Source organism: Nocardioides marmoribigeumensis, from assembly GCF_031458325.1.
GTDB lineage: Bacteria > Actinomycetota > Actinomycetes > Propionibacteriales > Nocardioidaceae > Marmoricola_A > Marmoricola_A marmoribigeumensis.
Genome location: NZ_JAVDYG010000001.1, coordinates 786895 through 843628 on the forward strand (window position 1 = coordinate 786895; position 56734 = coordinate 843628).

A 56734-nucleotide genomic window follows, 5' to 3' on the forward strand; every position below is an offset into this window, starting at 1 on the left:
CACGCCCGGCGCCAGGCGGTCCACGAGCCCCGGGTCGGCGGCCGCGGCCCGCGCGTAGAGCAACCGGGTCTGCCCGAGCAGGTCGAGCGCGACGTTGGCCAGCGCCACCTCCTCCTCGAGCTCGGGCGCCCGGGCGCACCACTGCTGCAGACGTTGCGCCAGCACCAGCGCGTCGTCGCCCAGCGCCAGGCAGTACGACGCCAGGGCGGCTGCGTCGATGCCCTCCGGCACCGCCGCGTCGAGCCCCTCGAGCGGGTCGTCCCAGCCGCCGCCGAAGGCCCAGTGGCCGTCCTCGACGTCGGGCTCGAGCAGGGCGGAGTAGGGGTCGTCGTGCACCTCGTCCACCCCGCTCACATGTGGGGGACGTCGTCGCCGACGTCGTAGAAGGTCGGGTGGCGGTAGACCTTGTCGCCGCTCGGGGCGAAGAACGGGTCCTTCTCGTCGGGGCTCGACGCGGTGACGTCCTCGGCTCGCACCACCCAGATGCTCACGCCCTCGTTGCGCCGCGTGTAGACGTCGCGCGCGTTGCGCAGCGCCGACTCGGCGTCGGCCGCGTGCAGCGACCCGACGTGCACGTGGTTGAGCCCGCGCTTGGGTCGCACGAACACCTCCCACAGCTCCCAGTCCGACCCGCGCGCCTCAGCCAACGCGACCACCCCGCGCCGCGAAGGCAGCGGCCGCCTCGCGCACCCAGGCGCCGTCCTCGTGGGCTGCCCGTCGCCGGGCGACCCGCTCGGCGTTGCAGGGCCCGTCGCCCTTGATCACCCGCGCCAGCTCGTCCCAGTCGGGCTGCCCGAACCGGTAGTGGCCCGTGGCGGAGTCCCACGCCAGCGACCGGTCGGGCAGGGTGACACCGAGCGCGTCGGCCTGCGGCACGGTCATGTCGACGAACTTCTGTCGCAGCTCGTCGTTTGTGTGGCGCTTGATGCCCCACGCCATCGACCGCGCGGTGTGGGCGGACTCCGCGTCGGGCGGACCGAACATCATCAACGAGGGCCACCACCACCGGTCGACCGACTCCTGCACCATCGCGCGCTGCTCGTCGGTGCCGCGCATCATCGTCTGGAGCAGCTCGTAGCCCTGACGCTGGTGGAAGGACTCCTCCTTGCACACCCGGATCATCGCGCGGGCGTAGGGGCCGTAGGAGGTGCGGCACAGCGGCACCTGGTTGCAGATCGCGGCCCCGTCCACCAGCCAGCCGATCGTGCCCACGTCGGCGTACGACGAGGCGGGGTAGTTGAAGATCGAGGAGTACTTCTGGCGCCCGTCGACGAGCATCTGCGTGAGGTCGGCCCGGTCGACCCCGAGGGTCTCGCAGGCGGAGTAGAGGTAGATCCCGTGGCCGGCCTCGTCCTGCACCTTGGCGGTCAGCACGGCCTTGCGCCGCAGCGACGGCGCGCTGGTCAGCCACGCTCCCTCGGGCTGCATGCCGATGATCTCGGAGTGCGCGTGCTGGGCGATCTGGCGCACCAGCGTGCGGCGGTAGTCCTCCGGCATCGCGTCGCGCGGCTCGATCCGCTGGTCGGCGGCGATCGTGCGCTCGAAGGAGTCGAGCTCCCCGGTGGGCGCGGTGGTGGTCATTGAGGTGCCTCCTGGCGGACGCGGGTCACGCGCCACTGGTCGACGGCGGTCGGCGCCCACCCGGTGGGGCGGTGCGCACGCCTCCATCCTGCCTGTGACCGCGGACACATCCAACCCGACCCTAGGCTCGGCACGTGACCGATCTGCTCGACCTGCCCCAGGGGTCCGTCGTCGCGCTGCAGGTGCCCGGCTCGACGGCGTACGTCGAGGTGGTGCTCGCGCTGCTCGGGCGCGGGGTCGTGCCCGCCCCGCTCGACCCCCGGCTGACCGCGGCAGAGACCGCCGGGATCCTCGAGGACCTCGAGCCCGTGGCCCACGTCACCGACCCCGCGGACGTCGACGACCTGGCCGAGCGCGTCGCCGGCGAGCCCCGCCGCACGCCGCTCGCGCGCCCGATGCACATGACCTCCGGCACGACCGGCCGTCCCAAGGGCGTGTGGAGCGGGGTGCTCACCGAGGAGCAGGGCCGGGCGCTGGTCGAGGAGGAGCGCGACCTCTGGGGGTTCCGCAGCGACGACGTCAACCTCGTCGTGAGCCCGCTGCACCACTCGGCGCCGCTGCGCTTCGCGATGGGCACGGTGCTGGCCGGCGGCCGGCTCGTGGTCCCGGGCCCGTTCGACGTCGCGCGTCTCACGCACGCCATCGAGTCCGAGCACCCGACCACCGCGTTCGTCGTGCCGACCCACCTCGCGCGCCTCTTCGCGCACTGGGACGAGGTCGGCACCCCCGACCTGTCGTCGTTCCGCCTGCTCGCCCACGCCGGGGCCGCCTGCCCGCAACCGGTCAAGGAGCGGCTGCTCGAGACGTTCCCACCCGGGACGACCTGGGAGTTCTACGGCTCCACCGAGGGCCAGCTCACCGCCTGCCCCGGCGAGGAGTGGCGCGAGCGGCCCGGCACCGTGGGTCGCGCCCGCCCCGGCCGCAGCATCACCGTCGCCGAGGACCGCACGATCTGGTGCGTGGTCCCCGAGCACGCGCGCTTCACCTACTACCGCGAGCCGGCCAAGACCGCCGAGGCCTGGCGCGAGACCCCCGACGGGCCCGCCTTCACCGTCGGGGACCACGGCCGGATCGACGACGACGGCTACCTCTACCTCGACGGCCGCCGGGAGGACCTGGTCATCTCCGGCGGCGTCAACGTCTACCCCGCCGAGGTCGAGGACGTCCTGTCCGCGGTCCCGGGCGTGCTCCAGGTCGCGGTCTTCGGCCGCGAGGACCCCGACTGGGGACAACGCGTCTGTGCGGCGTACGTCGGCGAGGCCGACCCCGCCGACCTCGCGGCCCGGGCGCGCGAACGACTGTCGCCGGCCAAGCGGCCCAAGGAGTACCACCGCCTCGACGACCTCCCCCACACGCCGACCGGCAAGGTGCAACGGCTCCTGCTCCCCGACCTGGTCGAGCCGGACCCGGCCTGAGACGCACCGAGGGCGGCCACCCCGGTGGGGGTGACCGCCCTCGTCTGCTGGTCAGCGAGCGGGACGCTCAGCTCACTCGTTGCCGCCGGTGAGCTTGTCGCGCAGCGCCTGGAGGGCCTCGTCGCTGGCGAGGGAACCCTCGCCCTCGGCGGCCTCGGAGGAGTACGAGGTGGCCTCGCCGGCCTCGATCTCCGCCTTCTTGGCCTCCTCCTGCTGCTTGACGTGGGCCTCCCAGCGGGCGTGCGCCTCGGCGTACTGCTTCTCCCAGGCGGCGCGCTGCTCGTCGTAGCCCTCGAGCCACTCACCGGTCTCCGGGTCGAAGCCCTCGGGGTAGATGTAGTTGCCCTCGGCGTCGTAGGAGGCGGTCATGCCGTAGAGGGTCGGGTCGAACTCCTCCACGTCGCTGGCCGTCGCGGTCTCGTTGGCCTGCTTGAGCGACAGCGAGATCCGGCGACGCTCGAGGTCGATGTCGATGATCTTGACCATGACGTCGTCGTTGACCTGGACGACCTGCTCGGGGATCTCGACGTGACGCTCGGCGAGCTCGGAGATGTGCACCAGGCCCTCGATGCCCTCCTCGACGCGGACGAACGAGCCGAACGGCACCAGCTTGGTGACCTTGCCGGGCACGATCTGGCCGATCTGGTGGGTCCGGGCGAAGTGCTGCCACGGGTCCTCCTGCGTCGCCTTCAGCGACAGGGAGACACGCTCGCGGTCCATGTCGACGTCGAGCACCTCGACGGTGACCTCGTCACCGACGGTGACGACCTCGGACGGGTGGTCGATGTGCTTCCACGACAGCTCGGAGACGTGGACGAGACCGTCGACGCCGCCGAGGTCCACGAACGCACCGAAGTTGACGATCGAGGAGACGACGCCCTTGCGGATCTGGCCCTTCTGGAGCTGGGTCAGGAAGCCCTGGCGGACCTCGCTCTGGGTCTGCTCGAGCCAGGCGCGACGTGACAGGACCACGTTGTTGCGGTTCTTGTCGAGCTCGATGATCTTGGCCTCGAGCTCCTTGCCGACGTAGGGCTGGAGGTCGCGCACGCGGCGCATCTCCACCAGCGACGCCGGGAGGAAGCCGCGCAGGCCGATGTCGAGGATGAGGCCACCGCGGACCACCTCGATGACGGTGCCGGTGACGACGCCGTCCTCCTCCTTGACCTTCTCGATCGTGCCCCAGGCGCGCTCGTACTGGGCGCGCTTCTTGGACAGGATGAGTCGACCCTCCTTGTCCTCCTTCTGGAGGACGAGGGCCTCGACGTGGTCGCCGACCGCGACGACCTCGGAGGGGTCGACGTCGTGCTTGATCGAGAGCTCGCGGCTCGGGATGACACCCTCGGTCTTGTAGCCGATGTCGAGCAGGACCTCGTCCCGGTCGACCTTGACGATGGTGCCTTCGACGATGTCGCCGTCGTTGAAGTTCTTGATGGTGCTGTCGATCGCAGCGAGAAGGTCCTCCATGGACCCGATGTCGTTGATCGCGACCTGCGGGGCCTCGGAGAGAGTGGGGGTGATCGTCATAAGAAGGATGGATTCCTTGGTGGATGGAGGTCGTGGCTGAGCGCGCGGCAGCCTGTTTCACTTCCGGGGAGGTGAGCAGGAGGATCATCGGTCTGAGGCTCGAGCGGACCGCACACGCTCTTGACACTCTACCGGCGCACCCGGCAGCGGGTCCAACCGACCCCGACCGCACCCGGAGGAGGTAGGAAGACCCTGTGACAACGATGCCCGACGGCGTCCACCCGGTCCGGCGACCCGTCGACGAGCAGGGCTCCCGCCGTGCCAACCGGACCGACTGGGACGCCTACGCCGACGAGTACCAGTCCACCCACGGCGACTTCCTCGGCGACGTCGGCTTCGTCTGGGGCCCGGAGGGTCACCAGGAGCGCGACCTGCAGGTCCTCGGCGACCCGGCCGGCCTGGCCGGGCTCGAGGTCCTCGAGGTCGGCTGCGGCGCCGCCCAGTGCTCCCGGTGGCTGGCGACCCAGGGCGCCCGGGTGGTCGGGCTCGACCTGTCCGAGCGCCAGCTGCAGCACTCGCGCCGCATCGACGAGGCGACCGGTGTCGTCGTACCGACCGTGTGCGCGACGGCGACCGCCCTCCCCTTCCCCGACGACGCCTTCGACGTGGTCTTCTCCTCCTTCGGTGCGCTGCAGTTCGTCGCCGACGGGGACGTCATGGTCGGCGAGGTCGCCCGGGTGACCCGGCCCGACGGGGTCTTCGCCTTCTCCGTCACCCACCCGATCCGCTGGTCGATGCCCGACGACGCCGGACCCGAGGGCATGACGGTCACCAGCTCCTACTGGGACCGCACGCCCTACGTCGAGGAGGACGAGGACGGGCGCCCGCGCTACGTCGAGCACCACCGCACGCTCGGCGACTGGGCCGACCTGCTGTGGGCCTCCGGCTTCGCGATCACCGCGCTGCACGAGCCGCAGTGGCCCGAGGGCCTCGACCGGGTGTGGGGCGGGTGGGGTCCGCTGCGCGGTCGCCTCATCCCCGGCACCGCGATCATCGTGGCGCGCTTGCTCCGCCCGCCGAGCCCCGTCTCCTAGGCTTCCCCGGTGATGTCCACCCGCCCCCGCCTGCCCTCGTGGCTCACCGGGAGCGGTGTCATCGCGATCGGCATGGGGGTGATGAACCTCGGCACCTACGGCTTCACCCTGCTGGCCGCGCGGCTCCTCGGCCCCAAGGAGTACGGCGCCCTGGCCGCCCTCATGGGCCTCATGCTCGTCACCGCCGTGGTCCAGCTCGGCCTCCAGGCCACCGCGGCCCGCCGCGTCTCGACCCACCCCCACCGGCTCGAGGAGACCGAGGCGGAGGTGGTGCGCGCGTCGTGGAAGGCCGCCTGGGCGCTCGTGGGCATCACGGTGGTCACCTCGCCGCTCGTGGTGCTGCTGCTCGAGCCGGGCGGCCCGCTCGGCGGCTACGCCGCGGCGCTGCTGCTCGCGGCCTCCTGCCTCCCGCTGACCCTGATGGGCGCCCAGGCCGGACTGCTCCAGGGCGAGCGCCGCTGGTACTCCCTCGCCACGGTGTACGCCGCGGTCGGGCTCGGGCGCGTGCTCCTCGGTCTCGGCGGCATGGTGTGGCGCGAGGACGTCACCGGCGCGATGGTCGGCGTCACCCTCGGCAACGTCGTGCCCACGCTGATCGGGTGGGTCGCGCTGCGTCGCCGGGTCCCGGCGCCGAGCGCCGCCCCCGAGCACGAGTCCCCGGAGCCCGCGACCGGGGTCCTCACCGAGGTGGCCCACAACTCCCACGCCCTGCTGGCGTTCTTCGCGCTCACCAACACCGACGTGATCCTGGCGCGCATCCTGTTCGACAAGCACGACAGCGGTCTCTACGCCGGCGGCCTGATCCTCGCCAAGGCCGTCCTCTTCCTGCCCCAGTTCGTGGTCGTGATCGCCTTCCCCAACATGAACGACCCGGCCGTGCGCCGCCGGATGGAGATCTCGGCGCTGGGCGTCGTCCTCGCGATGGGACTCGTCGCGACCGCCGGGGCAGGGATGCTGCGGTCGCTGGCGGTGGTCTTCGTCGGCGGCCCGGAGTATGCCGACCTCGAGCCGGCGATCTGGGCCTTCGCCGCGATCGGCACCCTCTGGGCGATGGAGCAGCTGATGGTCTACAGCACCGTCGCTCGCCAGTCGCGCCGCTCGGTGGGGGTGATCTGGCTCGGCCTGGTCGCCCTGGTCGTCCTGGCACAGCCCGCCCACACCGTCGCCCACCTCCTCGAGGTGGTCGCCGCGGTCCACGTCGTGGTCCTCGGGGTCCTCGTCGTCCTCAGCCAGACCGCCCACCGCCGCCACCGGCCCACGGCGGTCGACCCCGGTGCCGACGCACCCGCTCCCCCCGCTCCCTGACCGGACCCGGGCGCCACGCGACGAGGGTGCCGGCCCCTCGCGGGACCGACACCCTCGTGTGTCGTGTGCGCCCCGGCTCAGCGGCCGGGGCGCGTGCCTCAGATCAGGCGGCGACGCAGCGCGAAGACCGCACCGCCCGCGCCCAGCAGGGCCAGCCCGGCGACGCCGCGCATCAGGTTGCGCGAGCCCTCGCCGTCCTCACCCTTGATCTCGTAGCTGTACGCCGCGAGGCCCATGGCGTCCGCCGGAGCACCGACGACCATCTTCTCCTCCTGGGCACGCTTGGCACCGGCGACCAGCAGGGCGTACTGCTCGCCGTACTTCTGCGCGGTGTCCTGGCCGGCCGCGACGAGCTTCTTGGTGCCCTCGGTCGAGAGGCGCTGAGCGCCGTCGACCAGCTTCGGCGCACCGCCGGCGGCGGTCACGAGACCGTCGGCCAGCTGGCCCGAGCCACCCGCGGCGGCCGAGAGGCCGTCGGCGAGCTTGTTGGCACCCGCGTCGAGCTGACCCGCACCGTCGGCGAGCTTGCCCGCACCGTCGTCGAGCTTGCCCGCACCCGCGCTGAGCTGACCCGTGCCGTCGGCGAGCTGACCCGTGCCGTCGGCGAGCTTGCCCGCACCGGCGGACAGCTTGCCCGCACCGGCGAGCAGGTCACCGGTGCCACCACTGAGCTGGCCAGTGCCGTCGGAGAGCTGGTCCGCACCGGCCTTGAGGTCGGTCAGACCGGCGGCCAGCTTGCCCGCACCTGCGGAGAGGGCACCCAGGCCATCGGTCCCGGCGAGGTCCGCACCCCCGGCGGCGAGGGCCGCCGCGGCGCAGATGAGGGTCTCCTCCGGGTTGCAGCCCTTGTCGGCCGAGCCGAGGCCGGCCAGCAGTTGACCCTGGATGCCGTTGACGACCGTGTCGACCAGAGTCGGGATGCCCTGCTGGATCAGCTGGACAGCCTGCGAGACTCCGCAGAAGTCCGCAGCGTCCTTGTCAGTCTGGGTCGGGTCACAGGGGTCGTTGAAGAGTGCCTTCTTGAGCAGGGCGATGCCAGGCAGGGCTTTCGAATCGAGCCCCTCGAAGACTCGGGTCAGCGCCTTGGCGGCAGCATCGGCCTGAACCTTGAGTCCGCCGTCCTCGAATACCGTGTTGGGGCCGAGCTGAAGACCGCCATCGGGCGCACCGTACCCAAGGGCGGCCACGGTAGCGAACTTGCAGGGGTTGTTGCCCGGGAGTGCCAGGTTCGTGACGGGCGGCAGGCCATTCACGAGCGGAGCGCAACCCGCGAGGGTGATCAGCGCCTGGTAGCTTCCCACTGCTGCCGGCAGCAAGGACGTCGAGATGTCGTCGACCCCGACATTGAACTTGCCAGCAATGATCTCGGCCGCATCCGCTGCGCCACAGTCGTCGGCCAGGGTCGCCGTCGACTCGTCCTGGTCACAAGCGTCTTTTCCGAGCGGGCTGCGCAGGCCGTACTTGAGCAGGTTGAGTCCGCCGAGGATGGTGTCCGTCGTCGTGTCCGAAGGACTGCCGATGCCGGTGACGATCTTGCCGAGGGTGCCGATGAGTCGCTGGTAGTCCGGGCTGACGTCGAGCTGGCCCTTGACCGTCTCGTCGATCGCCTCCACGCCGGCCTTAAGGGTCTGGAGACCCACGAGGAGCTTGGCCTGGCCGGCCGCGATCTGCTGGCTGCCGACGTACGCCGTCTGGGCGCCGGTCGCGAGGGTGCCGGAGCCCTCGGCGAGCTGGCCGGCCCCGTCCTGCAGCTTCTTGGCGCCCGTGTCGAGCTTCTTCGCGCCACCGTCGAGCTTCGTCGCCCCGTCGTTGAGCTGGGTGAGTCCGCCGTTGAGCTGGCCCGCGCCGGCGTCGAGCTTGAGCGCACCGCCGTTGAGCTTGGTGGCGCCCGCCCGGAGCTCGGTCGTGCCGCCCTTGAGCTGACCGACGCCGTCGGAGAGCTGGCCCGCACCGTCGGCGAGCTTGGCCGCACCCGGGGCGGCCTCGTTCTGCAGGCCGTCGCGCAGCTGCTGCGCGCCGTTGCGCAGCTTGATCAGGCCGGCCAGCAGGTCGCCAGCGCCGTCGCGGAGCTTGAGCAGGTTGCTGTCGATCTCGGCCGCACCGGCAGCGAGCTCCTCGCCCGTCTGCGCACCGCCCTTGTAGGAGTCGCCCGCGGTCTTGAAGCTGGGGCTCTCCAGGGGGTTGACCGGGAGCGCCGAGACGCTGGCGTCGGGGGCGATCGCGTCAACCACCTTGGCGGTGTAGCCGAAGGTCGCGGTGTCGGACCCCAGGGGCGCCAGCAAGGTCATCGTGTAGCTGAGCTTGGTGCCGCCCTCGCCGTCGCCGGCCATGTTGGCCTCACCGGACTTGACGTCGCGGAAGGTCGAGGGCAGGCCCACGGTCAGGCTGCCGACCATGGGGACGATGACGTCGGACTGCTTCTCGACCGTGCCGCCCTTGCCGTCGGTGAACGAGATGGTCTGCGTGCGACCGGTGACGTTCTTGACGGTGTAGAGGACCTCGAGGTCGCCGGACTTGCCGACGAGGCTCTTGGGGCTGATCTCCTTGCCGTCGAGCTTGTAGACGATCGAGATGTCGAGGGGCAGGTCGCCCTTGTAGTCGCTGACCGACCGCAGGTTCTTCTCGCCGTCGACCTTGACGTCGACCATCTGGTCGTTGCCCTTGACCTTGAACCCGCCGAAGCCGTCGAGGTTGCGCAGGCCGGAGGTGGTGATCGGGTTGGCCAGGTCGACCGCACCCTTGCCGGTGAGGGCGAGCTGCTCGTAGATGCGCTTGGACTTCACCGCGCCGGTGGCGTCGGTGTAGGCCTGCACGGTCTCGGTGTTGACGACCTGGACGCCGTTGTCCGAGCCGGAGGTGGCCGCCACAGCGGGGAACGCGCCGGCGGTGAGGACCACCGCGGAGGCGCCGACGAGGGCCGCGAGCCGGCTCGCGGTCGAGGTGGGGGTGCGCATCAGTTCTTGCCCATCATGGTGTCGAGGCCGACCGTGTCGTCCTGGGAGTGCTGGGGGGTGGCGCCGCGCGCGGAGCCGTGGGGGGTACGGCGCTCGGCCAGCTCCCGCTCCTCTGCGTGCTCGTGCTCGGGGCCGAACCACGCGACGGACAGGAAGCCGATCGCGGAGGTCAGCAGCACGGTGGTGGCGGTGCTGACCGAGGTGTCGAGGATCTCCGGCGGGGCCGCGGCGTAGGTGAACTCGTAGGCTCCGGCGAAGGTGCCGGCGCCGAGCAGGACCGCCCACAGCGGCAGTCGGCCCATCAGGGCGAGGGTCAGGCCGAGGCACAGCAGCAGGGTGAGCGCGACGGCGACACCCCGTCCCGCGGTGGTGTCAGGCAGGAGCGCGGCCCGGACGAAGTAGCCGATCCAGGCGAAGGCGAATCCCCCGACGAAGCCGGCCAGCCGCATCGACGCGGTGCGGTCCGGCACGAGGCCGACCACGGCGCCCATCGCGGCCCCCAGCAGCGCCACCGACTCGAGCTCGAGGTCGAGGGCCCCGCTGATCAGGACGACGGCAAGGGCGGCCACGGACAGGGCCAACCCCACGAACAGTTCTTTGCGCATGAATGCGCGCTCCCTTCTAACTGAGCGGTTCCCGCCGCTCATGGCCTGCTCTCCACAGGCAAATGTGTTCCCGCACTATAAGGACGCCGCAGACCGTGGCCCTAATGCGACATGACAGTGCGAATCGTCCTCAACAATGCGAAGTGGCGTCACGTTCTCACGAAACTTGGTCAAATGACCAGTTTCGCGGGTCAGTTCGGGCAGAAAGTCCTTCTTCCCCCGGGACGGGGGTCGGGGAACGTGTTCTGACCGAAGTGTCACGTTTCACACCCTGCCGCAGCCAGATGGCGGCGTCCAGGGCCGCATGGGTGCCCCCTGACGGCCGGTCGGGCTCAGTGCGCGGCCTCGTGCCAGCTGCGTCCGAGGCCGACGGAGACCTCGAGCGGGACGGTGAGGTCGGCCGCCGCCCCCATCTCGGTGCGTACGACGGTCTCGAGCGCCTCGCGCTCCCCCGGGGCGACCTCGAACACGAGCTCGTCGTGGACCTGCAGGAGCATGCGGGACCGCAGGCCCTGGTCGGCCACCGCGCGGTCGACCCGCAGCATCGCGACCTTGATGATGTCGGCCGCCGACCCCTGGATCGGGGCGTTGAGCGCCATCCGCTCGGCCATCTCGCGGCGCTGGCGGTTGTCGCTGGTGAGGTCGGGCAGGTAGCGGCGGCGACCCAGGATGGTCTCGGTGTAGCCGCTGCGGCGGGCCACGTCGACGATGCCGGCGAGGTAGTCGCGGATGCCGCCGAAGGTCTCGAAGTACTCGTCCATCAGGCCCCTCGCCTCCGCGGTGTCGATCTTGAGCTGCTGGGACAGCCCGAAGGCCGACAGGCCGTAGGCGAGGCCGTAGTTCATCGCCTTGATCTTGGCCCGCATCTCCCCCGTCACCGCGGTCGCGTCGACCTCGAAGACCCGGGCGGCCGTGACCGAGTGGAAGTCGTGGCCGGACCGGAACGCCTCGATCAGGCCGGCGTCCTCCGACAGGTGGGCCATGATGCGCATCTCGATCTGGCTGTAGTCGGCGGTGAGCAGCGACTCGAAGCCGGGCCCCACCACGAAGGCCTCACGGATGCGCCGGCCCTCCTCGGTGCGGACCGGGATGTTCTGCAGGTTGGGGTCGGTGCTCGACAGGCGGCCGGTCGCGGCGATGAGCTGGTTGAACGTGGTGTGGATGCGGCCGTCGGGCATCACCGTCTTGAGCAGGCCCTCGACGGTCTGGCGCAGGCGGCTCACGTCGCGGTGGCGCAGCAGGTGGAGCAGGAACGGGTGCTCGGTCTTGTCGTAGAGACCCTGGAGCGCGTCGGCGTCGGTGGTGTAGCCGGTCTTGGTGCGCTTGGTCTTGGGCATCTCGAGCTCGTCGAAGAGCACCACCTGGAGCTGCTTGGGCGAGCCGAGGTTGATCTCCTTGCCGATGACGCCGAACGCGTCGGCCGCCGCGCGGCGTACCTCCTCGGCGAAGTGGGACTCCAACCCCTCGAGCAGCTCGACGTCGACGGCGATGCCGGTGCGCTCCATGCCGGCCAGCACGTGGACCAGGGGCAGCTCGACCTCGCCGAGCAGGCGGGTGCCACCTCGGTCGGCGAGCTCCTCGTCGAGCGACGAGGCGAGGTCGAGGACCGCGCGCGCCTGCAGCATCGCGGTGTCGGCCGCCCCCGTGTCGCCCAGTCCCTCGAGGGTCAGCTGGCCGTCGTCGGCCTGCTCGGCGACCTTGAGCTCGCGCTTGAGGTAGCGCAGGGTCAGGTCGGCCAGGTCGTAGCTGCGCTGGTCGGGTCGGGCGAGGTAGGCCGACAGCGCGGTGTCGCGCTCGAGCCCGCCGAGCTCCCAGCCCCGGGCCGCCAGCGCGAGGAGCGGGCCCTTGGCGTCGTGCAGGACCTTGAGCCGTTCGGGGTCGGCCAGCCAGGCGGCGACGGCCGCGTCGGCCTCGGCGTCGAGCCCCGTGACCTCGAACCAGGCGGCACCGGCCTCGGTGGCCAGGGCCAGGCCGTCGACCTCGCCGCTCCCGGCGCGCCACGTGCCGACGACCTGGACCCCGACCCGCTCACCAGCCGGCGCGTGCTTGTCCAGCCAGGCGGCGACGTCGGTGCCGGTCAGGGTGGTGGTGGCCAGGTCGAACCCCGACTCGTCGATCTCCTCCGCGGACTCCAGGGTCTGGAAGAGCCTGTCGCGCAGCACCCGGAACTCCAGCGAGTCGAAGATGGTGTGCACCTCCTGGCGGTCCCACGGACGCACAGCGAGGTCGCGCGGGTGCAGCGGCAGGTCGAGGTCGCACACCAGGGCGTTGAGCTGGCGGTTGCGCATCACGTCGCTCAGGTGCTCGCGGAACGACTCGCCCTTCTTGCCGGTGATCTTGTCGGCGTTGGCGATGACGGCGTCGAGGGAGCCGTACTGCTTGAGCCAGCGGGCGGCGAACCCGGGCCCCACCCCGGGCACGCCCGGCAGGTTGTCGGAGGTCTCCCCCACGATCGCGGCGAGGTCGGGATACATCTGAGGGGGGAGGCCGTAGCGCTCCTCGACGGCCTCGGGGGTCATGCGCTTCATCTCGGACACGCCGCGCATCGGATAGATGACCGTCGTGTGCTCGTTGACCAGCTGGAACGAGTCGCGGTCACCGGTGCAGATGAGCACCTCGAAGCCCTCGGCGACCCCCTGGGTGGCCAGCGTGCCGATCACGTCGTCGGCCTCGAAGCCCGGCTTCTCGACGTAGGGGATGCGCAGGGCGTCGAGGACCTCCTTGACCAGGGAGACCTGGCCGGCGAACTCCGAGGGCGAGGCCGAGCGGTTGGCCTTGTAGTCGGCGTACTGCTCGGAGCGGAAGGTCTGGCGTGAGACGTCGAAGGCGACGGCGAGGTGGGTCGGCGCCTCGTCACGCAGGACGTTGATCAGCATCGAGGTGAAGCCGTAGACCGCGTTGGTGTGCTGACCCGTCGAGGTCGAGAAGTTCTCCACCGGGAGCGCGAAGAAGGCGCGGTAGGCCAGCGAGTGGCCGTCGAGGAGGAGCAGTCGAGGTCGCGTGCCGGGCACCGCGGGGTCAGCCATCCCGCGATGCTAACCGCCGCCACCGACAGGCAGGACGGCGGTCGCCGGCCTCCTCAGGAGACGGCGTTGCGCACCCGCGAGCGACGCTGCAGGCGACGCGCAGCCACGACCTGCCCCACGTGCTTGGACCGGGTGGAGCGGGCGGCGACCGAGGGCTCCACCGGCATCCGCGCCCGGAGGGCCGCCACCGTCGACCCGCGGACGACGGCCACCTGGGCCAGGCCCAGACGCGCCAGGAAGCGGTTGGTCTCGCGGTCGTTGACCGCACCCGCGACCAGCAGGTGCGGGATGCCGTGGTGCTCGGCGTGGGTCAGGGCCGCCTCGAGCAGGGCCCGGCCGACACCGCGTCGCGTCTGGGACTCCTCCACCTGCAGGTGGCTCACGTTGAGCATCTCCTCGCTCAGGAGCGGCGAGAGCCGGGCCGCGCGCAGGTAGGCCGTGCCGACCACCTCGCCCCCCGACTCCGCGACCAGGACCCGGGAGCCCGGGTCGTCGGCGAGCGCCGCCAGGACCATGGCAGCCAGGTCGGTGTGCTCGTCCCACTCAGCGGGGTGGGGCAGGTCGTGCCACAGGCGCGCCAGCGCCGGCCCGTCCTGAGGTCCCAGGTCTCGTACGTCGACAGGGGTGCGCGACACGTGCTTCCTCCCACACAGGTCCGCGCGGGGGCGCGGAGCAAACCACCCGAGATCTGAAGTTGTCATGCCCGTCGACCCGACCGGCCATGCCAGGCACCACACCCCGGGCGTACCCCAGCCCGGGACCGTGGTGAGATGTCCTGCCCCGGGACGAACCCGGGAAGAGGAGGACTCGAGTGTTCCCCGGAACCGGCACGCTCGTCAACATGAGCACTGTTCTGGTTGGCGCCTCGCTCGGTGTGCTGGTCGGCGACCGGCTCCCCCAGCGGGTGCGCGACACGGTCACCGACTGCCTCGGTCTGGTCACCCTCCTCATCGCCGGGCTGAGCGTCGTGGACGTCCTCGACCCCGCGCTGGCGAGGGCCGTCGGCGACCAGGCCCCGGTGCTCGTCGTCCTCGGGAGCCTCGTGCTGGGCGGCATCACCGGGTCCTTCCTGCGGGTCGAGGACCGGCTCGAGGGGCTCGGCGGATGGCTGCGCGACCGCCTCACCCCGCCCACCTCGCCGGACAGCCCGCAGCACGTCGCGGACGGGCCGTCAGCCGCCCGCGCCCGGTTCGTCGAGGGGTTCGTCACCGCCTCCCTGCTGTTCTGCGTGGGCCCGCTGACGGTGCTCGGGTCGCTCGACGACGGCCTGGGCCGCGGCGCGGAGCAGCTCTACGTCAAGGCAGCCCTCGACGGCTTCGCCGCGATCGCCTTCGCCGCGTCGTTCGGTTGGGGCGTCGCGGCCAGTGCCCTCGTCGTCCTCGTCGTGCAGGGCGGCCTGACGCTGGTCGGCGTGCTCGTGGGTGATGTGCTCCCGGCCGCCCACCTCGCGGCCCTGGGCGCGACCGGAGGCCTGATGCTGCTCGGCCTCGGCCTCAACCTGCTGCGGGTGCGGCGCCTCCCGGTCGGGGACCTGCTGCCCGGCCTGGTGGCCGCTCCCCTGCTCGTCGAGCTGCTGGTGCTGCTGCGCTGACCGCCGGCTCAGGTGCTGGGGCTCAGAGGTCCCCGCCGAGGTAGGCCGCCTTGACCGAGTCGTCGCCGGCGAGCTCCTTGCCCGTGCCCGTCCGCACGATCTCACCGGTCTCGAGGATGTGGGCGGTGTCGGCGATCTTGAGCGCCTGGGCGGCGTTCTGCTCCACCAGGAGGACCGTGGTCCCCTGCTGGTTGATCTCGCGGATGATCGAGAAGATCTGCTGGATCAGCTTGGGGGCCAGGCCCATCGAGGGTTCGTCGAGCAGCAGGAGCCGGGGACGCGCCATGAGTGCGCGCCCGATCGCCAGCATCTGCTGCTCGCCGCCGGACATCGTGCCGGCCACCTGCTTCTCGCGCTCCTTGAGCCGGGGGAAGAGGTCGAACACCCGGTCGAGGTCCTCGGTGTAGGCCGGCGTCTTGCGGTCCTTGCGGACGAACGCCCCCATGTCGAGGTTCTCCCGCACGGTCATCCCGACGAAGACCCCGCGGCCTTCGGGCGACTGGCTGATGCGCAGCGCGACCCGCTCGTAGGCCGGGACCTTGGTGATGTCCCTGCCCTCGAACACCACGCTGCCCGCCCGCACGGTGCGCAGCCCCGACAGCGTCTTGAGGGTGGTCGTCTTGCCGGCGCCGTTGGCCCCGATCAGGGTGACGACCTGCCCCTCCTCGACGGTGAAGGAGATGTCACGGATGGCCTCGATGTGCCCGTAGTTGACGCACAGGCCCTCGACCTCAAGAAGCATCCTCGTCCACTCCCAGGTAGGCGGCGATGACCGCCGGGTTGTCGCGGATCTCGGCCGGTGTGCCCTCGGCGATCTTCTTGCCGAACTCCAGGACGACGATCCGGTCGGTCACCCCCATGACCAGCCGCATGTCGTGCTCGATCAGCAGCACGGTGTAGCCTCGGTCCCGCACCCGGCGGATCAGCTCCATGAGCTCGACCTTCTCCTGCGGGTTGAACCCCGCGGCGGGTTCGTCGAGGCAGAGCAGGGCCGGCTCGGTCGCCATCGCGCGCGCGATCTCGAGCCGCCGCTGGTCGCCGTACGACAGGTTGGCGGCGAGCTCGCCGGAGCGCTTGGTCAGGCCCATGAAGTCGAGGAGCTCCATCGCACGCTCGTGGCCCTCCCCCTCCTCGCGCCGGTGCTTGGGCGTGCGGAACAACGCGGAGACGACCCCGGTCGTGTGGTTGGCGTCGGCGCCGACCATGACGTTCTCCAGCGCCGTCATCGACTTGAACAGGCGGATGTTCTGGAACGTGCGCGCGATGCCGAGGCGCGTGATCTGGTGCTTCTTCATGCCCGCCAGCGAGCCGCCGCGGAAGCGGACCTGGCCCATCGTGGGCTCGTAGACGCCGGTGATGACGTTGAAGCAGGTGGTCTTGCCGGCGCCGTTGGGGCCGATCAGCCCGAGGATCTCCCCCTCCTCGATGTGGAGGGAGACCTGGTCGAGCGCGGTCAGGCCACCGAAGCGCAGGGTGACGTCGTCGACCTCGAGGATGCGGCCCGGACGGCCAGTCTCGTCGGCCATGTCAGGCCCCCTCGCCCGTCTCGTCGTCGGTCGTGCTCATGCCACTCGTGGTGCCACTCGCGACGACGCCGTCCTCCGCGAGCTCGCCCTCCTCGAGCAGCTCGATCTCCTTCTCCGCCGCCTTGGCCCGGATCGTGCGCGCCGGCGGGAGGAGACCCTGAGGCCGGTAGACCGGCAGGATCATCAGCGCCAGGCCGAACACGAGCAGCCGGAAGTCGGCGAACTCGCGGAACCGCTCGGGCAGGTAGGCCACCAGCACGCCACCGACCACCGCACCCCACCGGTTGCCGGCTCCGCCGACGATGACCGCGGCGACGAAGAGGATCGAGAGCAGCAGGGGGAAGCTGAGCGGGTTGATGTAGCCGCCCTGGCTGCTGGCGAACAGCGAGCCCGACAGACCGCCGATCGCGGCGCCCATCGCGAACGCGAGGAGCTTGAACCGGAACGTCGGGACGCCCATCAGCTCCGCGGCGTCCTCGTCCTCGCGGGTGGCCTCCCACGCGCGGCCCACCCGGCTGTTCTTGACCAGCTTGTCACCGATCATCACCAGGATGAGCACGGTGAGGATGAGCCAGTAGTAGGGGATCGCGTCGACCGCCCCGAAGACCAGGAAGCGGGTCCCCCGGTCCGGGTCGATCGAGGGGATGAGGCCGTCCCAGGTCAGCTGCGGGATCGTGAACAGCCCGCCGTCGCCGAACGGCGGCTTGGGGGACGGACCGATCGTCGGGGGGTGCGGGATGTCCTTGATGCCGGCCGCCGCGCCGAGCCACTCCACGTTGGTGACCACGAGCCGGATGATCTCGCCGAAGCCCAGCGTCACGATCGCGAGGTAGTCGCCGCGCACACGCAGCGTCGGTGCGCCGAGGATGACGCCGCTGAGCATCGTGACCGCGATGGCGATCGGCAGCACGAGGAAGAACGGCCACTGGAAGTGCTGCGAGGTCAGGACGCCGGTGGTGTAGGCGCCGACGAGGTAGAAGCCGATGTAGCCCAGGTCGAGCAGACCGGCATAGCCGATGACGATGTTGAGGCCGACCGCCACGAGGGCGAGCGCGGCCGAGGAGAACATGATGCCGCCGAAGTCGGTCTGCTGCGTGGTCAGGATCGGGGGCCGCATGAGCGGCAGCGCGTAGAAGAACAGGGCGAGCAGGACCACGAACAGCAGGCGTACGGCGCGTGGCTGGCGGGTCCAGCCGTCGTGCAGCCGCATGCGCGCCCGGGCGACGGGGTTCATCGTGCTCGTGCCCGCCATCACGCACGCGCCTTTCCGAGAGACTCCCCGAGCAGGCCGGAGGGTCGGACGAGGAGGATCAGGATGAGGAGCACGAACGACACCACGTCCTTCCAGTCGGTGCCGAAGATCGCCGCCCCGTAGTTCTCGACCACTCCGAGCAGCAGGCCACCCAGCAGCGCACCGCGCAGGTTGCCGATGCCGCCGAGCACCGCGGCGGTGAAGGCCTTGACGCCGAGGATGAAGCCTGCGTTCTGCCTGGTCGCGCCGATCTTGAGCATGTAGAACGTGGCGGCGGCCCCGGCCATGAGACCACCGATGAGGAAGGTCACCTGGACGACCCGGGTCGAGTTCACGCCCATCAGGGCGGCGGACTCGGGGTCCTGCGCGACCGCCCGTATGCCGCGGCCGAAGCGCGTGCGGCGGACGAACTGGTCGAGCGCGACCATCATCAGCAGCGCGGCCACGATGACCAGCAGGTCGACGTCCTTGACGGTGTAGCCGCCGACGGTGAACAGGCCCTGGGGCTGGATGGTCACCGGGTTGGGGTAGACGTCACGTGCCTTGGCGACGTAGTTGTCGAGGTCGTCGTCGAGGCCCACCCACGCGGCGAAGCGGTTGCGCAGGCCCATTGCCTCGGCCAGCACGAAGGAGGCGCCGATCGCGGAGATCAGCGCCATGAGCCTGGGGGCGTTGCGCGTGAGCAGCGGGCGGTAGGCCACGCGTTCGAGCAGCAGGGCGATGGCCGCGGACACCAGCATGGCCGCGACGAGGGCGACGGACAGGAGCCCGAGGCTCGCCCCCAGGCTCTCGGTGCTGGCCACGGTGCCGTGGAAGAAGACGAACACCCACGCGACCGCGAAGGTGCCGTACATGAAGACCTCTGAGTGCGCGAAGTTGATCAGCTGCAGCACGCCGTAGACCATCGTGTAGCCCAGGGCGACCAGGGCGTAGATCGCTCCGAAGGCCAGGCCGGTCACGGTCAGGCCGATGAAGTTGTCGAACAGGAACTGGAAGTTCACCACGATCCCCTAGCGACGACGACGGCCGGGGGCGGAATGCCGCCCCCGGCCGCAGTCTGTCATCTGTCGTTGTACTCGCCCGTCAGGTCACTTGATCGGCTCGGGGTTCTCCGTGTCGAGCTTGCCGCCCTTGACCTTGTAGACGTAGATCGTCGACTGCTTGATGTCGCCCTTGTCGTCGAAGGCGATCGGGCCGCTCACGCCCTCACCGGAGTAGCTGCCGATGAAGTCGTTGATCTTCTCGGGGCTGTCCGCGCCGTCCTTCAGCGCCGCCAGGAAGATGTTGGCTGCGTCGTAGGACTGGGTGGTGTAGAGGCCCGCGTCGTTGCCGGTGACCTTCTTGACCTTGGCGCCGAAGTCCGCCGGAGCGGGACCGGCCGGAGCCGACAGGAGCGCACCCTCGGCGGCCTGGCCGGCCACCTTCACGAAGGACGGGTCCTCCGCGCCGTCACCCGACATGAATGCGCCCTTGAAGCCACCCTGGCGCAGCTGCTTGGCGAGCAGGCCGGCCTCGGTGTAGTAGCCGCCGTAGAAGATCGCGTCGGCGCCGGAGGAGGTCACCTTCTGGACGACCGCCGACATGTCGGTCTGGCCGACCTGGATCTGGTCGGAGCCGACCATCGCCGAGCCGAGGCCGGTCTTGACCACACCGGCCAGGCCCTTGCTGTAGTCCTGCGCGTCGTCGACGACGTAGACCTTCTTGGCGCCCACGGTCTCGGTGAGGTACTTCGCGTCGGCCTCGCCCTGCGCCTGGTCGTTGCCGATGACGCGGTGCCAGGTGGTCCAGCCCTGCTGGGTGATGGTCACGTTGGTGGCCGAGGGGGAGATCGACGGGAGACCGGCCTCGAAGAACGTCTTGCCGGTGGCCAGCGACTCACCGGAGAAGCCGGGGCCGATCAGACCGATGATGGTCTTGTCGTTGACGATCTGGGTCGCCAGCGCCGGGGCCTTCTCGGGGTTGCCCTGGGAGTCGAACTGCTTGAGCTTGACCTCGCAGTCGGCGCTCTTGTTGTACTCGTCGAGCGCGGTCTGGATGCCGTAGACCATGTTGAGGCCGAGGGCGCCCGCGTCACCGGTCGTCGCGCCGAGGAAGGCGAGGTTCTGCTCGGTGCAGTCCTTGCCGCCGCCTCCGCCGCCTCCGGCGTTGCTGTCGCCGTTGTCGCTGCCGCAAGCGGCCAGCGAGAACGCGGCCGCGGTCGCCGCAGCGGCGATGCGCCAGGAGCGGTTCATGCGAATCATGGGTCCTCCGTCGGGAGTCGTCAGGCGGCCCTCGCCCCGAGGTGAGGACCAGTGGTTGGCCGGAACCTAGCACCGCGCAGGCGCGATCCCGGGGTCCCAGGACCGTGTCGAACGGCCTGTCGTTAGGAACTTGTGACCTGGGGCGCGGTCACTCGTCGCCGGGCTGGACGCTCCGCGCCGCGACCTCGGGACCGTGACGGACCACGCCCTCGGCCACCTGCCGCATCGAGAGGCGCAGGTCCATCGCCGTCTTCTGGATCCAGCGGAAGGCCTCGGGCTCGGTCAGGTCGAGCTGCTGCTGCAGCACGCCCTTGGCCCGGTCGACGGCCTTGCGGGTCTCGAGCCGCTCGTGGAGCTCGGCCACCTCGGCCTCGAGCGTGCTGATCTCGGCGTAGCGGCTGACCGCCATCTCGATGGCGGGCACGAGGTCGTTCTTGGTGAACGGCTTGACCACGTAGGCCATCGCTCCCGCGTCCCGCGCCCTCTCCACCAGCTCGCGCTGGCCGAAGGCGGTCAGGATGACGACCGGGGCGATGCGCTGCTCGGCGATGCGCTGCGCGGCCGAGATCCCGTCGAGCCTCGGCATCTTGACGTCGAGGACGACCAGGTCGGGACGCTCCTGCTCGGCCAGCCGGATGGCCTCCTCGCCGTCCGAGGCCTGGCCCACCACGTCGTACCCCTCCTCGCCGAGCATCTCGGCCAGGTCCATGCGGATGAGCGCCTGGTCCTCGGCGATCACCACCCGCAGGCGCGGCGCGGCACGGTCGGTGGTCGTCACGGCACCCAGGGTAGTCAGCGCGGAGGACGGCCGCCGCGCGGCGTCAGGCGCCCGAGGAGGGATGACGCTGCTGGGCCACCAGCGGGACGTCGAGGTCGAGGTCCCGCTCGAGCTCGAGGGCGGCCTGGCGCTCCTCCTCGTGGTCGGCGAGGAACAGCTCGACGGCGTCCCGCTCGACCCGCGCGCGGGAGAGCTCGGTGGTCGCGCCGCGGGCGTTGCGCACGGCTCGCTCCTGGCTGCTCAGGCGGACCGCGAGGTCCCTCCCGACCTGGACCAGCTGGTCCCACAGCGTGCTGCTCGCCACGTGCTCGCTCTCTCCTCGGCGTCGGTCGTCGCGGCCCACCCTGCCACCCACGTCCGCCGCTTTCAACGATGGTGGTCGCATCACCGGTCCCCTCACTGCCTGCGAGGGTCCCGGCCTCGCCGAGCAGGTCGTCCCGAGCCGGACACCGCCGCCGGGTCGGATAACGTGACCCGCGCAAGCCCCGGTAGCCCAATCGGCAGAGGCAGTGGTCTCAAACACCATCCAGTGTGGGTTCGAGTCCCACCCGGGGCACTCCTCGGTCAGGAGCGCGTGCGGCGGTAGGCCGGCGCGACCTCGTTGATCGCGTCACCCATGCGGTGGATCCGCAGCGCGTTGGTCGACCCGGGGATGCCGGGCGGGCTGCCGGCGATGATCACCACCAGGTCGCCCTCCTTGACCCGGCCGATGCGCAGCAGCGACTCGTCGACCTGGCGCACCATCTCGTCGGTGTGGTCGACGGACTCGCCGATGAAGGTCTCGATCCCCCACGAGAGCGACAGCTGGGACCGCACCACCGGCACCGGGGTGAAGGCGAGGATCGGGATCGCGCTGCGCAGCCGCGACAGCCGGCGCGCGGAGTCACCGCTCTGGGTGAACGCGACGAGGTACTTCGCGCCGACGCGCTCGGCGACCTCGACCGCGGCCTTGGCGATGACGCCCCCACGGGTGCGGGGCTGCCAGTCGATGGCGGCCATGTGCTCGAGCTCGTGGTCCTCGGTGGACTCCACGATGCGGGCCATGGTCCGCACCGTCTCGATGGGGTACTCCCCCACGCTCGTCTCGCCGGAGAGCATCACCGCGTCGGCGCCGTCGAGCACCGCGTTGGCGACGTCGGAGGCCTCCGCGCGGGTCGGGCGCGGCGCGGTGATCATCGACTCCAGCATCTGGGTGGCGACGATGACCGGCTTGGCGTTGCGGCGAGCGGCCTCGATCACGCGCTTCTGGAGGAACGGCACGTCCTCGAGGGGGCACTCCACACCGAGGTCGCCGCGGGCGACCATGAAGGCGTCGAAGGCCTTGATGATCTCGGTGAGGTTGTCGATCGCCTGCGGCTTCTCGATCTTGGCCACGACGGGGAGCCAGACGCCCTCCTCGTCCATGATCGCGCGCACCTCGGCGGCGTCCTCGGCGTTGCGGACGAACGAGAGCGCGATCAGGTCGACGGTCTGGCGCAGCGCCCAGCGCAGGTCGGCCCGGTCCTTGTCGGTCATCGCCGGCACGGAGACCGGGACGCCGGGCAGGTTGATCCCCTTGTGGTTGCTGATGCGGCCGGCGACCAGGACACGGGTGAGCACGTCGGTGTCGTTCTTCTCGAGCACCTCGAGGTGCACACGGCCGTCGTCGATGAGCACCTGGTCGCCGGGGTTCACGTCACCGGGCAGGCCCTGGTAGGTCGTCGGCACCAGCAACCGGTCGTGGGTGTCGGCGACGTCCCGCGTGGTGATGGTCAGGCGGTCGTCGGCACCGAGGTCGACCGGTCCGTGGGGCAGCTTGCCCAGCCGGATCTTGGGGCCCTGGAGGTCGACGAGCACGCCGACGCTCTTGCCCACCTTGTCCGAGGCCTGGCGCACCATCGCGTAGACCTTCTCGTGGTCCTCGTAGGCGCCGTGGCTGAGGTTGAGCCGCGCGACGTCCATCCCGGCCTCGACGAGCTCGAGGATGCGCTCGGGGGTGGAGGTCGCCGGACCCAGGGTGCACACGATCTTGGCTCTCCGCACCCCTCGACCCTACGGCACGCGACGTGAGGATTGGAACGATCACAGCACCCGGGGCGGGCGGACCCGGGTCAGACGACGAGGGGGCGCTCCGTGGGCGGGATGGGGGCGGGGAGCGTCGTGCTGCCGGTGAGGTAGGTGTCGACCGCGGCGGCGGCCGCACGGCCCTCGGCGATCGCCCACACGATGAGGGACTGGCCGCGACCGGCGTCACCGGCGACGAAGACACCGGGGACGGTGGTCTTGTAGTCCTTGTCCCGCTTGACGTTGCCGCGCTCGTCCAGCTCGACGCCGAGCTGCTCGACGAGACCCGGACGCTCGGGGCCGGTGAAGCCCATCGCGAAGAGCACCAGCTGGGCCGGGATCTCGCGCTCGGTGCCCTCGACCGGCTGGAACTTCGCGTCCACCTCGCAGATCCGCAGCGCGCGCACCTGGCCGTCGTCGTCGCCGAGGAACTCGGTCGTCGACGCGGCGTACAGGCGCTCGCCGCCCTCCTCGTGGGCGGAGGAGACGCGGAACGTCATCGGGTAGGTCGGCCACGGCTGGTGGGGCGCGCGGTCCGTGCCCGGCTGCGGCATGATCTCCAGCTGCGTGATGGAGCGGGCCTCCTGGCGGATGGCCGTGCCGAGGCAGTCGGCACCGGTGTCGCCACCACCGATGATGACGACGTCCTTGCCGGTGGCCAGGACCTGGTCCTCGACCTCCTCGCCGCGGGCGACGCGGTTGGCCTGGGGCAGGTAGTGCATCGCCTGGTGGATCCCGCCGAGCTCGCGGCCGGGGACGTCGAGGTCGCGGGCCACGGTCGACCCCGTGGCCAGGACGACGGCGTCGAAGCGCTCGAGCAGCTGCTGCCCGCCGACCTTGTCGCCGACGGCGACGTTGTTGCGGAAGATCGTGCCCTCGCGCTCCATCTGGCGGAGGCGACGGTCGAGGACACGCTTCTCCATCTTGAACTCGGGGATGCCGTAGCGCAGCAGACCGCCGGGACGGTCGGCCCGCTCGTATACCGCGACGGTGTGGCCCGCCCGGGTGAGCTGCTGGGCGACGGCGAGACCGGCCGGGCCCGAGCCGACGACGGCGACGGTCTTGCCGGTCAGCCACTCCGGGGGCTGAGGCCGGACCATGCCGGACTCCCAGGCCTTGTCGGCGATGGCGACCTCGACGTTCTTGATCGTCACCGGGTCCTGGTTGATGCCCAGCACGCAGGCGGTCTCGCACGGAGCAGGACAGAGCCGACCGGTGAACTCCGGGAAGTTGTTGGTCGCGTGGAGGCGTTCGACGGCGTCCTCCCAGTCCTCGCGCCAGACCAGGTCGTTCCACTCGGGGATCAGGTTGCCCAGCGGGCAGCCCTGGTGGCAGAACGGGATGCCGCAGTCCATGCAGCGACCCGCCTGGGTCTTGATGATCGGCAGCAGCGCACGACCCGGGGACTCCGGGTATACCTCGTGCCAGTCGTGCACCCGCTCCTCGACGGGACGACGGTCGGCGACCTCGCGACCGTTCTTGAGGAAACCGCGTGGGTCAGCCATTCTGTGCCCTCTCTTCCGTGTGCTCGCTGCGCTCACCCATGGAGGACCTCCATGATCCGGGCGGCGGCCTCGTCCTCGCTGAGGCCCTCCTCGAGGGCCTCGGCTCGGGCGTCGAGGACCCGCTTGTAGTCGCTGGGCATGACCTCGGTGAAGCGCGTCACCGAGCTCTCCCAGTCCTGCAGGAGCGCGGCCGCGACGGTGGAGCCGGTCTCCTCGTGGTGGCGTCGCACCAGGTCGTGCAGCTCGGTGGCCGCGTCGTCGACGACCGGGCCGAGCTCGACGAGCTCGTGGTTGACCCGGCCCTCGTCGAGGTCGAGCACGAACGCGTAGCCGCCGGACATGCCCGCGGCGAAGTTGCGCCCGGTGGGACCGAGGACGACGACCTTGCCCCCGGTCATGTACTCGCAGCCGTGGTCGCCCACGCCCTCGACGACGGCGCTGGCACCGGAGTTGCGGACGCAGAACCGCTCGCCAACCTGGCCGCGGAGGTAGATCTCGCCGCTGGTCGCGCCGTAGCCGATCACGTTGCCGGCGATGATCTGCTGCGAGGCGTCGAAGGTCGCCTCCTGCGCCGGGCGTACGACGATGCGGCCGCCGGACAGGCCCTTGCCGACGTAGTCGTTGGCGTCGCCCTCGAGCCGCAGCGTGACGCCGCGCGGGAGGAAGGCGCCGAACGACTGGCCGGCCGACCCGGTGAAGGTGAGGTCGATCGTGCCGTCGGGCAGCCCCTCGCCCTTGTAGCGCTTGGTCACCTCGTGGCCGAGGATCGTGCCGACGGTGCGGTTGACGTTGCGCACCTGGAGCTGCGCCCGGACCGGCTCGCCCCTGTCGAGCGCGTCGGCGCAGATGCGGACCAGCTCGTTGTCCAGGGCCTTGTCCAGCCCGTGGTCCTGGCCGGTGGTGTGGTGCAGCGCCGCACCCTCGGGGAGCTCGGGCCGGTGCAGGATCGGCGTCAGGTCGAGGCCCGCGGCCTTCCAGTGCTGGACCGCGCGGACCGTGTCGAGCGCCTCGACGTGACCGATCGCCTCGTCCAGGCTGCGGAAGCCCAGCGCGGCGAGGTGCTCGCGCACCTCCTCGGCGATGTACTCGAAGAACGTCACCACGAACTCCGGCTTGCCGGTGAAGCGCTCGCGCAGGACAGGGTTCTGCGTCGCGACGCCCACCGGGCAGGTGTCGAGGTGGCAGACCCGCATCATGATGCAGCCCGAGACCACCAACGGCGCGGTCGCGAAGCCGTACTCCTCGGCACCGAGCAGCGCGGCGATGACGACGTCGCGGCCGGTCTTGAGCTGCCCGTCGCACTGCACGACGATGCGGTCGCGCAGGTTGTTGAGCAGCAGCGTCTGCTGGGTCTCGGCCAGGCCGAGCTCCCACGGACCACCGGCGTGCTTGAGCGACGTGAGCGGCGAGGCGCCCGTGCCGCCGTCGTGGCCGGAGATCAGCACCACGTCGGCGTGCGCCTTGGAGACGCCGGCCGCGACCGTGCCCACGCCGACCTCGGCGACCAGCTTGACGTGCACGCGGGCCGAGGGGTTGGCGTTCTTGAGGTCGTGGATCAGCTGGGCCAGGTCCTCGATCGAGTAGATGTCGTGGTGCGGCGGCGGCGAGATCAGGCCCACGCCGGGCGTGCTGTGCCGGGTCTTGGCCACCCACGGGTAGACCTTGTGGCCGGGCAGCTGGCCGCCCTCGCCGGGCTTGGCACCCTGCGCCATCTTGATCTGGATGTCGTCGGAGTTGGTGAGGTACTCCGCGGTCACGCCGAAGCGGCCCGAGGCGACCTGCTTGATCGACGAGCGGCGCTCGGGGTCGTAGAGCCGGTCGGGGTCCTCGCCGCCCTCGCCGGTGTTGGACTTGCCGCCGAGGCGGTTCATCGCGATCGCGAGGGTCTCGTGGGCCTCCTTGCTGATCGACCCGTAGGACATCGCACCGGTCGAGAACCGCTTGACGATCTCGGAGACCGGCTCGACCTCCTCGATCGGCACCGGGGTGCGGCCCAGCGCCTCGGCGCCCTTGAGCTCGAACAGGCCGCGCAGCGTCATCAGCCGCTCCGACTGGGTGTCCACGCGGGAGGTGTACTGCTTGAAGACGTCGTAGCGCTGGCTGCGGGTGGAGTGCTGCAGCCGGAAGACCGTCTCGGGGTCGAACAGGTGCGGCTCGCCCTCGCGGCGCCACTGGTACTCCCCGCCCACCTCGAGCGTGCGGTGCGCGGACGGCACGCCGTCGGCGGGGTAGGCACGGGCGTGGCGGCGGGCGACCTCCTCGGCGATGACGTCGAGACCGACGCCGCCGAGCTTGCTCACCGTGCCGGTGAAGTAACGGTCGACGACGTCCTGGGCCAGGCCGACGGCCTCGAAGATCTGCGCGCCGGTGTAGGAGGCGACCGTCGAGACGCCCATCTTGCTCATCACCTTGAGCACGCCCTTGCCGAGCGCCTTGACCAGGTTGCGGACGGCCTGGTCGGTGTCCACGTCGACGAAGTAGCCGTCGCGGGCGAGGTCCTCGACGGACTCCATCGCGAGGTAGGGGTTGACCGCCGCGGCGCCGTAGCCGACCAGCAGCGCGACGTGGTGGACCTCGCGGACGTCACCGGCCTCGACGACGAGACCGACCTGGGTGCGGGTCTTCTCCCGGACCAGGTGGTGGTGCACCGCGGCGGTGAGCAGCAGCGACGGGATCGGCGCCAGCTCGGCGGTCGAGTGGCGGTCCGAGAGGAGGATGATCCGGGCCCCGGCGGCGATCGCCTCGGAGACCTCGCGGCAGATCTCGTCGATCTTCTGCGCGAGCGCGGGGCCGCCGCCGTCGACGTCGTAGAGCCCGCGCGCCACGTGGGTGACGAAGCCGGGCATGTCGCCGTCGCGGTTGATGTGCAGGATCTTGGCGAGCTCGTCGTTGTCGATCACCGGGAAGGGCAGGACGACCTGGCGGCACGAGCGCGGGCTCGGCTCGAGCAGGTTGGACTCCGGGCCGATGGATCCGGCCAGCGAGGTCACCAGCTCCTCGCGGATCGCGTCGAGCGGCGGGTTGGTCACCTGCGCGAACAGCTGGGAGAAGTAGTCGAACAGCATCCGCGGACGCTCCGACAGGGCCGCGATCGGGGTGTCGGTGCCCATCGAGCCGATCGGCTCCATGCCCGTCCTGGCCATCGGGGTGAGCAGGACGCGCTTCTCCTCCTCGGAGTAGCCGAACACCTGCTGGCGCCGGGTGACCGAGGCGTGCGTGTGGACGATGTGCTCCCGCTCCGGGAGGTCGGGGAGCCGCACGAGGCCGGCGTGCAGCCACTCGTCGTACGGGTGCTCGCTCGCGAGCTGGTCCTTGATCTCCTCGTCCTCGATGATCCGGTGCTCCTCGGTGTCGACGAGGAACATGCGACCGGGCTGGAGCCGGCCCTTGCGGACCACCTTGGACTGGTCGATGTCGAGCACGCCGACCTCGGAGGCCAGGACCACGAGACCGTCGTCGGTCACCCAGTAGCGGCTGGGGCGCAGGCCGTTGCGGTCGAGCACCGCGCCGATCTGCTTGCCGTCGGTGAAGACGACGCAGGCGGGCCCGTCCCACGGCTCCATGACGGTGGAGTGGAAGCCGTAGAAGGCGCGCCGCAGCTCGCTCATCTCGGCGTGGTTCTCCCACGCCTCCGGGATCATCATCAGCACCGAGTGGGGCAGGCTGCGGCCGCCGAGGTGCAGCAGCTCGAGCACCTCGTCGAAGGACGCCGAGTCGCTGGCGCCGGGGGTGCAGATCGGGAACAGGCGCGACAGGTCGCCGGGGATCTTGTCGCTGGCGAGCAGGGCCTCGCGGGCCCGCATCCAGTTGCGGTTGCCCATCACGGTGTTGATCTCGCCGTTGTGGGCGATGAAGCGGAACGGGTGGGCCAGCGGCCAGCTCGGGAAGGTGTTGGTGGAGAAGCGGGAGTGGACCACCGCGACGGCGGACTCCATGCGCTCGTCGACCAGGTCGGGGAAGAACCGGTCGAGCTGGTCGGTGGTGAGCATGCCCTTGTAGGCCAGGGTGCGCGAGGACAGCGAGGGGAAGTAGACCCCGGTGTCGCGCTCGGCGCGCTTGCGCAGGCAGAAGGCGCGACGCTCCAGCGTCATCTGGTCCCCGGCGCCGCCGGCTCCTCCGGCCAGCGAGACGAACAGCTGCACGAAGGTCGGCATGACGCTGCGGGCGGTGGCACCGAGCAGGTCGGGCTCGGTCGGCACCTCGCGCCAGCCGAGCACGGTCAGGTCCTCCTCGGCCGCGAGCTCCTCGATCGCCTTGCGGGCGGCGAGCACCTCCTCATCGTCACCGGGGATGAAAGCGGTGCCGACGGCGTAGGAGCCGGCGTCGGGCAGGTCGAACCCGGCCACGTCGCGCAGGAACCGGTCGGGGACCTGGAGCAGGATGCCGGCGCCGTCGCCGGAGTCCGGCTCGGCACCGACGGCACCGCGGTGCTCGAGGTTGCGGAGCGCCTGGACGGCCTGGGCGACGATCTCGTGGCTCGGCACCCCGGTCAGGGTGGCGACGAACGCCACCCCGCACGCGTCGTGCTCGAACCGGGGGTCGTAGAGCCCTTGGGGCGAGGGGTAGGCCTGCATGGCACGCCCTTTCCGTCGTCGTGGTCCGCGCGCCCTCGACCGGACGGGCGCTGCGGGTGGGAGGACGCCTCAGCCGTGCCCCGGTCTGCGGAGCCGTGCTGGGCGGCGTTCACGGCCTGGGACCGTCGGGCGGTCCGTCCGTGTGGTGTCCGTGTGGTTCGGTGCGGGACGACATTGGCCCGGGCGACCCGATCCTAAGGCATCGTACGGCGGCAGCGACCGCCGTTCTCAGCCCTGGAGCACCGCGGGCGGGGCCGGTCAGGCCCCGGTGGTGCCGACCAGGGAGCCCACGACGTAGGTGATCCCGGCGGCCGCGGCACCCAGGGACATCTGGCGGGCCCCGCCGAACCACCAGGCCCGGCTGGTCATCTGGGTGACCACCGCGCCGCACGCGAACAGGGCCGCCATGGTGACCAGCACGGCCGGCCACACCGAGGAGACGCCGAAGAAGTAGGGCGCGAGGGGCACCAGGGCCCCGATCGTGAAGGCGATGAACGACGACACCGCGGCCAGCATCGGGGAGGTGAGGTCGTCGGGGTCGATCCCGAACTCCTCCCGGGCGTGCACCGCGACCGCCTGCTCGGGGTCCTCGTGGATCTGCTCGGCCACCTGGGCGGCGAGCTCGGGGGTGAGCCCCTTGGCGACGTACATCGCCGCGAGCTCGGCCTGCTCGCCGGCGGAGTTGCGCTGGATCTCGCGCCGCTCCTTGTGGATCTCGTGCTGGGCGGCCTCGGCCTGGCTGGCGACCGAGGTGTACTCCCCCACCGCCATCGAGAAGGCGCCCGCCGAGAGGCCGGCGAGACCCGCGAGGATGACCGGCTTGGTCCCGGCCGAGGCGGCCGTGCCGCCCGCGACACCCGCGATGAGCGCGACGTTGGACACCAGGCCGTCCATGGCACCGAAGACGGCCGGGCGGAGCCAGCCGCCGGTGACGTCGGCGTGCTCGTGACCGATCTCTCCGTCGGAGTCGTGGGGGACGCCGGGTGCCAGCTCGTCGCTCATGAGGGAAGGCTAGCCGCGTCGCCGGACCCGTCGGCGGAGGCGTCGTCGCCTCCGGGTCCGGGCTCGACCAGCGCGGACTCCTCGCGGCCGGGGCGGCGTCGTCCCTGGACGACGAAGTAGGCCATCGACAGGACGAACAGCACGATCGAGGTCCACACGTTGAGCCGCAGGCCCAGGACGTCGTTGGCCTGGACCGGGTCGATGCGGAGCATCTCGATCCAGCCCCGCCCGACGCAGTAGGCCGCGACGTAGAGCGCGAACGCGCGCCCGTGGCCCAGCTTGAAGCGCCGGTCGGCCCAGATCACCAGGGCAGCGACCCCGATGTTCCAGACGAACTCGTAGAGGAACGCCGGGTGGAAGGTCGGGCTGTCCTCGTAGCCGGGGGGCCGGTGCGCGGGGTCGATCTCGAGGGCCCACGGGAGGTCGGACGGCTTGCCGAACAGCTCCTGGTTGAACCAGTTGCCCCAGCGCCCGATCGCCTGCGCCAAGACGATGCCGGGGGCCAGCGAGTCGGCCAGCGGCGCGAAGCGTACGCCGGCGCGCCGGGCCCCGATCCAGGCGCCGAGGGCGCCCAGCGCGATCGCCCCCCAGATGCCGAGGCCGCCGTGCCAGATCTTGAGGGCGTCGACGGGGTGCTTGCCCTCCCCGAAGTACTTCTCCCAGTCGGTGGCCACGTGGTAGAGCCGCCCGCCCACGATGCCGAACGGCACCGCGAAGAGCGCGATGTCCTGCACCTGGCCGGGCCGGCCGCCGCGGGCCTGCAGACGACGCTCCCCCAGCCACACCGCGACGACGATGCCGAGGATGATGCACAGCGCGTAGCCGCGGACCGGGAAGGGGCCGAGGTGCCACACACCCTGGCCGGGGCTGGGGATGGAGAGAGGGATCACGCGGGCTCCAGCAGGTCGGGGTCGGCGAGGGCGTCCTGGACGTCGGCGGCCAGCTTGGCGGCCGAGGTGCCCTCGGTCCAGACGACGCGGACCGAGGCCCGGTCGCCCGAGGACCCGGGGACGACGCCCAGCACCGGGGTGCTGTGGGTCACCTCGTAGCCGCCGGTCGGCAGCCGCTTGCCCGTCTCGATGGCGACGTGGAACGCGTCGCCGGCCCGGACCAGGTCGGGCAGCGGGCCGGTGAGGCCCTCGAAGGAGGGGTCGAAGCGGTCGAGGTAGGCGCGCAGCGTCGCGGTGTCGTCGCGGGCGGGGTCGGTGGTGACGAACAGCACGCGGACCTGCTGCGCCTGCTTCTCGCTGAGCCGCGCCATCGTGCTGGCCAGGTCGGACATGACCGCGATGCAGATGTCGGGGCAGTGCGTGTAGCCGAAGAAGACCAGCGTCAGCGGCTTGTCGAAGCGCGCGCTCAGCGGCTCGGTGCGGCCCGCGGTGTCCTCCAGCGGGATCGAGGGGACCGTGTAGGGCTGGTCGAGCACGGCACCGTAGAGCCCGTCGTCGGCGCGGGCCGGGTCGTCCGCCGCGCCCGAGGACCCGCCGCACGCCGCCAGGGGCAGCACGAGGGCCAGGACGGCTGCCCCGGCCGCCCGTCGGAGACGCTCAGGCACCGGTGCGCTCCCGCCCCCCGAGGGGAGCCCGGCGTACGCCGCCGGCGAGGTCCTCGGTCAGCGCGCGCAGGTCGGCCAGTCCCCGCTGCTCGTCGCCCTCGGCGTCGAGCAGGCGGCGCACGAAGGCCGAGCCGACGATCACCCCGTCGGCGTAGGCCGCGACCTCGGCGGCCTGGTCACCGTCGGAGACCCCGAGCCCGACCCCGATGGGCAGGTCGGTGACGGCGCGGGTGCGCGCGACCAGCGGGCCGGCCAGGTCGCTGGTCGAGGTGCGGGCGCCCGTGACGCCCATGACCGCGGTGGCGTAGACGAAGCCCGAGCAGTGCTCGGTGGTGAAACGCAGCCGCTCCTCGGTCGAGGACGGGGCCACCAGGAAGACGCGGTCGAGCCCGTGGGCCGCCGACGCCTCGAGCCACGGCCCGGCCTCCTCGGGGGTGATGTCGGGGGTGATCAGGCCTGACCCGCCGGCACTGGCGAGGTCGGCGGCGAAGCGCTCGACGCCGTAGCGCTCGACGGGGTTCCAGTAGGTCATCACCAGCGTCGCCACGCCGGTGGCCGCGACCCCCTCGACGACCCGCAGGACGTCGGCGGTGCGGGTGCCGGCCTCCAGCGCGTGCTGGGCGGCGGCCTGGATGGTGGGGCCGTCCATCACCGGGTCGGAGTAGGGCAGCCCGATCTCGATCACGTCGCAGCCCGCGTCGACCATCGTCTCCAGCGCGCGCACCGACCCCTCGACGGAGGGGTAGCCGGCGGGGAGGTAGCCGACCAGCGCGGCCCGGTCCTCGGCCCGCGCCCGGGCGAAGGCGTCGTCGACCCGGCTCACGCGCGACCCTCCTCGGCGTCGGAGTCGCCCAGGCCGAACCACGTCATCGCGGTGCCCATGTCCTTGTCGCCGCGGCCGGAGAGGTTGACCAGGATCATCGACCCGGGCATCTCCTGGGCCAGCCGCATGGTGCCGGCGATCGCGTGCGCCGACTCGATGGCGGGGATGATGCCCTCGGTGCGGGCGAGCAGGCGGAAGGCCTCCATCGCCTCGGCGTCGGTCACCGGGAGGTAGGTGGCCCGCCCGGTCTGCGCGAGGTGGGCGTGCTCCGGCCCGACGCCGGGGTAGTCGAGGCCCGCCGAGATCGAGTGTGACTCGGCGGTCTGGCCGTCCTCGTCCTGGAGGACGTAGGTGCGGGCGCCGTGCAGGACGCCGACGTCGCCGGCATGGATGGTGGCCGCGTGCCGCTTGGTGTCGACGCCGTCACCGGCCGCCTCGAACCCGACGATGCGCACCGAGGGGTCGTCGACGAAGCCGGCGAAGAGCCCGATCGCGTTGGAGCCGCCACCCACGCACGCGGTCACCGCGTCGGGGAGGGCGCCGGTCCGCGCCAGGCACTGGGCCCGGGCCTCGTCGCCGATGCCCCGGACGAACGAGCGGACCAGGCTCGGGAAGGGGTGCGGACCGGCGGCCGTGCCGAAGAGGTAGGCCGTGTGGTCCACCGAGGCGACCCAGTCGCGCAGCGCCTCGTTGATCGCGTCCTTGAGGGTGCGCGACCCGCTCTTGACCGAGACCACCTCGGCGCCGAGCAGCTGCATGCGGGCGACGTTGAGCGCCTGGCGCTCGGTGTCGACCTCGCCCATGTAGACCACGCAGTCGAGGCCGAGGTAGGCCGCCGCGGTGGCGCTGGCCACGCCGTGCTGGCCGGCCCCGGTCTCGGCGATCACCCGCGTCTTGCCCATGCGCTTGGTGAGCAGGGCCTGGCCGAGCACGTTGCGGATCTTGTGGGCGCCCGTGTGGTTGAGGTCCTCGCGCTTGAGCAGGATGCGGGCGCCCGCGACCTCGCTGAGCCGCGTGGCGTCGTACAGCATCGACGGCGTGCCGGCGTAGTCACGGAGCAGCCGCTCGAACTCACCGGTGAACTCGGGGTCGGCCATCGCGGCCTGCCAGGCGACGGTCAGCTCGTCGAGGGCGGCCATCAGTGCCTCGGGCATGAAGCGGCCGCCGAAGTCACCGAAGTGGCCCTGCTCGTCGGGCACGGCGTCGGGTGCGTGGGTCACGGACATGGGTCCTCCTGCGCGGGTCAGAGGGGCGGCCGCGCAGGGGCCCCTGCCCCGGCGGCCAGGAAGTCACGGACGGCCACGGCGGGGTCGCCGGTGCGGACGAGCGCCTCGCCGACGAGCACGACGTCGGCGCCCTGGTCGGCGAGGTCGGCGACGTCGGCGGCGTCGCGCACGCCCGACTCGGCGACGCGGACGACGCCGTCGGGGATGCGGGGCGCGACCCGGGCGAAGGCGTCGCGGTGGACCTCGAGGGTGCGCAGGTCGCGGGCGTTGACGCCGACCAGGCGGGCGCCGGCGTCGAGCGCGACGCCGACCTCGTCCTCGTCGTGCACCTCGACCAGGGGGGTCAGGCCCAGGCTGACCGCCTCGGCGTGGAGCTCGGCCAGCTCGTGGGGGTCGAGACCGGCCACGATGAGCAGCACCAGGTCGGCGCCGGCGGCGCGGGCCTCCCAGAGCTGGTAGGAGGTGACCAGGAAGTCCTTGCGCAGCAGCGGCGTCGGGACCGCGGCACGGACGGCCCGCAGGTCCTCGAGGCTGCCCTTGAAGCGTCGCTGCTCGGTCAGCACGCTGATCGCGGCCGCGCCGCCCTCGGCGTAGCGCGCCGCCAGCACGGTGGGGTCGGGGATGTCGGCCAGGTGCCCCTTGCTGGGGCTGGCCCGCTTGACCTCGGCGATGACCTGCACGCCGGGTCCTCGCAGCACCGGCATCGGGTCGAGGGCGGGCGCGGTGTCGGCGACCAGGTCGCGCAGCGCGTCGAGCGGCAGCGCCTGCTCGCGGGCGGCGAGGTCCTCCCGCACTCCGGCGATGATCTCGTCGAGGACCGATGCGGCGCGCGGCGTGGCCGGCATGGGCTTCCTCCGGACGTGCGAGGCACGTGACGACGTCTGACAGGGACGACCCCGTGAGGGGCCGGCCGGCGGCGTGCGCACGGCCAGGACCAGCGTCTCACGCGGGGCCAACGTCGGCGTAGCCGGACCGGCAGGCGGAGAGCCCCGCCGCCCACGGCCCCGAGGTGGTGACCGGTGTCGGATAGCGTCGGCGGGACCCGCACGCCCGCCGCGTCACCGCCGCCAGGAGGTCCCGATGACCCAGCCGCCCGACGAGCAGCCCCAGGGCGATCCCTCCGGCCAGGCCGGCCCCTACGGCCCACCGCCCACCGCGCCCAGCCCGCCCCCGCCGCCGCCGCCCCCGCCGCCGGCCGTGGCCCCGGGCTGGGGGCAGCCGCCGCCCCCACAGCCGTACGCCGGGGGCTACCCGCCCGCGGGGCAGCACGGCCAGGCGGGCCATGCGGGCTATGCGGGCTATGCGGGCTATGCGGGCTACCCCGCACCCACCACGAGCCCCAAGGCCACCTGGGCGCTGGTCACCGGGATCATCGCGGTCGTCCTGGGGTGCTGCGGCGTGCTCGGTCTCCTGGGCATCGCCGGCGTCGTGCTCGGCGTGCAGGCCCGACGCGAGATCGCGCAGAGCCAGGGGACGCTGACCGGCGACGGGGCCGCGCTGGCCGGGATCATCCTCGGCGGGATCGGCGCGGCGAGCGGGCTGGTGCTCGGGCTGGTCGGGTTCGCGATGGTCAGCAGCGGCGACGGCTCGTTCACCTTCGGCAGCGGCTGAGGGGGCGGCTCAGGATGCGTCTCAGGGCGTGAGCCAGCCGGCGAACGGCAGGTTGCGCACCACCCAGAACGCGACCACGAGGACCCCCGCGACCACGCTCAGCGCGTGCAGCCGCGCGGGCGGCCAGGGACGGAGCGCGCCGCGCCAGCGCTGGTGCAGCGAGCGCAGCCAGGCCGCCGCGAGGAGCGGGACGGCGGAGACGAACAGCAGGTTGCTGGAGGCGGCGTCGGCCACGCGCAGGTGGGTCAGGTCGTTGACCGCACGCAGGCCGCCGCAGCCCGGGCAGTAGGTGCCGGTCAGGGCCAGCCAGGGGCAGAAGCCGTAGGAGCCCTGCTGGTGAGGGTCGCGCAGGTGGAGCACGACGCTGGCCCCGAGGAGCAGCGCCGCCAGGGCGAGGGGCGGGCCCAGCCGGACCAGCCGCGGTCCCGTGAGGGGGACCGGGGCTGAGGGCGTGGACACGAACGCCGGTGCGGACCCGTCAGCGGGTCTCGGCACCCATCCCCATCCGCGACATCACGCCGCCGACCACGGCGCTGAGGAGCACGAGCACGCAGCCGACGTAGAAGATCGGCATCACGTCGACCACGAGGCCGACGCCGCCGACGAGGAAGCCGACGAGGGCGATGATCACGCCGGTCCAGGCGGCGGGGGTCTGGCCGTGGTGCGCGCTCATGAAGGCTCCCTGTTGGTGACGGCGGTCGGGGGTCGTGCGGGGCTCATCCTAGTGCGGTCAGCCGAGCACGCGGTCCAGGGGCAGGGCCGGCGCCCACAGGAACCCCTGCCCGTAGTCGGCGCCCAGCTCGACGGCTCGGGCGGCCTGGTCCTCGGTCTCCACGCCCTCGACGGTCACGCTCATGCCGAGCGAGGCGGCCGTGCTGGTGACGGCGGCGACGACGGTCGCTCCGGGACGGGAGTCGATCGCCTCGACGAACGCCGAGTCGAGCTTGACCCCGTCGACCTTGAAGGCGATCAGGTGGTGCAGGCCGGACCAGCCGGAACCGAAGTCGTCGAGCCAGACCTCGAAGCCCGCCTCGCGGAGCCGGGAGATGTTGCGGGCGCACACCTGGAGGTCGGTGGGCGGACGGTGCTCGGTGAACTCCAGGGTCACGCGGAGGGGGTCGGCGCCGGTCTCGACGACCAGCCCGTGCATCCGCTCGAAGCAGTCCTCCTCGTCGAGGTTGCGCCCCGAGAGGTTGAGGTTGAGGCGCAGGTCGGGCCGCTCCCCCGCCCATCCCGCGAGGTCGGTCAACCCGAGCCGGGCCATGTGCCGGTCGAGCTCGATGACGAGGTGGCTCTCCTCCGCCGTGGCGATGAAGTCGGCCGGGTAGACCATGCCGCGGTGGGGCGAGTCCCAGCGGGCGAGCGCCTCCAGCGCGGCGACCTCCCCGTCGGAGAAGCGGACCAGGGGTTGGTACCACGGCAGGATCTCGCCCACCCCGACCGCCCGGGCGACCTCCCGGGAGTTGGGCACCGGCGCGGGCCGGTTGCCGCCCAGCTCCGAGCCCGGGTCGAACCTGCGTGTCATCGCTGTCTCCTGCATGGTGCCTCCCGAGCGCCCGGAGGCGTTCCCGGCCGCCGTGACCTGGCGGTCAGTCCACCACACACCGGCACGTCGCACCGGCACGTCGCCGCGGATACGGCGGAGCGGTCGAGGGATCGCCGTGGATTCTCCGGAGAACGGCCCCGTTGCTCCCTACAATCCCCGGCATGGGTGGGATGGGGAGGGGACTGCGCGGCTTCGTCGTGATCGCGCTGGCCTACGGCCTGGTGTCGTACGTCGTGGTGAAGTTCGCCGGGTTCGACGACAGCCCCGGCAACGTCTTCTGGCCCGCGGCCGGCATCACCCTCGGCATGCTGGTCGTCCGGCCGCGCCGGGAGTGGCCCTGGCTGCTGGCCGGGGTGCTCACGGCCGAGACGATCGTGGACTGGACGCTCTACCAGTCCCCCACGGTGATCGCCATCTGGGGAGCGGCCAACGTCGTCGAGCCCCTCGTCGGGGCGCTCCTGCTGACCCGCGGCGGACGACAACCCCAGCTGGACAACGCCCTCTCGGTGCTGCGCTTCCTCGCCTTCGGCGTGGTCGCCGGACCGGTCGTCGGCACGTCGATCGGCGCGGTCGGCACGATGATCGCCTACGACTCCGCGTTCTGGCCGACCTGGCCGCGCTGGTGGGTCGGCGACGCCATCGGCGTGCTGGTCATCGCCCCCGCGCTCTTCACACCGCGCCGCGCCGACCTGGTCCAGGCCCGCCTGGGTGAGCGGATCGGGCTCCTGGCCGGGCTCGCCACGGTGACGTTCGTGGCCGTGTTCCCCTGGCAGAAGGCGTCCTGGGAGCAGGGGCTGCCCTACCTCCTCGCCCCGGCCCTGGTCCTCGTGGCGATCCGGCTCGGCCCCTTCGTGTCGGCCGTCGCCCTCGCCCTGGCGGCCGCGGTGGTCAACGTCGTGACCGCGATCGGGTCGGGCCCGTTCACCGTGACCGGGCTGGGCAGCGGGCTGGTCATCGCCCAGGTCTGCCTCGCAGGCGCCGCGGTCGCGATGCTCACGGTCTCCGCCCTGACCCACGACCTGATGTCCGTGCAGCGGGTCGAGGAGCTGATGCGCGACCAGGCCCTGCACGACGGGCTCACCGGCGTGGGCAACCGCCGCCTGCTGCACGAGCGTCTCTCGATCGCGATCTCGTCCCTCGGGAACCCGGGTGGCCCCGAGGGGTCGGTCGCCGTGCTGATGCTGGACCTCGACGACTTCAAGTCGATCAACGACGCCCACGGCCACCTCGCCGGGGACGCGGCGCTGGTGGAGACCGCCAGCCGCATCACCGGCCGGCTGCGGCCCGAGGACCTGGTGGTCCGCCTGGGCGGTGACGAGTTCCTCGTGATGCTGGAGGGCGTCGCCAACCGGGAGGAGGCCCTCCTGGTGCGCCAGCGGCTGCTGGCCGCCATCGAGGAGCCCATGGTCTGGAACGACCGGCTGGTCCCGCTGTCGGCCACCGCGGGCATGGCGCTGACCGACGACCCCGATGCCACCATCGACAGGCTGCTGGCCGAGGCCGACCGCGACATGTACGCCGCCAAGGTCTCGCGCACGCCCGTCGTCGATCACTGACCCGGGGCGGGGCCTCACTCGGTCGGGTCGCGTCCCTCGTCCATCGCCTTCCACAGGTCGGCGCTGGTCGCCTCCTCGGGGGCCGGTGGCGAGGTGGTCGCCGCCTCACCCGCGGGCGCGTCGTACCGGCTGCTCATCTCGGGCCACCGTCCGGCCTGCCGCAGCGTGACCACCGACACCGCGGCACTGACCAGCGCACCGGCCACCGCCAGCCACGGCCACGCGGTCTCCTTGCTGGACACGCTGTCGGCGCCGCCGCGCACCAGGGACGCGGCGACGTCGGGTGCCTCGTGGGCCCGGAGCACGACCGCCAGCGCGACCCCCAGGGCGGCGAGCAGCCCGATCGTGGCCACCACGCGACGACCGCGCCGACGGAGCACGAGCACCGCGCCCCAGGAGGCCAGCGCGACCAGGGCCAGGGGCAGGGCGACCGGGGCGACCTCGGAGCCACGGGCCTCGACGGAACGCAGCGCCGGCTCGGTGGCGCGCGCGGTCGCCCACACCTGGGCGGAGGAGACCGTGGCCAGGCCGGCCCCGGCCAGGCCGAGGACGACGGTGGGGCCGAGCCGGGGACCCGTGGGCGTGGTCACTGCTCGAGGAGGAGGTCGCGGTCGAAACAGGTGCGGGCGCCGGTGTGGCAGGCCGGGCCCTCCTGGTCGACGGCGACGAGGAGGGTGTCACCGTCGCAGTCGAGCCGCACCGAGCGGACGTGCTGGCGGTGGCCGGAGGTCTCGCCCTTGACCCAGTACTCCCCTCGCGACCGGCTCCAGAAGGTGCCGCGTCCCGTGGTCAGCGTGCGGTGCAGCGCCTCGTCGTCCATCCAGCCGAGCATGAGGACCTCGCCGGTGTCGTGCTGCTGCACCACCGCGGGCACGAGGCCGGCCGGGTCGCGCTTGAGCCTGGCGGCGACGGCGGGGTCGAGGTCGGTCGAGCCGGGTGCGGCGGGGGACGACATGGCGCCCATCCTCTCAGGCCGGCTCAGGCCGGCTGTCCGTGCTGGGCCACCCAGGAGGCGTGCAGCCGGCCGTAGACACCGCCCTCGGCGACCAGCCCGGCGTGCCGACCCTGCTGGACGACCCGGCCCTGGTCGACGACCACGACGAGGTCGGCCCGCTCGGCGGTGCTCATCCGGTGGGCGATGGTGATCGAGGTGCGTCCGCGGGTCAGCCGGTCCAGCGCGGCGGAGATGCGCATCTCCAGCGCCGGGTCGACCGCACTGGTGGCCTCGTCGAGGACCAGCACCTCGGGGTCGGCGAGCTGCGCGCGCACGAGGGCGACCAGCTGGCGCTCGCCCGCCGAGAGCGACTCGCCGCGCTGGCCCACCCGGGTGTCGAGCCCGTCGGGCAGGGTCGCCAGCCAGTCGGAGAGGTCGAGCTCGGCGACGGCGCGCAGCATCTGCTCGTCGTCGGCGTCGACGCGGCCGTAGCGCAGGTTGTCGCGCAGCGTCGCGTCGAACAGGAACCCCTCCTGGGGCACCAGCAGCACGTGGCGGCGCAGGTCCTCGAACGGCACGTCGCGCAGGTCGACGCCGCCGAGGAGCACGGCGCCGGAGACGGGGTCCATCAGCCGCGTGAGCAGCTTGGCGATCGTGGTCTTGCCCGACCCGGTCTCGCCGACGACCGCGACCCGGGTGGTCGGGGCGATCTCGAGGTCGACCTCGTGCAGGACGGTCGGCCCGTTGGGGTAGGCGTAGGTGACGCCGCGGAACACCACCGGCAGGTGACCCTCGGGCAGCGGCGTGCCCTGCTCCCCCGGGTCGGCCACGTCGGCCGGGGTGTCGAGGATGCCGATCACGCGCCGCCAGCCGGAGAAGGCGTTCTGGGCGTCGGTGAGCACCTGGGTGCCCATCTGGATCGGACCGACGAACAGCGTGACGAGGAAGGCGAAGGCCAGGATCGTGCCACTGGTCAGCTGCCCGTCGACGCCGAGCAGGACGCCCACCGCGATCACGCCGGCGTTGGCGAACCCGGCCGAGACACCCCCGAGGGAGAACGAGAACGCGGTCAGGCCCTGGGCCCGGGTGCTCGCCTCGAGGTGGACGGCCACCGCCTCGTCGATGCGCTCCTGCGTGCGCGCCTCGACGGCGTACGCCCGGACGACGCTGGCGCCGACGACCGGCTCGGAGATCGCCGAGAGCAGCACCCCGACCTGGCGGCGGACGGTCGCGTAGGCCGCGGACAGCCGCCGCTGGAAGTAGCGCAGGCTCAGGAACAGCGGCAGGAAGCAGACCCAGACGACGGTGGCCAGCTGCCAGCTGTAGACGTACATGACGACCGTCGCCACCGCGACCTGCCCGACGCTGACCACCGCGATGAGGCCACCGAAGATCAGGAACTGGGAGACCTGGTCGACGTCGTTGGTGACGCGCGAGACCAGCGCTCCGCGGCGCTCGGTGTTCTGCGTGAGCACGGGCAGGTCGTGCACGTGGCGGAACGCCTTGGTGCGCAGGGTGGCCAGGCCCGACTCCGCGGAGCGGAAGAGCCGCGCGGTCATCAGGGTCGAGCAGAGGCCGGTGACGAGCAGGGCGACCGCGGTGGCGGCGACCGCCCGGGCGACGAAGCCGCCGTCGGGCCCGCCGTCGGCGGTGATGCCGTTGTCGACGATCTGCTGCACGGCGATCGGGACGGCCACGCGGCCGACCGTGGCGCCGAGGGCGAGCGCCAGGGTGACCCAGATCCCGCGGGTCAGCTCGGGCGACAGCTCCGCGCCCCGGCGCAGCACGTGCCAGGCCGAGGCGACGTCGCCGCTGCGCAGCACACCGTCGCGGTCGACGGCCTCGGGGGGCGCGTTGCGCATGCTCATCGGACGGCTCCTGCCGGCTCGTCGGCGAGGTCGGCCGCGCCGCCCTCGTCCTCGACCGCGTGCTGGTCGGTCTCGTAGGCGTTGACCAGGTCGGCGTACGCCGGGTTGCGGCGCAGCAGGTCGGCGTGGGTGCCGTGGTCGGCGACGACCCCGTCGCGCAGGAAGACGACCTCGTCGGCCAGGCCGATCGTGGCCTTGCGGTAGGCGACGACCACCACGGTGGCGCCGCCGGCACTCTCCCTCAGCGCCGTCAGGATGCGGGCCTCGACCTCGGGGTCGACCGCCGAGGTCGCGTCGTCCATGACGAGCAGTCGCGGTTGCCGCACGAGCGCCCGTGCCAGCGACAGTCGCTGGCGCTGGCCTCCGGACAGGGTCGTGCCGCGCTCCCCGAGGCGGGCGTCGAGGCCGCCTGGCAGGGCACGGACGAACTCGTGGGCCTGGGCCACGCGCAGCGCGGCCCACACCTCCTCGTCGCTCCACGGACCGCCGAGCGTGACGTTGTCGCGCACGGTGTCGTCGAAGAGGAACGCGGTCTGCGGGACGAGCGCGGCGACCTCCGCGAGGGCCCCGGGAGCGAGGTCACGCAGGTCGACCCCGTCGACCCGGATCGCCCCGTCGTCGGGGTCGACGAGCCGGAACAGCAACGTGGCCAGCGTGCTCTTGCCCGAGGCGGTCGCACCGACGACGGCGAGCGTGCGGCCCGGGGCCACGGTGAAGGTGATGTCGCGCAGCACGTCGGTGCCCGGCACGTGCGCGTAGCGGACGCGGTCGACCTCGAGGGTCGCCCCCGCCGACCCCGTCACGTGCCCGCGCAGCCGCGCCTCGCCGTACGACGTGCCGACGGCCTCGGCGAGCACCGCACGCACGCGGTCGAACCCGACCACGCTGCGCGGGAACTCACCGAGCAGCCAGCCGAAGGACCGGATCGGGAACGCCACGACCGTGAGGAGGTAGGCGATGTTGACCACGTCGCCGGGAGGGGTGGCGCCGGCGGCGACGCGGTGCACGCCGACGAGCAGCACGGCGAGGACCCCGAGGTTGGGCAGGGTCTCCAGCAGCGGGTCGAAGACGGCGCGGATCTGCCCGGCCCGCACCGAGGTGTCGCGCAGCTGGCCGGCCTTGGCGCCGAAGCGGTCGGTCTCCTCGCCCTCGCGACCGAGCGACTTGACCACGAGCGCGCCGTCGAACGACTCGTGCGCGATCTCGCTGAGCTCGGCGCGCAGCGCCTGGGCGCGGGTCATCAGCGGCGACTGGTAGTGCTGGAAGACCAGGTTGCTGAGCACCACCAGCGGGAACACCGAGAGCCCCACGACCGCCAGGACCAGGTCGGTGGCGAGCATCTGCGCGACGGCGATGACGATCATCGCGACGGTGCCCACGGCCATGGGCAGCGGGGCAATCGGGGCCCAGGCCGCCTCGACGTCCGAGGCGGCGTTGGACAGCAGCTCGCCGGTCGGGTGCTTCTGGTGCCAGCGCAGCGGGAGGGCGAGATACTGCCGGGTGACCGCGCGGCGGTCGCTGGCCTGCATGCGGTACTGCATGACGCCGGCGCCCCACCGCCGCGCCACGATGCTGACCCCGCGCACCACCGCGACGGCCACGAACAGGGCGACGCTCGTGATCAACGCGCCGGTGGGGGACACGCCCTTCTCGAACGCCGGCAGCACGACGTGGTCGGTGGACCAGCCGAGCACCCAGGCGTCGGCGACGGTGAGGCCGCCGAACAGCATCGCGCCCAGCGTGGAGACCGCGAACATCGCCTTCTCCTGGCGGATCGCCACCCCGAGGACGCCGAAGCCTCGACGGAGGGTGCCCCGGGGACGGCGGCGCTGGGTCGCTCGCTGGACGTCGGGCACAGCTCTCCTCTGGGACGGTCCGGGTGGTCGTGGGACCAACCGTGTCGGGGGGCGGAATGTTCCCTTCCTACACTCGGGCCCGTGACCTCCCTGGCAACGGCCGAACGCAACCGCCTGTGCGACCTCGCCCTCGTCGCCGGCCCCGACGCCCCCACGCTGTGCGGCGACTGGACGGTGCGCGACCTGCTCGCGCACCTCGTCGTGCGTGAGAGCCACCCGGCCTCGGTCGGCATCCTGGTCAAGCCGGCCGAGCGGCTGCTCGAGTCCGCGCAGGCCCGGGTCGCGCGCGAGGACTTCCGGTCGCTCGTCGAGCGGGTGCGCTCCGGGCCACCCGTGTGGTCGCCGTTCGCCGTGCCGGTCCTCGGCGGTCTGGCCAACATCGCGGAGTACACCGTCCACCACGAGGACGTCCGCCGCGCGCAGGACTCCTGGGTGCCGCGCCACCTGTCGCAGGGCGAGCAGGACGTGCTCTGGCGCCTCGTGCGGACGGTCGGTCGCGGGCTCGGCGCCCGGTCGCCGGTGGGCGTCGTCGCGGAGCGCGCGGACGTCGCCGGTGCGCGCACCCGAGTACGCCGGAGGCCCGGCTCGGCCGGGGACGTGGTGGTCCGCGGGACCCCGCTGGAGGTGCTGCTCGTGCTCTACGGCCGCCAGGACCACAGCGTCGCTGCGTACGACGGCGACCCGGCCGACGTGGCTCGCCTGACCGGGGCGGACCTCGGGATCTGAGCCGGCCCCCGCGCACCCCCGCGCTGTCAATCGGAGTGACGGTCGCTCATCTGGCGTCGTGCCACGTGCCACGCGACCACAACCCCGCACAAGTGAGCCCAGGTCGGGCCCGTGCGGCCCGTGCGGCCCGTGCGGCCCGGGACGAGCAGGCCCGGGCCGCACGGCGCGGCCCGGCGTACTTCTGCGGGTCTGTCGACAGATCGATCGCGGTGTGCCACCAGATGAGCGACCGTCACTCCGATGTGCACGCGGGACGGCGGCGCGTCACCGGCGGGTCAGGGGGTCAGCGGACCGGCATCCCCGCGGCGGCGAGGGACTCCTTCACCTCGGCGATGCGCAGGGTGCCGAAGTGGAACACCGACGCCGCGAGGACCGCGTCGGCCCCCGCCTCGACGGCCGGCGGGAAGTGCTCGGCGGCCCCCGCTCCCCCGCTGGCGATGACGGGGATGCCCACCGCCGCGCGGACCAGGCGGATCAGCTCCAGGTCGAAGCCGTCCTGGGTGCCGTCGGCGTCCATCGCGTTGAGCAGGATCTCCCCCGCCCCCAGCGCGGCCGCCTCACGCGCCCAGGCGACCGCGTCGATCCCGGCGCTGCGGCGGCCGCCGTGGGTGGTCACCTCGAAGCCCGACTCGGTGGGCGCGGCGCCCTCGGGCACGCGCCGGGCGTCGACGGACAGCACGAGCACCTGGTTGCCGAACCGGTTGGCGATCTCGGCGACCATGCCCGGGCGCCGGATCGCCGCGGTGTTGACCGCGACCTTGTCCGCGCCGGCCCGCAGCAGCGTGTCGACGTCCTCCACCGAGGACACGCCGCCCCCGACGGTCAGCGGGATGAACACCTGCTCGGCGGTCCGCGACACGATCTCGAGCGTCGTGGCCCGGCCCTCGTGGCTGGCCGAGATGTCGAGGAAGGTCAGCTCGTCGGCGCCCTCGGCGTCGTACGCCCTCGCGCGCTCGACCGGGTCGCCGGCGTCGCGCAGGCCCTGGAAGTTGACCCCCTTGACCACCCGCCCGCCGTCGACGTCGAGGCAGGGGATGACCCGGACCGCGAGGCTCACGATCCGGGGAGGGTCAGGGCGAGGGCGTCGGCGAGGGTGAACCGGCCCTCGTAGAGCGCGGTGCCGATGATCGCCCCCTCCACGCCGACGTCGAGGAGGGTCTGGAGCGCGCGGAGGTCGTCGAGCTCGGTGATGCCGCCGGAGGCCACGACCGGCTTGTCGGTGGAGGCGCAGACGTCGCGCAGCAGGTCGAGGTTGGGGCCCTGGAGCATGCCGTCCTTGTTGACGTCGGTGACGACGTAGCGGGCGCAGCCCTCGGCGTCGAGCCGCTCGAGCACGTCGTAGAGGTCTCCGCCGTCGCGCGTCCACCCGCGGGCGGCGAGGGTGCGGCCCCGGACGTCGAGACCCACCGCCACCCGGTCGCCGTGGTCGGCGATCGCGCGGGCGCACCACTCCGGCTGCTCGAGGGCCGCGGTGCCGATGTTGACCCGGCGGCAGCCCGTGGCCATCGCGGCCGCCAGCGACTCGTCGTCGCGGATGCCGCCGCTCATCTCGACCTGGACGTCGACGCGGCCGACGATCTCGGCGAGGAGCTCACGGTTGTGCCCGCGACCGAACGCCGCGTCGAGGTCGACCAGGTGGATCCACTCGGCGCCCGCCTCCTGCCAGCGCAGCGCCGCCTCGACCGGGTCACCGAAGGTCTTCTCCGACCCGGCCACGCCCTGCACCAGCTGGACGGCACGACCGCCCTGGACGTCGACAGCAGGCAGCAGCTCGAGGTAGGCGGACATGCCCGCAGACTATCGAGCCGGCGCCACCGCCCCCGACACGTCTCGCAGGCCCGGGACGGCGACGGCGGGCTCGCCGCGCCCGATCGCGACGACCGCCTGCAGGGCCACGCACGCGACGGCCAGGACCCCCATCGCCAGCCCGGGACCGAGCAGCCCCGCGACCGGTGCGGCGACGGCGGACCCCACCGCGATCGCGCCCACGTTGAGCTGGTCGTAGACGCCGAACAGGCGGGCGAGGACGTCGTCCTCCACCGACCGCTGGAGCAGCGTCACGGCGGCCACCTCGGCCACGAGCGTGGTCGCTCCGCACGCCAGGAGCAGCACCAGCGCGACCGGCCCGGGGCCCACGGCCCCCACCAGGAGGACGCACCCCGCGAATCCCGCGAGCGAGACGTGCAGCGTGCGCCGCACCCGGTCCCCGCCCGCCAGCCGGCCGACGACGACCATCGCCGCCACGGCCCCCAGCGTCAGGGCGGCGTTGAGCCGGCCGAGCCAGCGAGCGGGGTCCGGTGCGTCCTGCACCAGCAGGACGACCGCGACGACGAGGTAGCCGTAGAGCAGGTTGTCCACGACCGCGAGCGTCATGGGTCGGCGCACGCCGGGCACGCGGGCGACGAGGCGCACCCCGAGCAGCGCCTCGTCCCACCCGCGTCCCGCCCCGACGGCGGGTCCCGGGGTCCGGGCCCCGGCCGCCACCACGGCGGCACTGGCCAGCAGCGCCGACGCGACCAGGGTCTGGGTGGTGGCGTCGAGACCGAGCAGGACCAGGACGCCGTAGACCCCCGGCCCGGCGATCCAGGTGACGTTCTCCACGCACGTGACCAGGGCGTTGGCCGCCGGCAGCTCCTCGTCGGTGACGCACTGCGGGGTGGCGGCGGCGAGAGCGGGGTACGCCGGCGTCGCGGCCACCGCGACCAGCGCACTGAAGGCGACCAGCAGCCACACCGGCGCGCCGGCGACCAGCCCGACCGCCACCCCCGCGACGAGCACCGCCCGGGCCGCGGCGGAGACCGCGAGCACCCGGCCGCGCGGGAAGCGGTCCGCGACGACGCCCGCGAGACCCGACAGCGCGGCGTACGGCGCGAAGCCGAGCGCGACCGTCACCGAGACCCACGCCGCCGACCCGGTGCGGTGGAGCACCTCGACGCCGAGGCCCAGCGTGACCATGAGCTGGGCGACCGTCGCGAGGCCGTGGGAGGCGGCCAGGCGCGCGAAGTCGGGCCGGCGCAGCGCAGCCCTCACCTGTCGACCTCGCGCAGGGGCGCGAAGCCGTTGAAGCCGACCGAGGAGTACGCCGTGGTGTAGGCGCCCGTGGCGTGCAGGATGACGCGGTCGCCGTCGCGCAGGTCGAGCGGGAGCAGCGGACGGTGCTTGATGTAGAGCAGGTCCGCGGAGTCGCAGGTCGGGCCGGCGAGCACCACACCCCCGACCGGGCCCTCGATCGGCGCCCCGTCGCGGTAGGCGGTCATGCGGTAGCGCAACGCCTCCTCCAGCGTCTCGGCCAGGCCGCCGAAGAGACCGATGTCGAGGTAGACCCATCGCGTGCCGCCGCGCTCGGTGACCAGCACGACCTCGGCCTCGAGCTCGCCGGCGTCGGCGACCAGGAAGCGGCCGGGCTCGGCGATGATCCGCGGCAGGTCCGGGCCGAGGTGGGTCGCGATCGCGTCGACGATCGTGAGGCCGTACGCCGCGATCGGCGGTGTCGGGACCTGCGTGTGGGCCGGGAACCCGCCGCCGAGGTCGACGGTGGAGAGGTCGGACCCTTGGCGCCGCACGGCCGCACGGAGTCGCGCGGTCGTGGCCAGCGGCTCGTCCCAGGCGTGCACGTCGCGCTGCTGGCTGCCCACGTGGAAGCACACCCCCACCCGGTGGCCCCGACGCACCGCCTCCAGCAGGAGCTCCCTGGCCTCGGCCTCGCCGCAGCCGAACTTCGTGCCCAGCGCCCAGTCCGCGCCGCGGCCGCTGGTCGTGATCCGGACCAGCACCTCCGACCCGGGCGCGTGCTCGGTGAGCTTGTCCAGCTCCCGCGCGCAGTCGAGGACGAAGGTGCGCACGCCTCGCGCGAAGGCGTAGGCGATGTCGGCCGACTTCTTGATCGTGTTGCCGTAGGACAGGTGGCTCGGGTCCGGGTCGACCCCGAGCACCAGGTCGATCTCGCCGGGGCTCGCCACGTCCCAGCGGGCACCGGCCCGGGCCAGGGTGCGCAGCACCATCAGGGACGGGTTGGCCTTCACGGCGTAGTGCAGCTGCACGCCGGGCAGCACGGCCCGCAGCGCGCCGTACGACGAGGTGACGGTCGCGAGGTCCACGGTCAGCAGCGGCGTCGTGCTCGCCGGCACCCGTGCCGGCGCGGCCGTCGTACGAGGGGCAGGGAGGCGGTGCGCGATGAGGGTCACGCCGGGGAGGAGCACGCCCCGAGCGTGGTGATACGTGCTCGGGGGGTCACACCCGCTTGAACAGCAGCACCCGCAGCACGGGGTAGGCCAGCACGGCGATCACCACGAACGCCAGGCGGGCCGGCCAGTCGGGGCGGACGACGAAGCCGACGACGAGCAGCACGAGCAGGAGGCCGACGACGACCGCGTGCTGCCGCTGCCGCTTGCGGGCCAGCGAGCCGGTGGGCCGGCCCGTCGTACGCCCGAGGCCGAGCCGGCGACCGGCGTCGCGCACGCGCTTGGCCCGGGCAGCCCGGCGCTCCGCGTGCTCCTGGGAGGCGCTGCGCGCGGCCTGCTTGATCGCGGCCTCGCGCTCGCGCTCCGCGCGGCGGCGGGCGCGCTCCTTGCTCACAGGCTGTCCACCCAGTTGCGCAGGAGCGCGGCCCCGGCGTCGCCCGACTTCTCGGGGTGGAACTGCGTGGCGCACAACGGGCCGTTCTCGACCGCGGCGACGAAGCGGTCGCCGCCGTACTCCGCCCACGTGACCAGTGGCGGCGTGGTGCGGCCGTTGGTGACCAGCTCCCAGCGGCGCACGCCGTAGGAGTGCACGAAGTAGAACCGCTCCCCCGCGACGCCGCTGAACAGGCGGGAGCCCTCGGGGACCTCGACGGTGTTCCAGCCCATGTGGGGCACGACCGGGGCCTGCAGCCGCTCGACGGTGCCGGGCCACTCGTCGAGGCCCTCGGTGTCCACGCCGTGCTCGACCCCGTGGGCGAACATCACCTGCAGGCCCACGCAGATGCCGAGCACGGGACGGCCGCCGGCGAGCCGACGTCCGATCACCTCGTGGCCCTTGACCGCGCGGATGCCCTCGACGCACGCCGCGAACGCACCGACACCGGGGACGACGAGCCCGTCGCACTCCTGGGCACGTGCCCGGTCGGCGGTCAGCTCGACCCGGGCACCGGCGCGCTCGAGCGCGCGCACGGCGGAGCGGACGTTGCCGAACCCGTAGTCGAGGACGACGACGTCAGGGGTCACAGAGTGCCCTTCGTCGAGGGCACACCCTGCTCACGCGGGTCGACGGCGATCGCGTCGCGCAGGGCGCGGGCGACGGCCTTGTACTGCGCCTCGACGACGTGGTGCGGGTCGCGACCGCCCATCACCCGCACGTGCAGGGCGATCTGGGCGTGGAAGGCGAGGGTCTCGAAGACGTGGCGGGTCAGCGAGCCGAGGTAGCCGACCCCGGAGCCGCCGATCGTGACGAACTCCTGGCCGGCCGGCTCACCGGAGTGCACGCAGTAGGGGCGGCCGGAGACGTCGACGACGGCCTGCACCAGCGCCTCGTCGAGGGGGACCATCGCGTCGCCGAAGCGGCGGATGCCCCGCTTGTCGCCGAGCGCTTCGCGCAGCGCGTCGCCGAGCACGATCGCGGTGTCCTCGACGGTGTGGTGGGCGTCGATGTGGACGTCGCCGTCGGTCTGCACGACCAGGTCCACCAGGGAGTGGCGGGAGAAGCTGGAGAGCATGTGGTCGTAGAACCCGACGCCCGTGCTCACCTCGTGGCGGCCGGTGCCGTCGAGGTCGACCTCGACGAGGACCTTGGACTCCTTGGTCGCACGCTCGATGCGGGCGGTGCGATCAGTCATGGCAGAACCTCCAGCAGGGCGGCTCGGAACGCCGCCATCTCGTCGGGGGTGCCGATGGACACGCGCAGCCACCCCTCGGGCCCAGTCTCCCGGATCAGCACGCCGCGTGCGACGAGACCGTCCCAGATCGCGCGACGGTCGGCGAACGTGCCGAACAGCGCGAAGTTGGCGTCGCTGTCGGCCACGGTCAGTCCCTGCTCGCGGAGCCAGTCGACGGTGCGGTCGCGCTCGTGACGGAGCGTGTCCACGTTGCCGAGCAGCTCGTCGGTGTGGCGCAGCGCCGCCAGCGCCACCGCCTGGGTGACCGCGGACAGGTGGTAGGGCAGGCGTACGACGCGCAGCGCGTCGCAGACCTCGGTGCTCGCCGCGAGGTAGCCGAGCCGTGCACCGGCCAGCGCGAACGCCTTGCTCATCGTGCGGGTGACCACGAGGTTGGGGTTGTCCGGCAGCTGCTCCAGCGCGCTCGGCGTGCCCGCACGGCGGAACTCGGCGTAGGCCTCGTCGACCACGAGCACTCCCCCGGCCTCGGCGGTCGCCGCGCAGAGCGCCGCGACGTGCTCGGGGGGCAGGGCGGTGCCGGTCGGGTTGTTGGGGCTCGGGAGCAGGACGACGCTGGGGCGTTCCTGCGCGATGAGGGCCCGCGCCTGGTCGACGTCGATCGCGAAGTCCTCGGCGCGGTGGCCGACGACCCAGCGGGTGTTGGTGTCGCGGGCGTACTCGGGATACATCGAGTACGTCGGCGCGAACGACAGCGCCGTGCGACCCGGACCGCCGAAGGCCTGCAGCAGGTGGAGCATCACCTCGTTGGAGCCGTTGGCGGCCCACACCTGCTCGGGCGCGACGCCCCCGCCGACGTCCCGGCCGAGGTAGGCCGCGAGGCCCGCGCGGAGCTCGACGAACTCCCGGTCGGGGTAGCGGTTGAGCCGCCTGGTGGCCTCCGCGACCGCCTGCGCCACGTCGGCGACGACGGCCTCGGACGGGGCGTAGGGGTTCTCGTTGACGTTGAGCTGGACGGGCAGGTCCAGCTGAGGAGCGCCGTAGGGCTCGATGCCCCGGAGCTCCTCGCGGAGGGGCAGACCCATCAGCTGTCCCCGACGCGCACACGGACGGCCGCGCCGTGGCCGGGCAGGTCCTCGGCGTCGGCCAGCACCATCACGTGGTGGGCGACGTCGCGCAGCGCCTGCTCGTCGTACTCGATGACGTGCACGGCCTTGAGGAACGACCGCACGCTCAGGCCCGAGGAGTGGCAGGCGCAGCCGCCGGTGGGCAGCACGTGGTTGGAGCCCGCGGCGTAGTCGCCGAGCGAGACCGGCGCGAACGGGCCGACGAAGATCGCGCCGCCGTTGCGCACCCGGCGAGCCCAGGTCGCGGCGTCGGCGCACTGGATCGACAGGTGCTCGGCGGCGTAGGCGTCGACGACGGCGAGCCCCTGCTCGAGGTCGTCGACCAGGATGATCGCGCTCTGCTCCCCGCCGAGGGCGGTGCGGATGCGCTCGACGTGCTTGGTGGCGCTGACCTGCTTGTCCAGCTCGGCCTCGACGTCGGCGGCCAGCGACTCGCTCGGCGTGACCAGGACCGAGGCGGCCATCGGGTCGTGCTCGGCCTGGCTGACCAGGTCGGCGGCGACGAAGGCCGGGTCGGCCGCTGCATCGGCCAGCACCGCGATCTCGGTCGGGCCGGCCTCGCTGTCGATGCCGACCAGGCCCTTGACCAGCCGCTTGGCGGTGACGGTGTAGATGTTGCCGGGCCCGGTGACCAGGTCGACCGGGCGGCACGGCCCCGCCCCGTGGGCGAACATCGCGACCGCCTGGGCGCCGCCGACGGCGTACACCTCCTCGACGCCGAGCAGCGCGCACGCGGCGAGGATCGTGGGGTGCGGCAGGCCGCCGAACTCCTTCTGGGGGCTGCTCGTGAGCGCGATCGACTCCACGCCGGCGACCTGGGCGGGCACGACGTTCATCACGACGCTGCTGACCAGCGGGGCGACGCCGCCGGGGACGTAGAGCCCCACGCGCTGCACGGGCACCAGCCGCTGCGTGACCCGGCCGCCGGGAGCCACCTCGACGGTGACGTCCTGCTCGAGCTCGGCCTCGCAGGTCGCCCGCAGCCGACGTACGGACTCCTCGAGCGCCGCGCGGACCGCCGGGTCGAGGTCGGCCAGCGCCTGCTGCAGCGCCTCGGCCGGGACCGTGATGTCGGTCTGCTCCACGCCGTCGAACCGGGCGGTGTACTCCGCGATCGCCTCGACCCCCCGGTGACGCACCGCCTCGACGATCGGACGGACCACCTCGATGGTGCCGTCCACGTCGGCGGCGCCGCGCGGCACCACCCGGCGGTAGTCGGTCGGGGCGCTCCCCGGCACAGCGGCGCCCCGGAGGTCGATGCGGCGGATCATGCCCCCAGTTTAGGGGCGGTCGCGCGGGGTCCAGTTTCACTAGGTACCTAGTGACACCGACACTCCCCGAGCGAAGTTTCGCTCGGGAGGTGACAAAGTCACTAGGTACCTAGTGAAACCGTCCCCCCGGGCTACGGTGAGCGGCATGGAGCGGTTGCTGCCGATCTTCCCGCTGGGCCTGGTGGCCTTCCCCGGGATGACGCTGCCGCTGCACGTGTTCGAGGAGCGCTACCGCACGCTGGTGCGGGACCTGCTGGCGGTCGAGGACCCCGAGGAGCGGGTGTTCGGGGTGGTCGCGATCCGCGAGGGCTACGAGGTGGGCAGCTTCGAGGCCCGGTCGATGTACCGCACCGGCTGCCTGATGCACCTGCGCGTGGCCGAGGCCTACCCCGACGGCCGCTACGACATCTCGTGCGTGGGCCGCGGGCGGGTGCGGGTCCTCGAGACCGACTCCGACCGGCCCTACCTGCGCGCCCACGTGGCGCTGCTGACCACCCCGGAGGAGACCGAGGAGTCGCTGCACGCCGAGACGCAGGCGACGCTGGCGGTCTTCACGGAGTACCGCGCCGCCGTGAGCGAGCTGCGCGGGGACGAGGTGATGAACGGCTCGCTCCCCGCCGACCCCGAGCTGATGTCCTACGCCCTCGCCGCCACGTGCTCGCTGCCCCTGGTGGACCGCCAGCACCTCCTGGAGGCGACGGGTACGTCGGACCGGCTCGGCCTGCTGCGCCGGCAGCTGCGCGGCGAGCTGCGCGCGATGCGGGCACTGCCGTCCCTGCCGGCGACCGAGGTGGCCCGCTCGGGCTGGAGCCCGAACTGACGGTGCGACCCGCTCCCGGGACTCAGTCGGTGCTCAGGCGCAGCGTGGCGTGGAGGACGTCGCCGTCGCGGGTGGAGGTCACCCCGAGGCCGGACAGCGGCGCGAGGTTGGCCGTCTCCTCCTCGCTGCCGCCGATCGCCCGGACCAGCCAGTCGTGGGCGTCGAAGTCGGCGAAGACCGCCCCCACCGCGTCACCGTCGTCGGGCAGCGCCCGCTGGTAGGCGGCGCTGCTGCCGAGGTCGCCGTCCTCCGCCAGCCGGGCGACGTAGTCCTTGTCGAAGCCGATCGCGACGGCGTGCTCGCCACGAGCGACGGTCACCGCGGGACCGTCCTCACGGGTCGCGAAGGCGGCGAGCTCGTCGGCGACGGGCCCGATCTCGTCGGGGTCGCCCGCGATCCGCACGCCGGCCTTGATGCTCTCCACCGGCCCGGCGAAGAACGACTCGGCCAGCCGCGACAGGTCGACGGTAGAGTCGACCGCCAGCGTCAGGGAGTCCCCGGCGAGGGTGGTCAGGTCGTCGGGCAGGCTCAGGCCGCTCTCGCGGGAGGCCTTGGCCATCTCGCGGTCGAAGCCCTGGGGGTCGGCGGAGCGCAGCCGGTCGCGGGTCGCCTCGGCCCACTTCTCACCGGTCGCCAGGCCGAGGGCCAGGCCGGTGCCGCTCGGGAGGTCGGACAGGTCGACCGCCTCGGTGTCGGCGACGTCGCCGCCGAGCCCGTGGGAGGCGATCTCGACCTCGAGCGACTCGTCGGCGAACCGTGCCTGCATCGCCGCCCCCTCGAAGTCGGCGAGCTTGTCGCCGAGCTGGTCGAACCCGCCGAACCCGCTGAGCCCCCCGAGCAGCAGCGCCGGCCCGCCGAGCATGAACGGGCTCATCGGCATCTCGTAGCCGCCGCCGAGGTCGTCCTCGCCCCGCCGCAGGTCGCTCGGGAAGTCCGAGGGCATCGTGGTCGGGAAGTCCGAGGGGAAGTCGCTGGGCAGCTCGGTCGGGAGGTCCGACGGCATCGTGCCCGGCTCGGCCTGCTGGGACTGCTGGTTCTGCGGGGCCGGGGTGGGCTCGTCGGCGCCCGGTTCGGCGGTGTCCTCGGTCAGCGCGCCCGCCCGGCCCGCCATCGTGCTGCTGCCGCCACTGTCGTCGACCGCCCGACCGAGCATGCCGCCACCCAGGTTGCCGAGCTGGTCGGCCAGGTAGTCGCCCAGCGCGGGGGCGGCGTAGGCGGTCACCACGCCGTCGTCGCCGGCCTCGCCGGTGCGCGCGGCGTACGTCGGGTCGTCGGCCAGGGCGGACGACCCGGCCGCGTCCGCGACCGCCTGCGCCGTGGCGTCGGTCTCGGCGACGACCATGAAGTCGCCGGTGAAGGCGGTGCCGACCTGGTCCTCCCCCAGGCAGCGGGCCAGGTCGTCGGCCCCGGCGACGGCCTTGTCGTGGTCGGTCACCTCGAGGGCGAGGAAGACGGTGGGCTCGGCGTCGCCGCGACCCGGGCGCACCCCGGCCCCCAGCGCGCTGCCCAGCCACGGCTCGACCTCGGCGAAGTCGACCGTGTCGCAGTCGGTGCCGGAGGTCAGCCCCTCGAACACCCAGCGGCGCAGGTCGTCCTGCGAGGTCAGGCCGAGGTGCTTCTCCAGCGCGGGGAACTTCTTCAAGGTGCGGTAGGCCGCGAGCTTCTGGCCGCCGGCGGGGTCGAGATCGACCTGCAACCACGCCATGGTGTCGGCCGGGGCTGCGCTCGCGGCCTGGGGCCCGCTGTCCAGGAACTGGGCGACGGCGAGAGCGCCCGCGGCACCGGCGACCACCAGCGCGCCAGCGGTGAGACCGACCAGCGCGCGCCGGCGCCGGGGAGTACGACGGGCCGACGCCTCACGCGGTCCGGGCCGCTCGCCGAGGTACTCGAACCCCGGCTCGGCGGGTCCTTGCTCCGTCATGCCCGTCCCCTCTCCCCTGGCCGGCACGGATCGCGCCGGGACGTGCAGCCTAGTCCGCTGGGGCCACCGCCGCGTCGCTCCGCGTGGCCGGGACGGCCTCGTCGGGACCGTGCTCGCGGGACTCCAGGCGGGTCGCGCCGAGGAGCACGACCAGCGCGCCGATCGCCGCGCCGAGCGGCCAGCTGAGCGGGTCGGCGGCGGAGCTCAGCTCGCAGGGCCGGCCGGGAGCCGAGTCGTCGACCGTGCACAGCCGGACCGGGGCCGTGGTGCCCACCTCGGCGTCACGGAGGACCGAGACCGGGTCGGGCGGGCCGAGGGAGATGCCGAGCGGCGCGGCGATGCGGGTCGCCGAGAGGTAGGTGCCCAGGAGCAGGAGCAGCAGGACCACGACCTCGTGACCGCGCCGCAGCATGAGCAGGCCGCCGAGCAGCACCGAGCCGACGAACCCGAGCACCACGAACCACCCGTCGGCGGCGAAGACGCGGGCGAGCTGGACCTCGGAGGTGCTGATCCCCTCGGCGGTCCGTTCGGACAGGGCGGGATCGACCAGCTGGGGCCAGAGCAGCCCGACCGCCAGCCCGAGCCCCGCGACGAGGACGGCGACCAGGGCCAGGTCGACCAGGAACCCCCGGGCGAGGGTCCGCCCGCCTGCGAGGTTCACACGCCACTCAGGCAGTGCGGTCCGAGCAGCTCCTTGAGCTCCCCGGACAGCGAGGGGCTCGGGGACACGCGCAGGCGGTCGTCGAGCCGCATCACGCGGGTGCTGGTCCTCGTCATGAGGCGCAAGCGTACTTCGGTGACCCCCGGGTGGGTGGCCAGGATGTCGCGCAGGCGGTCGACGGTCTCGGGCGTGCAGCGCGTGGAGGGCAGGTTGATCACCACCGGGCCGCTCGGCCCCTCGGTGAGGTCGGGGCGGGCCAGCTCCTGGCCGTGCAGCTCGGGGGTGTCCTTCTGCCTGGACAGGTTGCCCTTGACCGTGACGACGGTGTCCTCGACCAGCAGCGTGCTGACCAGCTGGTAGGCGGCGGGGAAGAACAGCACCTCGATCGCCCCCTCGAGGTCCTCGACCGTCACCATCGCCCAGGTCGCCCCGGCCTTGGTGATCTTGCGCTGGACCCCGGTGATGAGACCGCAGATCGTCACCGGCGTGCGGTCGCCACGCTCCTCGTCGGCCAGCAGCCGTCCGATGGTGGTCTCGGCCTCCTTGGCCAGGATGTGCTCGAGGCCCTGCAGCGGGTGGTCGGAGACGTAGAGGCCGAGCATGTCGCGCTCGTGGCTGAGCAGGGTCGTCTTGTCCCACTCGGGCAGGTCCGGGACGTGCACCTCGGTGCCCCAGCCGGCCAGCCCGCCCCCGGAGTCGGCCTCGTCGAGCCCCCCGAACAGCGAGTCCTGGCCGATCGCCTCGTTGCGCTTGACCTCGACGTACTGGTCGACCGCGGTCTCGTGGACCGCGACCAGGGCGGAGCGCCGGTGTCCCAGCGAGTCGAACGCCCCGGCCTTGATCAGCGACTCCATCACGCGCTTGTTGCACACCACGGCCTCGACCTTGCCGAGGAAGTCGTTGAAGTCGGTGAAGCGGCCCTTCTCCTGGCGGGCGGTCACGATGCCGGCCACGACGTTGCCGCCGACGTTGCGGATCGCGTTGAGCCCGAAGCGGATGTCGGTGCCGACCGGGGTGAAGGTGGCCTCGGACTCGTTGACGTCGGGCGGCAGCACCTTGATGCCCATGCGGCGGCACTCGTTGAGGTAGATCGCGGACTTGTCCTTGTCGTCCTTGACCGAGGTGAGCAGGGCGGCCATGTACTCGGCCGGGTAGTGCGCCTTGAGGTAGGCCGTCCAGTAGGACACCAGGCCGTAGGCCGCGGTGTGGGCCTTGTTGAAGGCGTAGTCGGAGAAGGGGACCAGGACGTCCCACAGGGTCTTGATCGCCGCGTCGGAGTAGCCGTTGGCCTTCATGCCCTCGGAGAAGGGGACGTACTCGGCGTCGAGCACCTCCTTCTTCTTCTTGCCCATGGCGCGGCGCAGCAGGTCGGCCTGACCCAGCGTGTAGCCGGCGAGCTTCTGGGCCACGGCCATGACCTGCTCCTGGTAGACGATCAGGCCGTGGGTGTTGCCGAGGATGTCGGCGAG

At 72.5% G+C, this 56734-nt stretch carries 51 protein-coding genes and 1 tRNA gene (2 of these 52 running past the window's edge); 9 read left to right on the forward strand and 43 right to left on the reverse strand.

The annotated features are described in order from the left end of the window. The 3 genes in view from J2S63_RS03845 to paaA are tightly spaced (at most 5 nt apart) and all read right to left on the reverse strand, a layout consistent with a single transcriptional unit that may run on beyond the window. On the reverse strand, positions 1-345 hold the start of the coding sequence (locus tag J2S63_RS03845) for a 1,2-phenylacetyl-CoA epoxidase subunit PaaC (protein WP_310298834.1). 564 nt of this gene lie to the left of the window's left edge; the window shows 345 of its 909 coding nt (coding positions 1-345); its start codon is at positions 343-345; its stop codon lies beyond the left edge, outside the window. Positions 346-350: 5 nt separating this feature from the next. Then, on the reverse strand, positions 351-647 hold the full coding sequence (gene paaB / locus J2S63_RS03850) for a 1,2-phenylacetyl-CoA epoxidase subunit PaaB (protein WP_310298837.1): 297 nt from the start codon (positions 645-647) through the stop codon (positions 351-353). Next, complete coding sequence (gene paaA / locus J2S63_RS03855) at positions 640-1581, reverse strand: 1,2-phenylacetyl-CoA epoxidase subunit PaaA (RefSeq protein WP_310298839.1); 942 nt, start codon at positions 1579-1581, stop codon at positions 640-642. Before paaA ends, paaB begins: the two co-directional genes overlap by 8 nt. 134 nt (positions 1582-1715) lie before the next feature. On the opposite strand from paaA, the gene J2S63_RS03860 reads away from it, so the two are divergent. Then, positions 1716-2996 carry a class I adenylate-forming enzyme family protein gene (locus J2S63_RS03860; protein ID WP_310298841.1) on the forward strand — a complete coding sequence of 427 codons (1281 nt, stop codon included), beginning with the start codon at positions 1716-1718 and terminating at the stop codon, positions 2994-2996. Positions 2997-3068: 72 nt separating this feature from the next. Here the strand turns inward: J2S63_RS03860 and rpsA are convergent, their stop codons facing one another. Next, positions 3069-4520, reverse strand: coding sequence for a 30S ribosomal protein S1 (gene rpsA, locus J2S63_RS03865; protein WP_310298844.1), 1452 nt, complete (start codon positions 4518-4520; stop codon positions 3069-3071). A 203-nt stretch (positions 4521-4723) separates the two neighbouring features. Between rpsA and J2S63_RS03870 the strand changes: the two genes are divergently transcribed. Both J2S63_RS03870 and J2S63_RS03875 read left to right on the forward strand, forming a co-directional pair. After that, a complete protein-coding gene (locus tag J2S63_RS03870; RefSeq protein WP_310306580.1) occupies positions 4724-5554 on the forward strand; it encodes a class I SAM-dependent methyltransferase in 831 nt (276 codons plus the stop codon). A 12-nt stretch (positions 5555-5566) separates the two neighbouring features. Beyond that, complete coding sequence (locus J2S63_RS03875; protein ID WP_310306582.1) at positions 5567-6859, forward strand: lipopolysaccharide biosynthesis protein; 1293 nt, start codon at positions 5567-5569, stop codon at positions 6857-6859. Positions 6860-6957: 98 nt separating this feature from the next. Here J2S63_RS03875 and J2S63_RS03880 read toward each other — a convergent pair whose 3' ends face one another. The 4 genes from J2S63_RS03880 to J2S63_RS03895 all read right to left on the reverse strand — a co-directional run bounded on the left by J2S63_RS03880 (position 6958) and on the right by J2S63_RS03895 (position 14079). After that, positions 6958-9813 (reverse strand): hypothetical protein, encoded by a 2856-nt coding sequence (locus J2S63_RS03880; RefSeq protein WP_310298846.1) that lies wholly within the window; start codon positions 9811-9813, stop codon positions 6958-6960. Beyond that, positions 9813-10418: a hypothetical protein gene (locus J2S63_RS03885; RefSeq protein WP_310298849.1), complete on the reverse strand. Its 606-nt coding sequence runs from the start codon at positions 10416-10418 to the stop codon at positions 9813-9815. The genes J2S63_RS03880 and J2S63_RS03885 overlap by 1 nt, the downstream gene beginning before the upstream one ends. 332 nt (positions 10419-10750) lie before the next feature. Continuing rightward, positions 10751-13444, reverse strand: coding sequence for a DNA polymerase I (gene polA / locus J2S63_RS03890; RefSeq protein WP_310298850.1), 2694 nt, complete (start codon positions 13442-13444; stop codon positions 10751-10753). Between the two features lie 53 nt (positions 13445-13497). Further along, positions 13498-14079: a GNAT family N-acetyltransferase gene (locus J2S63_RS03895; protein WP_310298853.1), complete on the reverse strand. Its 582-nt coding sequence runs from the start codon at positions 14077-14079 to the stop codon at positions 13498-13500. A gap of 176 nt (positions 14080-14255) precedes the next feature. Here J2S63_RS03895 and J2S63_RS03900 point away from each other — a divergent pair, with 176 nt between their 5' ends. Continuing rightward, positions 14256-15035, forward strand: a complete 780-nt coding sequence (locus tag J2S63_RS03900; RefSeq protein WP_310298856.1) for a DUF554 domain-containing protein — start codon at positions 14256-14258, stop codon at positions 15033-15035. Positions 15036-15057: 22 nt separating this feature from the next. Here the strand turns inward: J2S63_RS03900 and J2S63_RS03905 are convergent, their stop codons facing one another. The 7 genes from J2S63_RS03905 to J2S63_RS03935 form a co-directional block, all read right to left on the reverse strand. After that, positions 15058-15777 carry an ABC transporter ATP-binding protein gene (locus tag J2S63_RS03905; RefSeq protein ID WP_310298859.1) on the reverse strand — a complete coding sequence of 240 codons (720 nt, stop codon included), beginning with the start codon at positions 15775-15777 and terminating at the stop codon, positions 15058-15060. Continuing rightward, the gene (locus J2S63_RS03910; protein WP_310298863.1) at positions 15767-16561 is read right to left on the reverse strand and encodes an ABC transporter ATP-binding protein; all 795 of its coding nucleotides are present in this window, start codon (positions 16559-16561) and stop codon (positions 15767-15769) included. Before J2S63_RS03910 ends, J2S63_RS03905 begins: the two co-directional genes overlap by 11 nt. Before the next feature lies 1 nt (position 16562). Then, positions 16563-17813 carry a branched-chain amino acid ABC transporter permease gene (locus J2S63_RS03915; protein WP_310298866.1) on the reverse strand — a complete coding sequence of 417 codons (1251 nt, stop codon included), beginning with the start codon at positions 17811-17813 and terminating at the stop codon, positions 16563-16565. Continuing rightward, positions 17813-18814, reverse strand: coding sequence for a branched-chain amino acid ABC transporter permease (locus tag J2S63_RS03920; protein ID WP_310298867.1), 1002 nt, complete (start codon positions 18812-18814; stop codon positions 17813-17815). Before J2S63_RS03920 ends, J2S63_RS03915 begins: the two co-directional genes overlap by 1 nt. A gap of 87 nt (positions 18815-18901) precedes the next feature. After that, positions 18902-20044: a branched-chain amino acid ABC transporter substrate-binding protein gene (locus tag J2S63_RS03925; RefSeq protein WP_310298870.1), complete on the reverse strand. Its 1143-nt coding sequence runs from the start codon at positions 20042-20044 to the stop codon at positions 18902-18904. A gap of 157 nt (positions 20045-20201) precedes the next feature. Continuing rightward, positions 20202-20831: an ANTAR domain-containing response regulator gene (locus J2S63_RS03930; protein WP_310298872.1), complete on the reverse strand. Its 630-nt coding sequence runs from the start codon at positions 20829-20831 to the stop codon at positions 20202-20204. A gap of 43 nt (positions 20832-20874) precedes the next feature. Next, positions 20875-21135, reverse strand: a complete 261-nt coding sequence (locus tag J2S63_RS03935; protein WP_310298875.1) for a hypothetical protein — start codon at positions 21133-21135, stop codon at positions 20875-20877. 178 nt (positions 21136-21313) lie between these two features. Between J2S63_RS03935 and J2S63_RS03940 the strand changes: the two genes are divergently transcribed. After that, positions 21314-21387: transfer RNA gene (locus tag J2S63_RS03940), tRNA-Leu, on the forward strand. An 8-nt stretch (positions 21388-21395) separates the two neighbouring features. On the opposite strand, the gene pyk is transcribed toward J2S63_RS03940, so the two are convergent. The 9 genes from pyk to trpC form a co-directional block, all read right to left on the reverse strand. Continuing rightward, the gene (pyk, locus tag J2S63_RS03945; protein WP_310298877.1) at positions 21396-22853 is read right to left on the reverse strand and encodes a pyruvate kinase; all 1458 of its coding nucleotides are present in this window, start codon (positions 22851-22853) and stop codon (positions 21396-21398) included. A gap of 68 nt (positions 22854-22921) precedes the next feature. Continuing rightward, a complete protein-coding gene (locus tag J2S63_RS03950; RefSeq protein WP_310298880.1) occupies positions 22922-24379 on the reverse strand; it encodes a glutamate synthase subunit beta in 1458 nt (485 codons plus the stop codon). A gap of 32 nt (positions 24380-24411) precedes the next feature. Then, a complete protein-coding gene (gltB, locus tag J2S63_RS03955) occupies positions 24412-28953 on the reverse strand; it encodes a glutamate synthase large subunit (protein WP_310298882.1) in 4542 nt (1513 codons plus the stop codon). Between the two features lie 258 nt (positions 28954-29211). Then, positions 29212-29955: a VIT1/CCC1 transporter family protein gene (locus J2S63_RS03960; protein WP_310298885.1), complete on the reverse strand. Its 744-nt coding sequence runs from the start codon at positions 29953-29955 to the stop codon at positions 29212-29214. After that, positions 29952-30845 carry a prolipoprotein diacylglyceryl transferase gene (gene lgt / locus J2S63_RS03965; RefSeq protein ID WP_310298888.1) on the reverse strand — a complete coding sequence of 298 codons (894 nt, stop codon included), beginning with the start codon at positions 30843-30845 and terminating at the stop codon, positions 29952-29954. The genes J2S63_RS03960 and lgt overlap by 4 nt, the downstream gene beginning before the upstream one ends. Further along, positions 30842-31510 (reverse strand): SCO family protein, encoded by a 669-nt coding sequence (locus tag J2S63_RS03970; RefSeq protein WP_310298893.1) that lies wholly within the window; start codon positions 31508-31510, stop codon positions 30842-30844. The genes lgt and J2S63_RS03970 overlap by 4 nt, the downstream gene beginning before the upstream one ends. Next, entirely contained in the window at positions 31503-32333 is an 831-nt protein-coding gene (gene trpA, locus J2S63_RS03975; RefSeq protein ID WP_310298897.1) for a tryptophan synthase subunit alpha, read from the reverse strand. Before trpA ends, J2S63_RS03970 begins: the two co-directional genes overlap by 8 nt. After that, positions 32330-33559: a tryptophan synthase subunit beta gene (gene trpB / locus J2S63_RS03980; RefSeq protein ID WP_310298902.1), complete on the reverse strand. Its 1230-nt coding sequence runs from the start codon at positions 33557-33559 to the stop codon at positions 32330-32332. The genes trpA and trpB overlap by 4 nt, the downstream gene beginning before the upstream one ends. 17 nt (positions 33560-33576) lie before the next feature. Continuing rightward, positions 33577-34404, reverse strand: coding sequence for an indole-3-glycerol phosphate synthase TrpC (gene trpC / locus J2S63_RS03985; protein WP_310298905.1), 828 nt, complete (start codon positions 34402-34404; stop codon positions 33577-33579). Positions 34405-34639: 235 nt separating this feature from the next. Between trpC and J2S63_RS03990 the strand changes: the two genes are divergently transcribed. Beyond that, entirely contained in the window at positions 34640-35170 is a 531-nt protein-coding gene (locus tag J2S63_RS03990) for a DUF4190 domain-containing protein (RefSeq protein WP_310298908.1), read from the forward strand. 21 nt (positions 35171-35191) lie between these two features. Here the strand turns inward: J2S63_RS03990 and J2S63_RS03995 are convergent, their stop codons facing one another. From J2S63_RS03995 to J2S63_RS04005, 3 genes are read right to left on the reverse strand one after another with little or no spacing between them, the layout of a single operon-like run. After that, complete coding sequence (locus J2S63_RS03995) at positions 35192-35629, reverse strand: DUF2752 domain-containing protein (protein WP_310298911.1); 438 nt, start codon at positions 35627-35629, stop codon at positions 35192-35194. A gap of 19 nt (positions 35630-35648) precedes the next feature. Further along, on the reverse strand, positions 35649-35843 hold the full coding sequence (locus J2S63_RS04000; protein ID WP_310298914.1) for an HGxxPAAW family protein: 195 nt from the start codon (positions 35841-35843) through the stop codon (positions 35649-35651). Between the two features lie 57 nt (positions 35844-35900). Then, positions 35901-36695 carry an EAL domain-containing protein gene (locus J2S63_RS04005; protein WP_310298917.1) on the reverse strand — a complete coding sequence of 265 codons (795 nt, stop codon included), beginning with the start codon at positions 36693-36695 and terminating at the stop codon, positions 35901-35903. A gap of 182 nt (positions 36696-36877) precedes the next feature. Between J2S63_RS04005 and J2S63_RS04010 the strand changes: the two genes are divergently transcribed. Continuing rightward, on the forward strand, positions 36878-38272 hold the full coding sequence (locus tag J2S63_RS04010) for a diguanylate cyclase domain-containing protein (RefSeq protein ID WP_310298920.1): 1395 nt from the start codon (positions 36878-36880) through the stop codon (positions 38270-38272). A 14-nt stretch (positions 38273-38286) separates the two neighbouring features. Here the strand turns inward: J2S63_RS04010 and J2S63_RS04015 are convergent, their stop codons facing one another. The 4 genes from J2S63_RS04015 to J2S63_RS04030 are packed head-to-tail and all read right to left on the reverse strand — an operon-like array spanning position 38287 to position 42930. Continuing rightward, on the reverse strand, positions 38287-38862 hold the full coding sequence (locus tag J2S63_RS04015; protein ID WP_310298922.1) for a Trp biosynthesis-associated membrane protein: 576 nt from the start codon (positions 38860-38862) through the stop codon (positions 38287-38289). Continuing rightward, positions 38859-39227, reverse strand: a complete 369-nt coding sequence (hisI, locus tag J2S63_RS04020; protein ID WP_310298926.1) for a phosphoribosyl-AMP cyclohydrolase — start codon at positions 39225-39227, stop codon at positions 38859-38861. The genes J2S63_RS04015 and hisI overlap by 4 nt, the downstream gene beginning before the upstream one ends. A 23-nt stretch (positions 39228-39250) precedes the next feature. After that, positions 39251-41074 (reverse strand): ABC transporter ATP-binding protein, encoded by a 1824-nt coding sequence (locus tag J2S63_RS04025; protein WP_310298928.1) that lies wholly within the window; start codon positions 41072-41074, stop codon positions 39251-39253. Further along, the gene (locus J2S63_RS04030) at positions 41071-42930 is read right to left on the reverse strand and encodes an ABC transporter ATP-binding protein (protein WP_310298930.1); all 1860 of its coding nucleotides are present in this window, start codon (positions 42928-42930) and stop codon (positions 41071-41073) included. The genes J2S63_RS04025 and J2S63_RS04030 overlap by 4 nt, the downstream gene beginning before the upstream one ends. A gap of 81 nt (positions 42931-43011) precedes the next feature. Here J2S63_RS04030 and J2S63_RS04035 point away from each other — a divergent pair, with 81 nt between their 5' ends. Beyond that, entirely contained in the window at positions 43012-43656 is a 645-nt protein-coding gene (locus J2S63_RS04035; protein ID WP_310298933.1) for a TIGR03085 family metal-binding protein, read from the forward strand. Between the two features lie 283 nt (positions 43657-43939). On the opposite strand, the gene hisF is transcribed toward J2S63_RS04035, so the two are convergent. From hisF to hisD, 9 genes are read right to left on the reverse strand one after another with little or no spacing between them, the layout of a single operon-like run. Then, entirely contained in the window at positions 43940-44713 is a 774-nt protein-coding gene (gene hisF / locus J2S63_RS04040; RefSeq protein WP_310298936.1) for an imidazole glycerol phosphate synthase subunit HisF, read from the reverse strand. After that, a complete protein-coding gene (priA, locus tag J2S63_RS04045) occupies positions 44710-45444 on the reverse strand; it encodes a bifunctional 1-(5-phosphoribosyl)-5-((5-phosphoribosylamino)methylideneamino)imidazole-4-carboxamide isomerase/phosphoribosylanthranilate isomerase PriA (protein ID WP_310298938.1) in 735 nt (244 codons plus the stop codon). The genes hisF and priA overlap by 4 nt, the downstream gene beginning before the upstream one ends. Positions 45445-45453: 9 nt before the next feature. Further along, the gene (locus J2S63_RS04050; protein ID WP_310298940.1) at positions 45454-46686 is read right to left on the reverse strand and encodes an MFS transporter; all 1233 of its coding nucleotides are present in this window, start codon (positions 46684-46686) and stop codon (positions 45454-45456) included. Next, positions 46683-47855, reverse strand: coding sequence for a type III PLP-dependent enzyme (locus J2S63_RS04055; protein WP_310298943.1), 1173 nt, complete (start codon positions 47853-47855; stop codon positions 46683-46685). Before J2S63_RS04055 ends, J2S63_RS04050 begins: the two co-directional genes overlap by 4 nt. A gap of 31 nt (positions 47856-47886) precedes the next feature. Continuing rightward, on the reverse strand, positions 47887-48231 hold the full coding sequence (locus J2S63_RS04060; RefSeq protein WP_310298945.1) for a hypothetical protein: 345 nt from the start codon (positions 48229-48231) through the stop codon (positions 47887-47889). Next, positions 48228-48860, reverse strand: a complete 633-nt coding sequence (hisH, locus tag J2S63_RS04065) for an imidazole glycerol phosphate synthase subunit HisH (RefSeq protein ID WP_310298947.1) — start codon at positions 48858-48860, stop codon at positions 48228-48230. Before hisH ends, J2S63_RS04060 begins: the two co-directional genes overlap by 4 nt. Next, positions 48857-49468 (reverse strand): imidazoleglycerol-phosphate dehydratase HisB, encoded by a 612-nt coding sequence (hisB, locus tag J2S63_RS04070; RefSeq protein ID WP_310298949.1) that lies wholly within the window; start codon positions 49466-49468, stop codon positions 48857-48859. Before hisB ends, hisH begins: the two co-directional genes overlap by 4 nt. Further along, entirely contained in the window at positions 49465-50550 is a 1086-nt protein-coding gene (locus J2S63_RS04075; protein ID WP_310298952.1) for a histidinol-phosphate transaminase, read from the reverse strand. Before J2S63_RS04075 ends, hisB begins: the two co-directional genes overlap by 4 nt. Further along, a complete protein-coding gene (gene hisD, locus J2S63_RS04080) occupies positions 50550-51863 on the reverse strand; it encodes a histidinol dehydrogenase (RefSeq protein WP_310298955.1) in 1314 nt (437 codons plus the stop codon). Before hisD ends, J2S63_RS04075 begins: the two co-directional genes overlap by 1 nt. Before the next feature lie 145 nt (positions 51864-52008). On the opposite strand from hisD, the gene J2S63_RS04085 reads away from it, so the two are divergent. Then, a complete protein-coding gene (locus J2S63_RS04085) occupies positions 52009-52683 on the forward strand; it encodes an LON peptidase substrate-binding domain-containing protein (RefSeq protein ID WP_310298958.1) in 675 nt (224 codons plus the stop codon). Positions 52684-52705: 22 nt separating this feature from the next. Here the strand turns inward: J2S63_RS04085 and J2S63_RS04090 are convergent, their stop codons facing one another. The 3 genes in view from J2S63_RS04090 to dnaE are tightly spaced (at most 49 nt apart) and all read right to left on the reverse strand, a layout consistent with a single transcriptional unit that may run on beyond the window. Continuing rightward, positions 52706-54604, reverse strand: a complete 1899-nt coding sequence (locus J2S63_RS04090; RefSeq protein WP_310298961.1) for a hypothetical protein — start codon at positions 54602-54604, stop codon at positions 52706-52708. A 49-nt stretch (positions 54605-54653) separates the two neighbouring features. Next, on the reverse strand, positions 54654-55265 hold the full coding sequence (locus J2S63_RS04095; RefSeq protein WP_310298963.1) for a hypothetical protein: 612 nt from the start codon (positions 55263-55265) through the stop codon (positions 54654-54656). Continuing rightward, on the reverse strand, positions 55262-56734 hold the final stretch of the coding sequence (gene dnaE, locus J2S63_RS04100; RefSeq protein ID WP_310298964.1) for a DNA polymerase III subunit alpha. The gene runs 2112 nt beyond the window's last position; the window shows 1473 of its 3585 coding nt (coding positions 2113-3585); its start codon lies off the right edge, out of view — the gene reads right to left on this strand; its stop codon occupies positions 55262-55264. Before dnaE ends, J2S63_RS04095 begins: the two co-directional genes overlap by 4 nt.

What these genes read in the sequence shown, in the direction of transcription:
- paaA (WP_310298839.1), bottom strand. Translation starts at nt 1,581, where the DNA reads ATGACCACCACCGCGCCCACCGGGGAGCTCGACTCCTTCGAGCGCACG.
- rpsA (WP_310298844.1), bottom strand. Translation starts at nt 4,520, where the DNA reads ATGACGATCACCCCCACTCTCTCCGAGGCCCCGCAGGTCGCGATCAAC.
- J2S63_RS03870 (WP_310306580.1), top strand. Translation starts at nt 4,724, where the DNA reads ATGCCCGACGGCGTCCACCCGGTCCGGCGACCCGTCGACGAGCAGGGC.
- J2S63_RS03875 (WP_310306582.1), top strand. Translation starts at nt 5,567, where the DNA reads ATGTCCACCCGCCCCCGCCTGCCCTCGTGGCTCACCGGGAGCGGTGTC.
- J2S63_RS03880 (WP_310298846.1), bottom strand. Translation starts at nt 9,813, where the DNA reads ATGCGCACCCCCACCTCGACCGCGAGCCGGCTCGCGGCCCTCGTCGGC.
- J2S63_RS03885 (WP_310298849.1), bottom strand. Translation starts at nt 10,418, where the DNA reads ATGCGCAAAGAACTGTTCGTGGGGTTGGCCCTGTCCGTGGCCGCCCTT.
- polA (WP_310298850.1), bottom strand. Translation starts at nt 13,444, where the DNA reads ATGGCTGACCCCGCGGTGCCCGGCACGCGACCTCGACTGCTCCTCCTC.
- J2S63_RS03905 (WP_310298859.1), bottom strand. Translation starts at nt 15,777, where the DNA reads ATGCTTCTTGAGGTCGAGGGCCTGTGCGTCAACTACGGGCACATCGAG.
- J2S63_RS03910 (WP_310298863.1), bottom strand. Translation starts at nt 16,561, where the DNA reads ATGGCCGACGAGACTGGCCGTCCGGGCCGCATCCTCGAGGTCGACGAC.
- J2S63_RS03915 (WP_310298866.1), bottom strand. Translation starts at nt 17,813, where the DNA reads ATGGCGGGCACGAGCACGATGAACCCCGTCGCCCGGGCGCGCATGCGG.
- J2S63_RS03925 (WP_310298870.1), bottom strand. Translation starts at nt 20,044, where the DNA reads ATGAACCGCTCCTGGCGCATCGCCGCTGCGGCGACCGCGGCCGCGTTC.
- J2S63_RS03950 (WP_310298880.1), bottom strand. Translation starts at nt 24,379, where the DNA reads ATGGCTGACCCACGCGGTTTCCTCAAGAACGGTCGCGAGGTCGCCGAC.
- gltB (WP_310298882.1), bottom strand. Translation starts at nt 28,953, where the DNA reads ATGCAGGCCTACCCCTCGCCCCAAGGGCTCTACGACCCCCGGTTCGAG.
- J2S63_RS03960 (WP_310298885.1), bottom strand. Translation starts at nt 29,955, where the DNA reads ATGAGCGACGAGCTGGCACCCGGCGTCCCCCACGACTCCGACGGAGAG.
- trpB (WP_310298902.1), bottom strand. Translation starts at nt 33,559, where the DNA reads ATGTCCGTGACCCACGCACCCGACGCCGTGCCCGACGAGCAGGGCCAC.
- trpC (WP_310298905.1), bottom strand. Translation starts at nt 34,404, where the DNA reads ATGCCGGCCACGCCGCGCGCCGCATCGGTCCTCGACGAGATCATCGCC.
- J2S63_RS03990 (WP_310298908.1), top strand. Translation starts at nt 34,640, where the DNA reads ATGACCCAGCCGCCCGACGAGCAGCCCCAGGGCGATCCCTCCGGCCAG.
- J2S63_RS04000 (WP_310298914.1), bottom strand. Translation starts at nt 35,843, where the DNA reads ATGAGCGCGCACCACGGCCAGACCCCCGCCGCCTGGACCGGCGTGATC.
- J2S63_RS04005 (WP_310298917.1), bottom strand. Translation starts at nt 36,695, where the DNA reads ATGACACGCAGGTTCGACCCGGGCTCGGAGCTGGGCGGCAACCGGCCC.
- J2S63_RS04010 (WP_310298920.1), top strand. Translation starts at nt 36,878, where the DNA reads ATGGGTGGGATGGGGAGGGGACTGCGCGGCTTCGTCGTGATCGCGCTG.
- hisI (WP_310298926.1), bottom strand. Translation starts at nt 39,227, where the DNA reads ATGTCGTCCCCCGCCGCACCCGGCTCGACCGACCTCGACCCCGCCGTC.
- J2S63_RS04025 (WP_310298928.1), bottom strand. Translation starts at nt 41,074, where the DNA reads ATGAGCATGCGCAACGCGCCCCCCGAGGCCGTCGACCGCGACGGTGTG.
- priA (WP_310298938.1), bottom strand. Translation starts at nt 45,444, where the DNA reads ATGTCCGCCTACCTCGAGCTGCTGCCTGCTGTCGACGTCCAGGGCGGT.
- hisB (WP_310298949.1), bottom strand. Translation starts at nt 49,468, where the DNA reads ATGACTGATCGCACCGCCCGCATCGAGCGTGCGACCAAGGAGTCCAAG.
- J2S63_RS04075 (WP_310298952.1), bottom strand. Translation starts at nt 50,550, where the DNA reads ATGGGTCTGCCCCTCCGCGAGGAGCTCCGGGGCATCGAGCCCTACGGC.
- hisD (WP_310298955.1), bottom strand. Translation starts at nt 51,863, where the DNA reads ATGATCCGCCGCATCGACCTCCGGGGCGCCGCTGTGCCGGGGAGCGCC.
- J2S63_RS04085 (WP_310298958.1), top strand. Translation starts at nt 52,009, where the DNA reads ATGGAGCGGTTGCTGCCGATCTTCCCGCTGGGCCTGGTGGCCTTCCCC.
- J2S63_RS04090 (WP_310298961.1), bottom strand. Translation starts at nt 54,604, where the DNA reads ATGACGGAGCAAGGACCCGCCGAGCCGGGGTTCGAGTACCTCGGCGAG.